General features: G+C 52.0%; 55 protein-coding genes, 1 tRNA gene, 3 rRNA genes and 1 other annotated feature (2 of these 60 cut by a window edge). Of the genes, 23 read left to right on the top strand and 36 right to left on the bottom strand.

Features of this window, described 5'->3' with window-relative positions; genetic code table 11:
- The 12 genes from acpS to rseD all read right to left on the bottom strand — a co-directional run.
- On the bottom strand, nt 1–254 hold the 5' portion of the coding sequence (acpS, locus tag QEN31_RS06140; RefSeq protein ID WP_000986043.1) for a holo-ACP synthase. It extends 127 nt beyond the left edge of the window; 254 of the gene's 381 nt are visible here — the first part of the coding sequence; the start codon lies at nt 252–254; its stop codon lies off the left edge, out of view.
- The gene (gene pdxJ, locus QEN31_RS06135; RefSeq protein WP_000818972.1) at nt 254–985 is read right to left on the bottom strand and encodes a pyridoxine 5'-phosphate synthase; all 732 of its coding nucleotides are present in this window, start codon (nt 983–985) and stop codon (nt 254–256) included. The genes acpS and pdxJ overlap by 1 nt, the downstream gene beginning before the upstream one ends.
- Nucleotides 986–996: 11 nt before the next feature.
- Nucleotides 997–1,725: a DNA repair protein RecO gene (gene recO / locus QEN31_RS06130; RefSeq protein ID WP_000399380.1), complete on the bottom strand. Its 729-nt coding sequence runs from the start codon at nt 1,723–1,725 to the stop codon at nt 997–999.
- An 11-nt stretch (nt 1,726–1,736) separates the two neighbouring features.
- On the bottom strand, nt 1,737–2,642 hold the full coding sequence (era, locus tag QEN31_RS06125) for a GTPase Era (protein WP_000102232.1): 906 nt from the start codon (nt 2,640–2,642) through the stop codon (nt 1,737–1,739).
- Nucleotides 2,639–3,319 carry a ribonuclease III gene (gene rnc / locus QEN31_RS06120; protein ID WP_001068341.1) on the bottom strand — a complete coding sequence of 227 codons (681 nt, stop codon included), beginning with the start codon at nt 3,317–3,319 and terminating at the stop codon, nt 2,639–2,641. Before rnc ends, era begins: the two co-directional genes overlap by 4 nt.
- A 273-nt stretch (nt 3,320–3,592) precedes the next feature.
- Nucleotides 3,593–4,567 carry a signal peptidase I gene (gene lepB / locus QEN31_RS06115; RefSeq protein WP_000002559.1) on the bottom strand — a complete coding sequence of 325 codons (975 nt, stop codon included), beginning with the start codon at nt 4,565–4,567 and terminating at the stop codon, nt 3,593–3,595.
- 16 nt (nt 4,568–4,583) lie between these two features.
- The gene (lepA, locus tag QEN31_RS06110; protein ID WP_000790154.1) at nt 4,584–6,383 is read right to left on the bottom strand and encodes a translation elongation factor 4; all 1,800 of its coding nucleotides are present in this window, start codon (nt 6,381–6,383) and stop codon (nt 4,584–4,586) included.
- Nucleotides 6,384–6,634: 251 nt separating this feature from the next.
- Entirely contained in the window at nt 6,635–7,114 is a 480-nt protein-coding gene (gene rseC, locus QEN31_RS06105; RefSeq protein WP_000589087.1) for a SoxR-reducing system protein RseC, read from the bottom strand.
- Nucleotides 7,111–8,067: a sigma-E factor regulatory protein RseB gene (gene rseB / locus QEN31_RS06100; RefSeq protein WP_000812017.1), complete on the bottom strand. Its 957-nt coding sequence runs from the start codon at nt 8,065–8,067 to the stop codon at nt 7,111–7,113. Before rseB ends, rseC begins: the two co-directional genes overlap by 4 nt.
- Complete coding sequence (gene rseA, locus QEN31_RS06095) at nt 8,067–8,717, bottom strand: anti-sigma-E factor RseA (protein ID WP_001168374.1); 651 nt, start codon at nt 8,715–8,717, stop codon at nt 8,067–8,069. The genes rseB and rseA overlap by 1 nt, the downstream gene beginning before the upstream one ends.
- Before the next feature lie 31 nt (nt 8,718–8,748).
- Entirely contained in the window at nt 8,749–9,324 is a 576-nt protein-coding gene (rpoE, locus tag QEN31_RS06090) for an RNA polymerase sigma factor RpoE (RefSeq protein ID WP_000003307.1), read from the bottom strand.
- The gene (gene rseD, locus QEN31_RS06085; protein ID WP_014344135.1) at nt 9,321–9,485 is read right to left on the bottom strand and encodes a rpoE leader peptide RseD; all 165 of its coding nucleotides are present in this window, start codon (nt 9,483–9,485) and stop codon (nt 9,321–9,323) included. The genes rpoE and rseD overlap by 4 nt, the downstream gene beginning before the upstream one ends.
- 263 nt (nt 9,486–9,748) lie before the next feature.
- Here rseD and nadB point away from each other — a divergent pair, with 263 nt between their 5' ends.
- Nucleotides 9,749–11,371 (top strand): L-aspartate oxidase, encoded by a 1,623-nt coding sequence (gene nadB / locus QEN31_RS06080; protein ID WP_000989177.1) that lies wholly within the window; start codon nt 9,749–9,751, stop codon nt 11,369–11,371.
- Here nadB and trmN read toward each other — a convergent pair.
- Complete coding sequence (gene trmN, locus QEN31_RS06075) at nt 11,356–12,093, bottom strand: tRNA(1)(Val) (adenine(37)-N(6))-methyltransferase TrmN (RefSeq protein WP_000083343.1); 738 nt, start codon at nt 12,091–12,093, stop codon at nt 11,356–11,358. The genes nadB and trmN overlap by 16 nt on opposite strands.
- Before the next feature lie 130 nt (nt 12,094–12,223).
- On the opposite strand from trmN, the gene srmB reads away from it, so the two are divergent.
- Complete coding sequence (gene srmB, locus QEN31_RS06070; protein WP_000219174.1) at nt 12,224–13,558, top strand: ATP-dependent RNA helicase SrmB; 1,335 nt, start codon at nt 12,224–12,226, stop codon at nt 13,556–13,558.
- Between the two features lie 17 nt (nt 13,559–13,575).
- Here the strand turns inward: srmB and QEN31_RS06065 are convergent, their stop codons facing one another.
- The gene (locus tag QEN31_RS06065) at nt 13,576–14,475 is read right to left on the bottom strand and encodes a LysR family transcriptional regulator (protein ID WP_001526875.1); all 900 of its coding nucleotides are present in this window, start codon (nt 14,473–14,475) and stop codon (nt 13,576–13,578) included.
- 102 nt (nt 14,476–14,577) lie between these two features.
- On the opposite strand from QEN31_RS06065, the gene eamB reads away from it, so the two are divergent.
- Nucleotides 14,578–15,165, top strand: a complete 588-nt coding sequence (gene eamB, locus QEN31_RS06060; protein WP_000188414.1) for a cysteine/O-acetylserine transporter — start codon at nt 14,578–14,580, stop codon at nt 15,163–15,165.
- A 61-nt stretch (nt 15,166–15,226) separates the two neighbouring features.
- Here the strand turns inward: eamB and grcA are convergent, their stop codons facing one another.
- Nucleotides 15,227–15,610 (bottom strand): autonomous glycyl radical cofactor GrcA, encoded by a 384-nt coding sequence (gene grcA / locus QEN31_RS06055; protein ID WP_000627811.1) that lies wholly within the window; start codon nt 15,608–15,610, stop codon nt 15,227–15,229.
- A gap of 318 nt (nt 15,611–15,928) precedes the next feature.
- Here grcA and ung point away from each other — a divergent pair, with 318 nt between their 5' ends.
- A complete protein-coding gene (gene ung / locus QEN31_RS06050) occupies nt 15,929–16,618 on the top strand; it encodes a uracil-DNA glycosylase (protein ID WP_000179978.1) in 690 nt (229 codons plus the stop codon).
- A gap of 115 nt (nt 16,619–16,733) precedes the next feature.
- Here the strand turns inward: ung and QEN31_RS06045 are convergent, their stop codons facing one another.
- Entirely contained in the window at nt 16,734–17,771 is a 1,038-nt protein-coding gene (locus QEN31_RS06045) for a tRNA/rRNA methyltransferase (protein ID WP_000997368.1), read from the bottom strand.
- Between the two features lie 203 nt (nt 17,772–17,974).
- Between QEN31_RS06045 and trxC the strand changes: the two genes are divergently transcribed.
- The 5 genes from trxC to QEN31_RS06015 all read left to right on the top strand — a co-directional run bounded on the left by trxC (nt 17,975) and on the right by QEN31_RS06015 (nt 23,699).
- Complete coding sequence (gene trxC, locus QEN31_RS06040) at nt 17,975–18,394, top strand: thioredoxin TrxC (RefSeq protein WP_001098732.1); 420 nt, start codon at nt 17,975–17,977, stop codon at nt 18,392–18,394.
- 72 nt (nt 18,395–18,466) lie between these two features.
- A complete protein-coding gene (gene tapT, locus QEN31_RS06035; RefSeq protein ID WP_000183642.1) occupies nt 18,467–19,147 on the top strand; it encodes a tRNA-uridine aminocarboxypropyltransferase in 681 nt (226 codons plus the stop codon).
- A 53-nt stretch (nt 19,148–19,200) separates the two neighbouring features.
- Nucleotides 19,201–21,861 carry a protein lysine acetyltransferase gene (gene pat / locus QEN31_RS06030; RefSeq protein ID WP_000082639.1) on the top strand — a complete coding sequence of 887 codons (2,661 nt, stop codon included), beginning with the start codon at nt 19,201–19,203 and terminating at the stop codon, nt 21,859–21,861.
- Nucleotides 21,862–21,975: 114 nt separating this feature from the next.
- Nucleotides 21,976–23,331 (top strand): CDP-diacylglycerol--serine O-phosphatidyltransferase, encoded by a 1,356-nt coding sequence (gene pssA / locus QEN31_RS06020; RefSeq protein WP_000949286.1) that lies wholly within the window; start codon nt 21,976–21,978, stop codon nt 23,329–23,331.
- 44 nt (nt 23,332–23,375) lie between these two features.
- A complete protein-coding gene (locus QEN31_RS06015; RefSeq protein WP_001264473.1) occupies nt 23,376–23,699 on the top strand; it encodes a YfiM family lipoprotein in 324 nt (107 codons plus the stop codon).
- On the opposite strand, the gene QEN31_RS06010 is transcribed toward QEN31_RS06015, so the two are convergent.
- The 9 genes from QEN31_RS06010 to rluD form a co-directional block, all read right to left on the bottom strand.
- The gene (locus QEN31_RS06010) at nt 23,696–24,997 is read right to left on the bottom strand and encodes an MFS transporter (RefSeq protein ID WP_000807809.1); all 1,302 of its coding nucleotides are present in this window, start codon (nt 24,995–24,997) and stop codon (nt 23,696–23,698) included. The two genes, QEN31_RS06015 and QEN31_RS06010, sit on opposite strands and share 4 nt — an antisense overlap.
- A 103-nt stretch (nt 24,998–25,100) precedes the next feature.
- A complete protein-coding gene (locus tag QEN31_RS06005; RefSeq protein ID WP_000985653.1) occupies nt 25,101–25,556 on the bottom strand; it encodes a DUF4385 domain-containing protein in 456 nt (151 codons plus the stop codon).
- Nucleotides 25,557–25,764: 208 nt separating this feature from the next.
- A 5S ribosomal RNA gene (gene rrf / locus QEN31_RS06000) occupies nt 25,765–25,880 on the bottom strand.
- A 197-nt stretch (nt 25,881–26,077) separates the two neighbouring features.
- Nucleotides 26,078–29,085: ribosomal RNA gene (locus tag QEN31_RS05995) — 23S ribosomal RNA — on the bottom strand.
- 193 nt (nt 29,086–29,278) lie between these two features.
- Nucleotides 29,279–29,354: transfer RNA gene (locus QEN31_RS05990), tRNA-Glu, on the bottom strand.
- Nucleotides 29,355–29,439: 85 nt separating this feature from the next.
- Nucleotides 29,440–30,981, bottom strand: a 16S ribosomal RNA gene (locus tag QEN31_RS05985).
- The 16S, 23S and 5S rRNA genes sit together here with 1 tRNA gene alongside, the layout of an rRNA operon.
- A gap of 455 nt (nt 30,982–31,436) precedes the next feature.
- Nucleotides 31,437–34,010, bottom strand: a complete 2,574-nt coding sequence (gene clpB / locus QEN31_RS05980; protein WP_001235094.1) for an ATP-dependent chaperone ClpB — start codon at nt 34,008–34,010, stop codon at nt 31,437–31,439.
- A gap of 129 nt (nt 34,011–34,139) precedes the next feature.
- Complete coding sequence (gene yfiH / locus QEN31_RS05975; RefSeq protein ID WP_000992639.1) at nt 34,140–34,871, bottom strand: purine nucleoside phosphorylase YfiH; 732 nt, start codon at nt 34,869–34,871, stop codon at nt 34,140–34,142.
- Nucleotides 34,868–35,848 (bottom strand): 23S rRNA pseudouridine(1911/1915/1917) synthase RluD, encoded by a 981-nt coding sequence (gene rluD / locus QEN31_RS05970; RefSeq protein WP_000079130.1) that lies wholly within the window; start codon nt 35,846–35,848, stop codon nt 34,868–34,870. The genes yfiH and rluD overlap by 4 nt, the downstream gene beginning before the upstream one ends.
- 131 nt (nt 35,849–35,979) lie before the next feature.
- On the opposite strand from rluD, the gene bamD reads away from it, so the two are divergent.
- From bamD to pheA, 4 genes are all read left to right on the top strand, one after another.
- Complete coding sequence (gene bamD, locus QEN31_RS05965; protein WP_000197660.1) at nt 35,980–36,717, top strand: outer membrane protein assembly factor BamD; 738 nt, start codon at nt 35,980–35,982, stop codon at nt 36,715–36,717.
- Between the two features lie 271 nt (nt 36,718–36,988).
- Entirely contained in the window at nt 36,989–37,327 is a 339-nt protein-coding gene (gene raiA / locus QEN31_RS05960; protein ID WP_000178449.1) for a ribosome-associated translation inhibitor RaiA, read from the top strand.
- Between the two features lie 102 nt (nt 37,328–37,429).
- Nucleotides 37,430–37,555, top strand: a sequence feature (Phe leader region).
- A complete protein-coding gene (gene pheL / locus QEN31_RS05955; RefSeq protein ID WP_010989056.1) occupies nt 37,431–37,478 on the top strand; it encodes a pheA operon leader peptide PheL in 48 nt (15 codons plus the stop codon). (Overlaps the previous feature by 48 nt.)
- A 22-nt stretch (nt 37,556–37,577) precedes the next feature.
- Entirely contained in the window at nt 37,578–38,738 is a 1,161-nt protein-coding gene (gene pheA, locus QEN31_RS05950) for a bifunctional chorismate mutase/prephenate dehydratase (protein ID WP_000200080.1), read from the top strand.
- Here pheA and QEN31_RS05945 read toward each other — a convergent pair.
- Genes QEN31_RS05945 through aroF form a run of 3 tightly spaced genes read right to left on the bottom strand, consistent with a single transcriptional unit; the run spans nt 38,699 to nt 41,866 of the window.
- Nucleotides 38,699–39,607: an SMP-30/gluconolactonase/LRE family protein gene (locus QEN31_RS05945; protein ID WP_000210995.1), complete on the bottom strand. Its 909-nt coding sequence runs from the start codon at nt 39,605–39,607 to the stop codon at nt 38,699–38,701. The genes pheA and QEN31_RS05945 overlap by 40 nt on opposite strands.
- Before the next feature lie 57 nt (nt 39,608–39,664).
- The gene (gene tyrA, locus QEN31_RS05940; RefSeq protein ID WP_000225191.1) at nt 39,665–40,786 is read right to left on the bottom strand and encodes a bifunctional chorismate mutase/prephenate dehydrogenase; all 1,122 of its coding nucleotides are present in this window, start codon (nt 40,784–40,786) and stop codon (nt 39,665–39,667) included.
- 9 nt (nt 40,787–40,795) lie between these two features.
- Nucleotides 40,796–41,866 (bottom strand): 3-deoxy-7-phosphoheptulonate synthase AroF, encoded by a 1,071-nt coding sequence (gene aroF / locus QEN31_RS05935; RefSeq protein WP_001168062.1) that lies wholly within the window; start codon nt 41,864–41,866, stop codon nt 40,796–40,798.
- A gap of 439 nt (nt 41,867–42,305) precedes the next feature.
- Between aroF and QEN31_RS05930 the strand changes: the two genes are divergently transcribed.
- Entirely contained in the window at nt 42,306–42,824 is a 519-nt protein-coding gene (locus tag QEN31_RS05930) for a YfiR family protein (RefSeq protein ID WP_001212379.1), read from the top strand.
- Nucleotides 42,817–44,037: a diguanylate cyclase DgcN gene (dgcN, locus tag QEN31_RS05925; RefSeq protein ID WP_001030985.1), complete on the top strand. Its 1,221-nt coding sequence runs from the start codon at nt 42,817–42,819 to the stop codon at nt 44,035–44,037. The genes QEN31_RS05930 and dgcN overlap by 8 nt, the downstream gene beginning before the upstream one ends.
- A 156-nt stretch (nt 44,038–44,193) precedes the next feature.
- Here the strand turns inward: dgcN and rplS are convergent, their stop codons facing one another.
- The 5 genes from rplS to ffh form a co-directional block, all read right to left on the bottom strand.
- Entirely contained in the window at nt 44,194–44,541 is a 348-nt protein-coding gene (gene rplS, locus QEN31_RS05920; protein WP_000065257.1) for a 50S ribosomal protein L19, read from the bottom strand.
- 40 nt (nt 44,542–44,581) lie between these two features.
- On the bottom strand, nt 44,582–45,349 hold the full coding sequence (trmD, locus tag QEN31_RS05915; RefSeq protein ID WP_000469804.1) for a tRNA (guanosine(37)-N1)-methyltransferase TrmD: 768 nt from the start codon (nt 45,347–45,349) through the stop codon (nt 44,582–44,584).
- 44 nt (nt 45,350–45,393) lie between these two features.
- On the bottom strand, nt 45,394–45,942 hold the full coding sequence (gene rimM, locus QEN31_RS05910; RefSeq protein WP_000043266.1) for a ribosome maturation factor RimM: 549 nt from the start codon (nt 45,940–45,942) through the stop codon (nt 45,394–45,396).
- An 18-nt stretch (nt 45,943–45,960) separates the two neighbouring features.
- Entirely contained in the window at nt 45,961–46,209 is a 249-nt protein-coding gene (rpsP, locus tag QEN31_RS05905; RefSeq protein WP_000256453.1) for a 30S ribosomal protein S16, read from the bottom strand.
- 313 nt (nt 46,210–46,522) lie between these two features.
- On the bottom strand, nt 46,523–47,884 hold the full coding sequence (gene ffh, locus QEN31_RS05900; RefSeq protein ID WP_000460052.1) for a signal recognition particle protein: 1,362 nt from the start codon (nt 47,882–47,884) through the stop codon (nt 46,523–46,525).
- A 165-nt stretch (nt 47,885–48,049) separates the two neighbouring features.
- On the opposite strand from ffh, the gene QEN31_RS05895 reads away from it, so the two are divergent.
- From QEN31_RS05895 to QEN31_RS05885, 3 genes are all read left to right on the top strand, one after another.
- A complete protein-coding gene (locus QEN31_RS05895) occupies nt 48,050–48,841 on the top strand; it encodes a cytochrome C assembly family protein (protein ID WP_001537507.1) in 792 nt (263 codons plus the stop codon).
- Nucleotides 48,842–48,860: 19 nt separating this feature from the next.
- A complete protein-coding gene (locus tag QEN31_RS05890) occupies nt 48,861–50,147 on the top strand; it encodes an HlyC/CorC family transporter (protein ID WP_127172650.1) in 1,287 nt (428 codons plus the stop codon).
- 120 nt (nt 50,148–50,267) lie between these two features.
- Nucleotides 50,268–50,873, top strand: coding sequence for a DUF6630 family protein (locus QEN31_RS05885; protein ID WP_001287923.1), 606 nt, complete (start codon nt 50,268–50,270; stop codon nt 50,871–50,873).
- 34 nt (nt 50,874–50,907) lie between these two features.
- Here the strand turns inward: QEN31_RS05885 and grpE are convergent, their stop codons facing one another.
- Nucleotides 50,908–51,498: a nucleotide exchange factor GrpE gene (gene grpE, locus QEN31_RS05880; protein WP_001518875.1), complete on the bottom strand. Its 591-nt coding sequence runs from the start codon at nt 51,496–51,498 to the stop codon at nt 50,908–50,910.
- Between the two features lie 122 nt (nt 51,499–51,620).
- Between grpE and nadK the strand changes: the two genes are divergently transcribed.
- The 3 genes from nadK to bamE all read left to right on the top strand — a co-directional run bounded on the left by nadK (nt 51,621) and on the right by bamE (nt 54,733).
- Complete coding sequence (nadK, locus tag QEN31_RS05875) at nt 51,621–52,499, top strand: NAD(+) kinase (RefSeq protein WP_001059155.1); 879 nt, start codon at nt 51,621–51,623, stop codon at nt 52,497–52,499.
- An 85-nt stretch (nt 52,500–52,584) separates the two neighbouring features.
- Entirely contained in the window at nt 52,585–54,246 is a 1,662-nt protein-coding gene (gene recN / locus QEN31_RS05870) for a DNA repair protein RecN (protein ID WP_000880965.1), read from the top strand.
- A gap of 148 nt (nt 54,247–54,394) precedes the next feature.
- A complete protein-coding gene (gene bamE, locus QEN31_RS05865) occupies nt 54,395–54,733 on the top strand; it encodes an outer membrane protein assembly factor BamE (protein WP_001203445.1) in 339 nt (112 codons plus the stop codon).
- Nucleotides 54,734–54,898: 165 nt separating this feature from the next.
- Here bamE and QEN31_RS05860 read toward each other — a convergent pair whose 3' ends face one another.
- Together QEN31_RS05860 and QEN31_RS05855 are read right to left on the bottom strand one after the other, a co-directional pair.
- Nucleotides 54,899–55,189 carry an RnfH family protein gene (locus QEN31_RS05860; protein WP_001112990.1) on the bottom strand — a complete coding sequence of 97 codons (291 nt, stop codon included), beginning with the start codon at nt 55,187–55,189 and terminating at the stop codon, nt 54,899–54,901.
- Nucleotides 55,179–55,616 (bottom strand): type II toxin-antitoxin system RatA family toxin, encoded by a 438-nt coding sequence (locus QEN31_RS05855; protein WP_001537508.1) that lies wholly within the window; start codon nt 55,614–55,616, stop codon nt 55,179–55,181. The genes QEN31_RS05860 and QEN31_RS05855 overlap by 11 nt, the downstream gene beginning before the upstream one ends.
- Nucleotides 55,617–55,804: 188 nt before the next feature.
- On the opposite strand from QEN31_RS05855, the gene smpB reads away from it, so the two are divergent.
- Together smpB and bapA are read left to right on the top strand one after the other, a co-directional pair.
- A complete protein-coding gene (gene smpB, locus QEN31_RS05850; RefSeq protein WP_001518569.1) occupies nt 55,805–56,287 on the top strand; it encodes an SsrA-binding protein SmpB in 483 nt (160 codons plus the stop codon).
- Nucleotides 56,288–56,900: 613 nt separating this feature from the next.
- A protein-coding gene (gene bapA / locus QEN31_RS05845) for a biofilm-associated protein BapA (RefSeq protein ID WP_001237668.1) crosses the window boundary here: on the top strand, nt 56,901–57,671 show its 5' end (the start). The gene runs 10,704 nt beyond the window's last position; 771 of the gene's 11,475 nt are visible here — the first part of the coding sequence; the start codon lies at nt 56,901–56,903; the stop codon falls past the right edge of the window.

Here is a 57,671-nt window from a genome sequence, read left to right as displayed (position 1 = left end):
CCCAGCTCATCGTTAAACACTTCGAACTGATTGAACGCCAGACCGTTGCGGATGCCGGTGCCAAAAGCTTTCGCTGCCGCCTCTTTGACCGCAAAACGCTTGGCGAGAAAACGCACCGGCTGCTGATGCGTCTCCCAGATAGCCCACTCGTTGTCACTGAGCACACGCCTTGCCAGACGTTCGCCGGAACGGGAGATCACTGCTTCAATGCGGGCAATCTCTACAATATCCGTTCCCAGGCCGAGAATCGCCATTAGCCGCGCGCTTCCAGCATCAAACGTTTCATTTCAGCCACCGCCTCTTTCAGCCCCGTCATCACTGCCCGACCAATAATGGCATGACCGATATTGAGCTCGTGCATTTCCGGCAGTGCGGCAATAGCTTTGACGTTATGGTAGGTCAGACCATGACCCGCATTTACTTTTAGCCCCAGACGGGCCGCCAGGGTCGCGGCGCTGGCAATACGCGCCAGCTCTTTTGCCTGTTCCGCATCGGTTTCTGCGTTGGCGTAGCAGCCGGTATGGATTTCGATAAACGGCGCGCCGACTTCCGCCGCCGCGTTGATTTGCGTTTCATCGGCATCGATAAAGAGCGAAACCTGGATGCCAGCCGCCGCCAGGCGCGCACAGGCATCACGCATTTTATCGCGCTGTCCGGCCACATCCAGACCGCCTTCGGTGGTGACTTCCTGGCGTTTTTCCGGCACCAGACAACAGAAATGCGGCCTGGTTTCTACGGCGATCGCCAGCATCTCTTCGGTCACCGCCATCTCCAGATTCATACGCGTATGCAGCGTCTGACGCAGAATGCGCACATCGCGATCGGTAATGTGGCGACGATCTTCGCGCAGGTGTACGGTAATGCCGTCCGCGCCTGCCTGTTCAGCAATAAACGCCGCCTGTACCGGATCCGGATAGTCGGTGCCGCGCGCATTACGTAACGTGGCAATGTGGTCAATATTGACGCCTAACAGTAATTCAGCCATGACAATCCTCGTTAATCTTTCTTCGTTTTTACTGTGCGTTTGGGCATAAATTGCCGGAACAGCTCCCGGCTTTTTAACGGTTTTCCCCCAAGATACGGCTTTAATGCCATACGGGTAAAGCGTTTAGCGGCACGCAGGGTATCTACATCCGGAAATTCCCGCGCCTCCAGCGCTTTCAGGTGCCGTCCGGTAAAGGTGTTGTTATCGATGACGACGCTGGCGAAAAAGCCTTTTTCTTCGCGGTAACGGTAGGTCATGGTGTCATCCACCCGTTCGCCGCTGCCTGCACAGTGGGTGAAATTGACGCCATACCCCAGATGACCCAGCAACGCCAGTTCGAAACGTCGCAACGCCGGTTCAGGCGAGCCGGTGGTTCCCGCCAGCGCCTGAATACAGTTCAGATAATCAAAAAAGAGTTCGGAGAAGCGCGTTTCATATTCCAGTACGCGAGAGAGGAGTTCGTTGATATACAGGCCGCTATAGAGCGTAATACCGCTTAACGGCAGCGCCAGAGAAACTGCCTCGGCGCTGCGCAGGGTTTTCACCTCGCCGCGTCCGCTGTAGCGTAACAATAACGGTGTAAAAGGCTGTAACGCGCCTTTCAAATTGGAACGTTTAGATCGCGCGCCTTTGGCGACAAGGCGCACTCGCCCCGATTCTTCCGTGAAGACGTCCAGCATCAGGCTGGTTTCGCTCCAGGGGCGACTGTGCAGGACAAATGCGCGCTGCCACCCTTCCACGCTGTGTTAACTCACAGATCGTCTACGTAACCGAGACTGCGCAGAGCGCGTTCGTCATCGGCCCAGCCGGATTTCACTTTCACCCACAGTTCCAGGTGTACCGGCGCTTCAAACATCTCCTGCATGTCTTTACGCGCTTCAATACCAATGGTTTTGATTTTGGCGCCTTTGTTGCCAATCACCATCTTCTTCTGCCCTTCGCGCTCGACGAGGATCAGCCCGTTGATATCATAGCCGCCGCGTTCGTTGGTAACAAAACGTTCAATCTCAACGGTAACGGAATACGGCAGCTCGGCGCCGAGAAAACGCATCAGCTTTTCACGGATGATTTCAGACGCCATAAAGCGCTGAGAGCGATCGGTGATGTAATCTTCCGGGAAGTGGTGAATCGCTTCCGGTAAATGTTTACGCACGATACCGGCAATGGTATCGACGTTCATACCCGTTTCAGCAGAGATCGGTACGATATCAAGAAAGTTCATCTGGCTTGCCAGGAACTGGAGGTGCGGCAGCAAATCGACTTTTTCCTGCACGTTATCCACCTTGTTAACGGCGAGAATAACCGGTGCTTTGCCATCGCGCAGTTTGTTCAGGACCATTTCGTCGTCCGGCGTCCAACGGGTGCCTTCCACAACGAAAATCACCAGCTCAACGTCGCCAATCGAACTGCTCGCCGCCTTATTCATCAAACGGTTAATGGCGCGCTTTTCTTCCATATGCAGACCCGGGGTATCGACATAGATTGCCTGATACGGGCCTTCGGTATGAATACCGACAATGCGGTGGCGCGTGGTCTGCGCTTTACGGGAAGTGATCGAAATCTTCTGCCCAAGCAGTTTGTTCAGCAAGGTGGATTTGCCAACGTTCGGACGTCCGACGATGGCAATAAATCCGCAGTAAGTTTTGTCAGTGCTCATTCCAACTCCAGTTTTTTCAGCGCCTGTTCGGCGGCAGCCTGCTCCGCCTTACGACGGCTGGAACCCGTGCCAACCACCGGTTCGCTCAGGCCGCTGACCTGGCAGTGGATAGTAAATTCCTGATCGTGCGCCTCGCCGCGTACCTGCACAACCAGGTAAGATGGCAGCGGCAGATGGCGACCCTGCAAATACTCCTGCAAGCGCGTTTTCGGATCTTTTTGTTTATCGCCCGGACTTATCTCATCCAGACGGGTTTTATACCAGTTAAGGATTAACTGCTCGACGGTCTGGATATTACTATCGAGAAATACTCCGCCGATTAACGCTTCAACGGTGTCCGCCAGAATGGACTCCCGACGGAATCCGCCGCTTTTTAATTCGCCCGGCCCTAAACGCAGGCACTCGCCTAAATCAAATTCACGGGCTAATTCCGCCAGCGTATTACCACGTACCAACGTGGCGCGCATACGGCTCATATCTCCCTCATCCACCCGTGGAAAACGGTGATAAAGCGCGTTAGCGATAACGAAGCTCAGGATTGAATCGCCTAAAAATTCCAGGCGTTCGTTATGTTTACTGCTGGCGCTGCGGTGAGTTAATGCCTGCTGCAACAGCTCCTGATGATTAAAAGTGTAGCCCAGCTTCCGTTGAAGCCGATTAATTACGATGGGGTTCATGCGATACCAATAAATGAATGCGTCAACAATCCAGCACACGAAACAGACCTGATACACGTCATCTGTCCTGCCGCATCGCTGCAGCGGAAAGAAGGTTGTCTATAACCAACGCTGTTTCGTGTGCCGTGGCGACCAAACGGCGCCAACCTAAAACTTCGGGGGAATATTCTATACACAACGACAGGGGATGTCGTTAGTCTTAGGGAATTTATCCAGGAAATAATTCACGCTGCCGCTAAAAAGACGGCAGCGTGAACGATCATTTCACCACAGTTAGTGAATACCGCCGATACGACTCAGGCGTACGCCTGTCGGCCACTCCCCTTCCTGCTTGTCAAAGCTCATCCAGATAGCGACCGCTTTACCGACCAGATTCGCTTCCGGAACAAATCCCCAGTAACGGCTATCCGCGCTGTTATCGCGGTTGTCGCCCATCATGAAATATTGTCCCGGCGGTACAACCCAGGTCGCCAGCGGTTGTCCTGGCTGTTGGTAATACATGCCCAACTGATCCTGAGCTATCGGCACCATCAGGATGCGGTGCGTCACATCGCCCAACGTCTCTTTACGTTCGGTCAGGCGAATGCCGTTTTCTTTCGTCTCGTTTAGCGGAACTTCAAAGAAACCGCTGGTCGCTTCTCCGCCGTTACGGCGGGCAAAAGTCTGTACAAAATCGCTCGGCTCAACGTTAGAGTAGGTAACCGGCAGCGCATTTTCGCACGCCTGACCGGAGCTACAGCCAGGCTGAATCGTCACCTCTTTCGCAACCGGATCATAAGTGATTTTATCGCCCGGCAAACCGACGGCGCGTTTGATGTAATCTAACTTAGGATCTTCCGGATATTTAAATACCACAATATCCCCGCGCTTTGGATGACCGGTCTCAATCAGGGTTTTCTGGTAGATCGGATCTTTAATGCCGTAGGCAAATTTTTCCACCAGAATAAAATCGCCGATAAGCAGTGTCGGCATCATTGAGCCTGACGGGATCTGAAAGGGTTCATAAAGAAATGAACGAACGATCAGAACGATCGCCAGAACCGGGAAAACCGACGCCCCAGTCTCCAGCCAGCCCGGCTTAGGCGCCACTTTATTGAGCGTAGCGTTATCCAGCGCATCTCCCGACGCCGTTTGCGCGGCAGCCTGGCGCGCCCGACGTTTTGGCGCGAAAACAAACTTATCAACGCACCATAAAATGCCCGTCACCAGTGTGGCTATCACCAGAATCAGGGCAAACATGTTCGCCATGCCAACTCCTTAGGGATTATTTATTGTCTTTACCGACATGCAGAATGGCGAGGAACGCTTCCTGAGGCAGCTCGACGTTACCGATCTGCTTCATGCGTTTCTTACCTTCTTTCTGTTTCTGCAGCAGTTTTTTCTTACGACTGATATCGCCGCCGTAGCACTTCGCCAGCACGTTTTTACGTAACTGTTTTACCGTCGAACGGGCAATAATATGCGTACCAATCGCCGCCTGAATCGCGATATCAAACTGCTGGCGTGGGATCAAATCTTTCATCTTCTCCACCAGCTCGCGACCACGGCTTTGCGAGTTATCACGGTGCGTGATCAGCGCCAGCGCATCGACACGCTCGTTGTTGATTAACACATCAACACGCACCATATCGGAAGCCTGGAAGCGCTTGAAGTTATAATCCAGAGACGCATAGCCGCGCGACGTTGATTTCAGACGGTCAAAGAAGTCGAGCACCACTTCCGCCATCGGGATTTCATAGGTCAACGCGACCTGGTTACCGTGATACACCATGTTAGTTTGTACGCCGCGTTTCTCAATACACAGCGTAATAACGTTACCTAAATAGGCTTGTGGTAACAGCATATGACATTCGGCGATAGGCTCGCGCAGTTCATAAATGTTATTCAACGGCGGCAGCTTGGAGGGGCTATCAACATAGATAGTCTCTTTCGCCGTTGTTTCTACTTCATACACCACGGTCGGCGCAGTGGTGATCAGATCCAGATCGTATTCGCGTTCCAGACGCTCCTGAATGATCTCCATGTGCAACAGGCCGAGGAAGCCGCAGCGGAAACCAAAGCCCAGCGCCGAGGAGCTTTCCGGTTCATAAAACAGTGAGGCATCGTTCAGGCTCAGCTTGCCGAGCGCGTCGCGGAAACTTTCATAATCGTCGGAGCTGACCGGGAACAGACCTGCATAGACCTGCGGTTTCACCTTCTTAAAGCCCGGCAACGCTTTTTCCGCTGGGTTACGCGCTGAGGTTAAGGTATCGCCAACCGGCGCGCCGAGGATATCTTTAATGGCGCAGACCAGCCAGCCTACTTCGCCGCACTTCAGCTCGGTACGATCAACCTGTTTTGGCGTGAAGATCCCCAGGCGGTCAGCGTTGTAGGTCTGCCCGGTGCTCATCACTTTAATTTTGTCGCCTTTACGCATGGTGCCGTTTTTAATACGCACCAGCGATACCACGCCCAGGTAGTTATCGAACCAGGAGTCAATAATCAGCGCCTGCAGCGGGCCGTCCGGATCGCCTTGCGGCGGCGGGATATCGCGCACCAGGCGTTCCAGAACATCCGTCACGCCGACACCCGTTTTGGCGGAGCAGCGTACCGCGTCCGTCGCATCGATACCGACAATGTCTTCGATTTCTTCCGCCACACGCTCCGGATCGGCGGCCGGCAGGTCAATCTTGTTAAGCACCGGCACCACTTCAAGATCCATTTCCATCGCGGTGTAGCAGTTCGCCAACGTTTGCGCTTCTACGCCCTGGCCGGCATCCACCACCAGCAGCGCGCCCTCGCAGGCGGCTAACGAACGGGAAACTTCATAGGAAAAGTCAACGTGTCCCGGCGTGTCGATAAAGTTCAGTTGATAAGTTTCACCATCAGACGCTTTAAAATCCAGCGTCACACTCTGGGCTTTAATAGTAATACCGCGCTCACGCTCAAGATCCATCGAATCAAGTACCTGAGCTTCCATTTCACGGTCAGACAGGCCACCGCAGATTTGGATAATACGGTCAGACAGCGTCGATTTACCGTGGTCAATGTGAGCAATGATCGAAAAGTTACGTATGTTCTTCATAGAGATAAATTATTATGCCTTACGCCTGGTTGACCAGACTTTAGAGGTCGCTGTTCTGAGCTTAACGTCTGTTTTAACTGAAACGCCGCATTCTACACTACAACGCTAAGGCGAGGAAATGTTCATAGTGTAAGGAGAGCGGGAACTGGAAAACGCCTCGCTTTTTTCCTGTAAAACACCGCAACGCAGGAAAAGCGCATGCTTATCGGGACAACAACCCAACGCGGCAGGTGTACCGTTGGGCAAAACGTTTACTGGCGCGTTTCGATTGAGGTAGTTTCGACGCGAACAAGGTCAGGCGGGAGGGCAACGTTTAAAATCACCGGCTGCCAGGCGTCGCGCTCCGCCAGTTTTCGGGAATAACCGCGGGCAACCAGAAAACCGCCCACGCCGCCCAGCACGGCCCCGCTTAATGCGGCAAGGTCAGATCCAAACAGCATCTGAAAAAGCGCCGCACAAAGAAATAGCCCCGCTAAAGGCGACATATAGACCAGCAACGCCGAACCTAAAAGGCTTTTTTCGGCGATGCCCAACTCGACTTTCTGCCCCGGCGCCAGCGGCTCCGCGCTTGGCACAACAATGGTATGCGTGGTTTGCGGCCCTAATTTATTCAGCACGCGACTGCCGCATCCCGCACGGGAGGCGCAGCTGCTGCATGACGCTTTAACGTCGCAGCTCACCACCGCCTGACCATTCTGCCAGGAGACAACGGTTGCCCACTCTTTAATCATTGTACTGCCCTGAATTTGATACTGTCGGCAATGCGCTTCGCCGTTTGCGGCGGAAGCTCGCCGACAATGGTGATTTCCGCGTTGTCGCGAACGCTGCTATAAACCGTTCGGCGCCCGGTGCGCAGCATCTGATCGCTGCTGTTTTGCGTCGCCCGGTTCACATTGACGGAAAAGCTAAACAGACCGTCAGAATAAAGCCGCGATTCGATAGGCAGGTTATCCATCGTCGGCAACGGACGACGGCTGCTGGAAACTTCGCTAAAGCCTTGCGGCACCCAGGATGGACTCCAGTTAAATTTCGTTTTTTCGCCACCGGGAACAGAAAGCAGCGGCGGCAGATTCGCCTTCGCCAGCGCCTGCATGTTGCTGCCGATATCCTGGCTCACCGTGAACGCAATAACGCGGAACTGCTCCAGCGTCTCGCCATCGCGATCCAGCAGATCAACGCGCATCGGCAGTTTGGTGTCCATGTCCATCCAGACGATATAGCTGTAACGCGTACCATCGCGCGCCACAACGCGGATAACTTCGCACAATCTGTCTGCGATACGGGTGCGTCCGACAGAAATAAAGTCGTAGTAAGGCGCCAGGCGCTTAAAGTCGGTGTAAATCAGGGAAGGCAGAGAATCGACAATATAATCACCGTTCAGGGTGAACGGCTCAAGGCCCGGTTCAAAATAACTGATTTCATTACCACGCTGTACGACCTCCCGGCGGGGACCGTCCAACTGTAGCAATTGCGCAAGCGGGCGACCATCCAGGCGTGCGTGTCGATAACGCAGAGATTCAACGCCTTGTTTCGTGATGCTGACGAATGACAGCTCGTAATTCAGTGACTGACTGGCGATGTTCATCTGCTGCAATAACGCCCCGGACGCAGGGTCGGCCGAGGCGTTTGCTGAGAAGAACAGGCTAGCCGCCACAAGGGACATGGCAAACCAAAGTTGCTTCATTACTGCGATTGCGTTCCTAAAGTTTGGATTCCTGGCACCTGTACCGCGGCTTGCTGGGTTTGCGCCTGCTCAAACTGAAGCTGTTCGGAGTGCAGTCGGCGCTGCAGTTCATAGTCCTGCAACATGGCATTAATGCGACGACGCTGCTCCTGTACCTGCTGTTGCTGACTGCCGACAGGCGCTGCTTCAGAAGGCACTCCCAGACTTACCGGGCTGGCTTTCCCCATCATAGGCAGGGTATTGAAAACCGGCGTTTCAGGTTGTTGGGATGTTTCAGATTGCCCATTATAGTGCTGGACACCGACGATAACTGCAAGTGAAACGCACGCCGCCACGCCCATTTGGGTAAGCTGCGCCGCCCACGGACGCACTTTTTTCCAGAACGGCATTTTCTGCCATTGCTGCGGAGCGGGTTGGGCCTCAGGGATTAATGGCGACACCTGACGTACTGGCTCGTTTTCAATAGCGGCCATCACGCGAGCGGATATATCGAAATGGAGAACGTCAGGCGTATCCCCCCGCATTGAATCGCGGATCAGGTGATAACTCTCCCAGGTTTTCTGCATTTCCGGGTCGTGCGTAAGCGCTTTGAGCAGCTCACTATCCAACGTTTCGCCATCCATCAAAGCGGAAAGTTTTTCTTTCTGCATGCCTAATACCTTTTCCAGTATCCCGCTATCGTCAACGCCTGATAAGCGGTTGAACTTTATTATCAATAGCTTCCCGCGCCCGGAAGATACGTGAACGCACCGTCCCCACCGGACAATCCATGATAGCCGCTATCTCTTCATAGCTCAGGCCATCCAGCTCCCGTAAGGTGATTGCCATACGTAAATCTTCCGGGAGGGACTCAATAGTTCGGAAAACTATCTGTCTCAGTTCTTCTGACAACATTAAGTTCTCAGGGTTCGAAATTTCTTTCAGCGCGCCGCCGCTTTCAAAGTTTTCTGCTTCAATCGCGTCTACATCACTGGAAGGCGGACGACGCCCCTGCGCAACCAGGTAGTTCTTCGCGGTATTGACCGCAATACGATACAACCAGGTATAAAAAGCACTATCCCCCCGGAAAGAATCCAGCGCGCGATAGGCCTTAATAAATGATTCCTGTACGACATCGGGAACGTCGCCCGATGGCACATAGCGGGAAACCAGACTCGCCACTTTATGCTGGTAGCGCACTACCAGTAAGTTAAAGGCTTTCTGATCTCCCTTCTGGACCCGTTCAACCAGGACCTGGTCCGTTAACTGCTCGCTCATCCGAGGTAATGTCTCCCCAAACCAAATTTCCACGCGCTTTCGAAACGCCACTCCATAAGCCGCACTATGAGCAAGCAACAGGTTAGAGTGTCTATGTTTCGTAAAGTTCCGTTACGCATTTGTTTTTGTTTGTCATGTTGTAGACAGGTCTTATCTTCCATTATAAGTCTACAGATGCTGAACAACGCACTATCTGTACAGAAATGCCCATTTCGTCGTTTGCAGAGTAACCTAACAGCATCTTTATTTCACTACAAAATCCGACGCTAACACCCTGCCCTATAAAATATTTTTTGCCGTTTATCTCTCGCCGTATTTTTATTTTATGTTTAATAAGCACAACACCAGCGAAATCATAACGTGCTTTTTAGCGCCATATAGTGCTAATCTGCCGCAACCATGTTTAGTAAATTAAACAAGAACCATGATGACAACTCCTGAACTGTCCTGTGATGTGTTAATTATCGGCAGCGGCGCGGCCGGACTCTCGCTGGCGCTGCGTCTGGCTGAAAAGCATAAGGTTATCGTCCTGAGTAAAGGGCCGGTGAGCGAGGGCTCCACGTTTTATGCGCAGGGCGGTATTGCCGCCGTGTTTGATGAAACCGACAGTATTGCGTCGCATGTCGAAGATACGCTGATTGCCGGCGCCGGAATTTGCGATCGCCACGCGGTGGAGTTTGTCGCCAGCAACGCCCGTACCTGCGTGCAGTGGCTTATCGATCAGGGCGTCCTGTTTGATACGCATGTCCAGCCAAACGGCAAGGAGAGCTATCATCTCACGCGTGAAGGCGGCCATAGTCATCGCCGTATCCTTCATGCCGCCGACGCTACCGGAAAGGAAGTCGAAACCACGTTGGTCAGTCGGGCGCAAAATCATCCTAATATTCAGGTGCTGGAACGCAGCAACGCCGTTGATTTAATTATCTCCGATAAAATGGGTCTGCCGGGGCCTCGCCGGGTCGTCGGCGCCTGGATCTGGAATCGCAATAAAGAGTGGGTTGAAACCTGTCATGCGAAGTCGGTGGTGCTGGCGACCGGCGGCGCCTCAAAGGTTTATCAATATACCACTAACCCGGATATTTCCTCCGGTGACGGTATCGCGATGGCCTGGCGCGCAGGCTGTCGGGTCGCTAATCTGGAATTTAACCAGTTTCATCCCACCGCCCTTTATCACCCGCAGGCGCGTAATTTTCTCCTTACCGAAGCGCTGCGTGGCGAAGGCGCATACCTTAAACGTCCGGACGGTTCACGGTTTATGCCGGACGTTGACGAACGCGGGGAACTGGCGCCGCGCGATATTGTCGCCCGCGCTATTGACCATGAGATGAAACAACTCGGCGCAGACTGTATGTTTCTCGATATCAGCCACAAGCCTGACGATTTTGTCCGCCAGCACTTCCCGATGATCTATGCGAAACTGCTTGATTTGGGGATGGATTTAACCAAAGAACCGATTCCCGTTGTTCCTGCCGCACACTATACCTGCGGCGGCGTGGTCGTCGATGATTATGGTCGTACCGATGTAGACGGCTTATATGCCATTGGCGAAGTCAGTTACACCGGCCTGCACGGCGCTAACCGTATGGCGTCCAACTCGTTGCTGGAATGCTTAGTGTACGGCTGGTCCGCAGCAATGGATATCGACAGGCGAATGCCTTCTGTCCACAGCGTTGACGCCCTTCCCGCCTGGGATGAAAGCCGCGTGGAAAACGCCGATGAGCGGGTGGTGATTCAGCATAACTGGCATGAACTGCGCCTGCTGATGTGGGACTATGTGGGCATTGTGCGCACGACGAAACGGCTGGAGCGCGCCCTACGGCGTATTACCATGTTGCAACAAGAGATTGACGAATATTACGCCAACTTTCGCGTCTCGAATAATTTACTGGAGCTGCGCAATCTGGTGCAAGTGGCCGAACTGATTGTGCGTTGTGCGATGATGCGTAAAGAGAGTCGGGGGCTGCACTTTACGCTGGATTATCCGCAACAACTGGCTGAATCAGGCCCATCGATCCTTTCGCCGTTAACGCCTCACATAAATAGATAAAATGCCTGGGTCAGCGCCGTATAACTTTCAGAATAATGCTGGTCTGACCCGCGAATTACTAATCTGTCGCTAAAGCACTCCCCGGCTTGCGGGGAGAATGCGAGCAAAACCCGGTGCGGCAAGCGCGCTTCGTTTTCCGCAACGTCAGTACGTAGCCGCAAATGCCATCCCATGTTGAGCGCTTGCTGCGTAAAAGCGTTACCTATTTGTTCCGGCAAGACTACGCAAAAAAAGCCATCTTCGGTAATACAATCCGCCGCAATAGCCAATAACGTCTGGTGATCCAGCGTAGCGGTGTAACGCGCCTGCTCCCGCTGCGGCGTGGCGCATTCCACACCGGGTTCGTAATAAGGCGGGTTGCTGATAATAAGATCAAAGCGTACCGTCTGGCGAGGCGCCCAACGCTGAATATCGTCAGTATGCACCGTTATTCGATGCGGCCAGGGAGAGTGAGCAACGTTTTCCTGCGCTTGCATGGCAGCCCCGGCATCCAGTTCCACGGCGTCAATAGGCACATTGTCATCCGTCCGCTGCGCCAGCATTAACGCCAGCAGACCGCTTCCAGTACCGATATCCAGAATTCGCTTTACATCCGCGACCGGCGCCCACGCCCCGAGTAAAATACCGTCAGTTCCCACTTTCATCGCACACCGATCGTGTGCGACAAAAAACTGTTTAAACGTAAATCCGTTACGACGAAGAACGGAGCCAGACTGAGACATGTAAAAACAACCTTGCAAAAAAACGGCGACAGCGCCGGGTGAAAACAATACCTGAGAAGGGATATCCATACAAACAGATGAAGATTGCGGCCGTAACGTCTATAATCAGCGCCCCACACAGAGGTAGAACATGACTGTAACGACTTTTTCCGAACTTGAACTCGACGAAAGCCTGCTGGATGCCCTCCAGGATAAAGGTTTCACTCGCCCGACCGCCATTCAGGCTGCCGCCATTCCGCCTGCGCTCGATGGCCGTGATGTACTCGGTTCTGCGCCGACAGGCACCGGTAAAACGGCGGCATATCTGCTGCCGGCGTTGCAGCACCTGCTCGACTTTCCGCGTAAAAAATCGGGGCCGCCGCGCATTCTGATCCTGACGCCAACCCGCGAACTGGCAATGCAGGTTGCCGATCACGCTCGTGAACTGGCTAAGCATACTCATCTGGATATCGCCACGATTACCGGCGGCGTGGCCTATATGAACCATGCTGAAGTGTTTAGCGAAAACCAGGATATCGTGGTCGCCACGACGGGCCGTCTGCTGCAATATATAAAAGAAGAGAACTTTGACTGCCGGGCGGTTGAAACACTGATCCTTGACGAAGCTGACCGGATGCTCGACATGGGCTTCGCTCAGGACATTGAACATATCGCTGGTGAGACCCGCTGGCGTAAACAAACGATGCTGTTCTCCGCCACGCTGGAAGGCGATGCGATTAAAGATTTTGCCGAGCGCCTGCTGGAAGACCCGGTTGAGGTTTCTGCCAATCCGTCAACCCGCGAGCGTAAGAAAATTCACCAGTGGTACTACCGTGCCGACAATTTCGAACATAAAGTTGCGCTGTTGAAGCACCTGCTAAAACAAGACGATGCAACCCGTTCTATCGTGTTTGTACGTAAACGTGAACGCGTCCATGAATTGGCTGAAACGCTGCGTCTGGCAGGGATCAACAATTGCTATCTTGAAGGTGAGATGGCGCAGATCAAACGTAACGAAGGTATTAAGCGTCTCACCGACGGTCGCGTTAACGTGCTGGTCGCGACCGACGTCGCGGCACGCGGGATTGATATTCCTGACGTCAGCCACGTCATTAACTTCGACATGCCGCGCAGTGGCGATACCTATCTGCATCGCATTGGTCGTACAGGCCGTGCTGGCCGCAAAGGCACTGCAATCTCGCTGGTAGAAGCCCACGACCATCTGTTGCTGCTGAAAATCGGTCGCTACATCGAAGAGCCGCTAAAAGCGCGCGTCATTGATGAGCTTCGCCCGACCACGCGTGCGCCTAGCGAAAAGTTGACCGGCAAACCGTCGAAAAAAGTGCTGGCGAAACGCGCCGAGAAGAAAAAAGAGAAAGAAAAAGAGAAGCCGCGCGTGAAGAAACGTCACCGCGATACAAAAAATATCGGTAAGCGCCGCAAGCCAAGCGGTACGAAAATGCAGGAGCAATCCAGCGAAGAGTGATGATAATGCCGGGTTCGTTAACCCGGCATTTTTTTATCTTCCACGGTAAAACACGCCTCCATACACTGCATAAATATCTGCATTGCCGGGCTGACCGCTTTCCCGGCATGATGGGCGCACAGCGCCATGATCGATAGCGACGGCGCGCCAAACGGCAGCTCTTTCAACTGACCGGTACTAAGTTCTCGTTCAACGGCAAAACGTGGTAAAAAGCTGATGCCCAGGTTAGCAGCCACACACTGTTTAATGCTTTCAATACTCCACAGTTCAATGGTGTTTTCCAGCGTAATCCGCCTCTGCCGTAGCGTACTTTCAAACAGCTGGCGGAAGACACATTGCGGTTCATTGATGATGAAGCTACAGGGAATATGCTGATCTGGCTGCGTAAAATCAGCATCCTGTAGCAGTGGAGAGGCCACCAGCGCCAGCGACTGCTTCCCCAATTGCTGCATCGTGAGCGCGTCATCATTACCTACGCGATAAAAAACGCCCAGATCGACCTCGTCATTCAGCAACGCATCACGTATCACATAGCAATTCAGCGACTGTAGCGACAATCTGACATTCGGCGCTCGCAGCTTAAAACGTTGTAAAACCTGCGGCATTTTGTACGCCAGTAAGGTTTCACCTGTCGCCACGCGCAGCTCTCCGCCGGGTTCCGCATCCTGTCTTGCGGCTTCACGAATCGACTCCATCACACGCGTCAGTTCATGGATATGCGGCATCAGCTTTTTCCCCTCATTGGTCAGGCACATTCGGCGCCCTATTTTCTCGAACAGTTGCAGGGAAAACTCACGTTCAAGCTGTTGAATATGAAAAGTTACCGTCGACTGAGTGCAGCACAGCTTTTGCGAAGCCCGCAGAAACGAGCCCTCTTCCACTACCGTTTTCAGCGTAATAAACCGACGCAGATCCATAACCACCAACCTATCGAAAATCTCGAATTCAGAATTAAAAAACATTCATTTTTTTAAATATTTCATATCGGGTACTGTCTGCTAAAACAGAGGAGATGACAAGTGACACCGATGCTTTTAAGCGCTTTCTGGACTTATACATTAATCACCGCCCTTACCCCCGGCCCTAACAATATTCTCGCGCTTAGCGCAGCAACTGCACATGGTTTTCGGCAGAGTATTCGTGTACTGGCAGGTATGAGTCTGGGATTTTTGGTCGTCATGCTGCTGTGCGCCGGGATCGCGTTTTCCCTTGCGGTTATCGATCCGGCAATCATTCATTTGCTCAGTTGGGTGGGGGCTGCGTATATCCTGTGGCTGGCGTGGAAAATTGCTACCAGTCCAGCGGCGGATGAGAACGCCAGACCAAAACCGGTTGGCTTTTGGGTAAGCTTTGGTCTGCAGTTTGTGAACGTCAAAATTATTCTGTACGGCATTACCGCTCTGTCTACATTTGTTTTACCGCAAACGCAGGCGCTGAATTGGGTCATCGGCGTCAGTATATTGCTGGCATTGATCGGCACGTTCGGTAATGTGTGTTGGGCGCTGGCGGGACATCTGTTTCAGCGGGCGTTTCGCCATTATGGTCGCCAGTTAAATATCATTCTGGCGTTACTGCTGGTGTACTGCGCGGTGCGGATTTTTTACTGACCCAAATAAAACAAAAGCGGAAAAGGCCCGGCCTCTTCCGCTTGTTATTACCGGATAAGCCTTACAGGCTTTCGGTAAAGGTACGAGCGATAACGTCGCGCTGCTGTTCCGGCGTCAGGGAGTTAAAACGCACCGCATAACCAGAAACACGAATAGTCAGTTGCGGGTATTTTTCCGGATGCTTAACCGCATCTTCCAGAGTTTCACGACGCAGAACGTTAACGTTCAGATGCTGACCGCCTTCAACGCGTACTTCCGGTTTAACTTCCATCGGAATTTCACGGTATTCAATCTCGCCCAGTTTGCTGACAGCCACAACTTCATCTTCAGCAAAGCCGGATTTTGCAACGATGCAGCGCGCTTCGCCTTTTTCGCTGTCCAGCAGCCAGAAGGAATTCAGCAGGTCGTCGTTAGCGGCTTTAGTAATCTGGATACCTGTAATCATGTGATGCCTCCCCAGGCAAAATTATTTGATTTCGGTCGGCCTAATCCCGGCCAATTGGTAAAACCATTGTTGCTTGAGTGTATATATACCCTTCGATCACCCTTCATTCTTTGATTTAAATCAATAAAAACCACACCACAAAAAGGGTGATGAAGGGAATTTATTGTTTTACATCAACTTACACCATTCAGACCTATAAACTTTTTACATAAATTTTCAACTATCTTTTGTAGGTAACCGTTTTTGTAGCACGCAGGATTTTGCACTGCAGAAAGAAGCAGTTAAGCTAAGGGAACTGGAAATTCGCAGGAGAGCGAGATGGCGACTGAGTTAACCTGGCACGATGTGCTGGCTGATGAGAAACAGCAACCTTACTTTATCAATACGCTTCACACTGTTGCTGGCGAGCGTCAGTCGGGTATCACGGTCTACCCGCCGCAAAAAGATGTGTTTAACGCCTTTCGCTTTACGGAACTGGGCGACGTTAAGGTGGTGATCCTGGGACAAGATCCTTACCACGGCCCCGGCCAGGCACATGGTCTGGCGTTTTCCGTGCGTCCTGGGATCGCTCCCCCGCCATCATTAGTGAATATGTACAAAGAGCTGGAAGCCTCCATTCCCGGCTTTGTTCGCCCCGCGCACGGTTATCTGGAAAGCTGGGCGCGCCAGGGCGTACTGTTACTGAATACGGTGCTCACGGTACGGGCAGGCCAGGCGCACTCTCATGCCAGCCTGGGGTGGGAAACCTTTACGGATAAAGTGATAAGCCTGATTAACCAACACCGCGAAGGGGTTGTCTTCCTGCTGTGGGGCTCGCACGCCCAGAAGAAAGGCGCGATTATTGATCCACAGCGCCACCATATTCTGAAAGCTCCGCATCCCTCGCCACTCTCTGCGCACCGCGGATTTTTTGGCTGTAACCATTTTGCGCTAACGAACCAATGGCTGGAACAACACGGCGAGAAAACTATCGACTGGACGCCAGTATTACCGGCTGAGAGTGAATAACGTTGGCGACTCGCCGTTTTATCGCCCGGATAACGGCGCGAAAGCGCCTTGTCTGACCGGGCGGTAGAAAGTACATCATTGGCCCGGCGCGCGTTGCGTCACCGGGCTGCAGCCCTTACGCTTTATTCTGTCGCCACCACTCGGCGAGCAGTACGCCTGTCGCAACCGACACATTCAGGCTTTCCACGTTCCCGGTGCCGTTAATTTTCACGCACAGATCGTCGGGTTCGCGCGCCGCTTCCGGCAGGTAGTCATATTCACGGCCTAAGACCAGCACCATCTTTTCCGGCAGGGTCGTACTAAAGAGCGCCTGACCGCGATCGCTGGACGTCGTCACCACGGTGTACCCCGCCTGACGAAAATCATCCAGTACGTCAACAATGCTTTCACCAGTGATCGGCTGGACATGCTCCGCCCCGCCTTCCGCGGTACGAATCGCCGCGCCGGACTCCAGCAACGCCGCATCCTGTACCACCACGCCTTTCACGCCGAAGTGCGCGCAGCTACGCATCATGCCGCCCAGATTATGCGGGTTAGCGACATCTTCCAACGCCAGCACGCAGTCTTGATCCGCCGCCTGCTTTACCCATTGCTTAACGGTCGTACCGTTACGCTTTTTAATCAGGAAACACACGCCACCGTGGTGCTCAGTCCCGGAAGCTTTTGCCAGTTCGGCTTCATCCACCACATGGTAGGCTTTACGATTCGCCGCCATCCAGCGCAGCGCCTCTTTAAAACGCGGCGTTACGCTTTGGATAAACCATGCGCGCACGATGGCGTCAGGACGGCTCTGGAATAGCGCCTGGCAGGCGTTTTCACCGTAGACGCGCGTCTCTTCCGCACGCTGGCGACGCAAAACTTCAGGGTCAATAAAACTTTTACCGCTAATACCACCATGATCGACTTTCTCAGGCGTTTCATCGCCTGGCGCGCGGGACACGGTGCGCCACGGCGAAGTTTCATGTTTACGGTCACGGCTCTGATTATTTCGCTCATCACGGGCGGGGCGACGTCCACCGTCAGTGCGAGACTTTGCTGGGCGGCCTCCCCCTTTCCCGGTACGCGGGTTATGGGTGCGTTTATCAGAGTCATCATCACTACGGACATACATCACTTTGACTTTGCCGCTTTTGTTTTTTAATTCATCGTTCATGCTTTTCTCCACCAGCGCTGCGCGAAGCGCGAAGATTACCCGATGTGCATCCGGTTAGCCATGATTTCGTTTAAAAGCTTGCGACTATTGTACTCATTGAATAAAACACATTGTTGTTTAGCACAGACTCCTCGATAATATGTAACATTATAGAAACATCCCGCGCGTAGCGGGACGTCTTCCGACGTATTCAGAGGTTAGCTATGAACACCGTTTGTACCCATTGTCAGGCCATTAACCGCATCCCCGACGATCGGCTTCAGGATGCGGCAAAATGTGGACGCTGCGGTCATGAGTTGTTTGACGGAGAAGTCATTAATGCGACCGGCGAAACGCTGGACAAACTGTTGAAGGACGATCTTCCAGTGGTGATCGACTTTTGGGCCCCCTGGTGCGGCCCTTGCCGTAACTTTGCGCCAATCTTCGAGGATGTCGCAGAAGAGCGCAGCGGTAAAGTCCGTTTCGTCAAAGTGAATACCGAGGCGGAACGGGAACTCAGCGCCCGTTTCGGTATCCGCAGCATCCCGACGATTATGATTTTTAAACATGGACAGGTGGTCGATATGCTTAATGGCGCAGTGCCTAAAGCGCCTTTCGACAGCTGGCTGAACGAAGCGCTGTAAACGCCACGGGGCGCATCTTGTGCCCCGTTTTCACCTCTGCCACAATAGCGTTTTTCTCCGCAAACGCTTTCTATGACCAATAACGCTGTCCTTCAGTTACGCGCCGAACGGCTTGCGCGCGCTACTCGCCCTTTTCTTGCCAGAGGCAATCGGGTTCGCCGCTGTCAACGCTGCCTGCTGCCGCTAAAATCTTGCCTGTGTGATACGTTAACGCCTTCTCAGGCGAAAAGCCGTTTTTGTCTGGTCATGTTTGACACTGAACCGATGAAACCCAGCAATACCGGCCGGCTGATAGCCGATATTTTGCCGGATACCGCGGCGTTTCAGTGGTCGCGTACCGAGCCGCCGCAGGCGTTGCTGGAGCTGGTACAGCATCCGGATTATCAACCGATAGTGGTCTTTCCTGCGTCCTACGCCGGCGAAGCGCGCGAGGTCATTTCCACCCCGCCCGCCGGGAAACCGCCGCTGTTTATTATGCTGGACGGCACCTGGCCCGAAGCACGTAAAATGTTTCGTAAAAGCCCTTATCTGGATCATCTGCCGGTCATTTCCGTCGATTTATCGCGTCTTTCAGCTTATCGTCTGCGTGAAATCCATGCCGAAGGGCAATATTGTACCGCCGAAGTCGCCATAGCGTTGTTAGATCTGGCGGGAGATACCGAGGCGGCAACCAGTTTAGGTGAACATTTCACCCGTTTCAAAACGCGCTATCTGGCAGGAAAAACGCAACATCCGGGAAACGTCACAGCATAAAATAGCGAAAGCGTTTAAAATTATCCGGTCACTTCTGTGTAAGGGAAACCGGTATGAGCCAGCAAGGACTGGAAGCGCTACTGCGACCAAAATCGATCGCGGTGATTGGCGCATCAATGAAGCCCCACCGCGCGGGTTACCTGATGATGCGTAACTTGTTGGCGGGCGGATTCAATGGCCCCGTCCTTCCCGTGACGCCCGCCTGGAAAGCCGTTTTAGGCGTCATGGCCTGGCCGGATATCGCCAGTCTTCCTTTCACCCCCGATCTGGCTATTTTATGCACTAACGCCAGCCGTAACCTGGCGTTACTGGACGCGCTTGGCGCGAAAGGGTGTAAAACGTGCATTATCCTTTCTGCTCCCACGTCGCAACATGAAGAACTTCTTGCCTGTGCCCGGCATTATAAAATGCGTCTGCTGGGTCCAAACAGTCTTGGGCTCCTCGCGCCGTGGCAAGGGCTGAATGCCAGCTTTTCTCCCGTCCCGATTAAACAGGGCAAGCTCGCTTTTATTTCCCAGTCTGCCGCCGTGTCCAATACTATTCTTGACTGGGCGCAACAGCGTGAAATGGGCTTTTCCTACTTTATCGCGCTGGGCGATAGCCTGGATATTGATGTCGATGAACTACTGGACTATCTGGCGCGCGACAGCAAGACCAGCGCGATTTTGCTCTATCTGGAACAGTTAAGCGACGCCCGCCGTTTTGTTTCCGCCGCCCGTAGCGCTTCACGTAACAAACCGATTCTGGTGATTAAAAGCGGCCGAAGCCCGGCAGCCCAGCGTTTACTTAATACCAGCGCGGGAATGGACCCTGCGTGGGATGCGGCCATCCAGCGCGCAGGCCTGCTGCGAGTCCAGGATACGCACGAGCTTTTTTCCGCCGTCGAAACACTGAGCCATATGCGTCCGCTACGCGGCGACAGACTGATGATCATCAGCAATGGCGCCGCGCCTGCCGCGCTGGCGTTAGATGAGTTGTGGTCGCGTAACGGCAAGCTGGCGACGTTGAGCGAAGAGACCTGCCTGCAACTACGGCAGGCGCTTCCCGCGCACATAGATATTGCCAATCCGCTGGATCTGTGTGATGACGCCAGCAGCGAACATTACGTCAAAACGCTGGATATCCTGCTCGCCAGTCAGGATTTTGACGCGCTTATGGTTATCCACTCTCCCAGCGCTGCCGCGCCGGGTACAGAAAGCGCCCATGCTCTGATCGAGACGATTAAGCGCCACCCCAGAGGCAAGTTTGTTACGCTGCTGACAAACTGGTGCGGCGAGTTCTCGTCTCAGGAGGCAAGACGGCTATTCAGCGAAGCCGGATTACCAACCTACCGTACGCCGGAAGGCACGATTACCGCGTTTATGCATATGGTGGAATACCGGCGTAACCAGAAGCAACTGCGGGAAACGCCAGCGTTGCCGAGTAACCTGACGTCCAATACCGCTGAGGCGCATAATCTGTTACAGCGGGCGATTGCGGAAGGCGCCGCCTCACTGGATACCCATGAAGTACAGCCGATTTTACACGCCTATGGGCTGCACACGCTCCCAACCTGGATTGCCAGCGACAGCGCTGAAGCGGTGCATATTGCCGAACAGATAGGCTATCCGGTAGCTCTCAAGCTGCGCTCGCCCGACATTCCGCATAAATCTGAAGTTCAGGGGGTCATGCTTTACCTGCGGACCGCAAGCGAGGTACAACAGGCCGCGAACGCTATTTTTGATCGTGTAAAGATGGCCTGGCCGCAAGCGCGGATTCACGGTTTGCTGGTACAAAGCATGGCTAACCGCGCCGGCGCGCAGGAGCTTCGTGTGGTGGTCGAGCACGATCCGGTGTTTGGTCCTTTGATTATGTTGGGTGAAGGCGGCGTAGAGTGGCGTCCGGAAGAGCAGGCTGTCGTCGCGCTGCCGCCGCTCAACATGAACCTGGCGCGCTATCTGGTGATTCAGGGCATTAAACAGCGGAAAATTCGCGCCCGTAGCGCGCTGCGTCCGCTGGATATTGTCGGTTTAAGCCAATTGCTGGTCCAGGTTTCAAACCTGATTGTCGACTGCCCGGAAATTCAGCGTCTGGATATCCATCCGCTGCTGGCTTCCGCCAGTGAGTTTACCGCGCTGGATGTGACGCTGGATATTGCCCCGTTTGATGGCGATAACGAAAGTCGACTTGCGGTACGCCCCTATCCCCACCAGCTTGAAGAGTGGGTGGAGATGAAAAATGGCGATCGCTGCCTGTTCCGTCCTATCCTGCCGGAAGATGAGCCCCAACTGCGACAATTCATCGCACAGGTCACCAAAGAGGATCTTTACTACCGTTATTTCAGCGAGATCAACGAATTCACCCATGAAGATTTAGCCAACATGACGCAGATCGACTACGATCGAGAAATGGCCTTTGTGGCCGTGAGGCGGATGGACAATGCTGAAGAGATCCTCGGCGTAACGCGCGCGATCTCCGATCCTGACAACGTAGATGCCGAATTTGCCGTATTGGTGCGTTCAGATCTCAAAGGGTTGGGTTTAGGACGCCGTTTAATGGAGAAATTGATTGCCTATACTCGCGATCACGGATTGAAGCGGCTGAACGGTATTACGATGCCAAACAATCGCGGCATGGTCGCGCTGGCCAGAAAACTGGGATTTCAGGTCGATATTCAGCTCGAAGAGGGCATCGTGGGATTGACGCTGAATCTGGCCAAATGTGATGAATCGTGAGTAATGTACTGGAAATGTTGACCACTTTAACGGGTACTGATGTTATTATTGCTCGCTTATGTCGTCTGCATAGCACAGAGGACCCTTCAATGAACAGAGAAGAAATGCACTGTGATGTTGTCAAAATTTAAGCGTAATAAACATCAACAACACCTTGCCCAACTCCCTAAGATTTCTCAGTCAGTTGATGATGTAGATTTCTTTTATACTCCTGCTACTTTTCGGGAGACACTGCTGGAGAAAATCGCCAGCGCGACGCAGCGTATTTGTATCGTTGCCCTGTATCTGGAACAGGACGATGGGGGTAAAGGTATACTCGACGCGCTCTATGCGGCTAAACGGCAGCGTCCTGAACTGGACGTGAGGGTGCTGGTCGACTGGCATCGCGCGCAACGCGGGCGCATTGGCGCAGCGGCCTCGAATACCAATGCAGACTGGTATTGCCGACTGGCGCAGGAAAACCCCGGCATTGATGTCCCGGTTTACGGCGTACCGATTAATACGCGAGAAGCGCTTGGCGTACTGCATTTTAAAGGCTTTATCATTGATGATAGCGTCCTGTACAGCGGCGCCAGCCTGAACGATGTCTATCTCCATCAGCATGACAAATATCGCTACGATCGCTACCAGCTGATTCGCAATCGGCAAATGGCAGACATCATGTTTGACTGGGTGACGCAAAATCTGATGAATGGCCGTGGTGTGAATCGTCTGGATAATACCCAGCGGCCGAAAAGCCCGGAGATTAAAAACGATATCCGCTTATACCGTCAGGAGCTGCGTGATGCGTCATATCATTTTCAGGGTGACGCTAATGACGAGCAGCTCTCCGTTACGCCGCTGGTCGGGCTTGGAAAGTCCAGTCTGTTGAACAAAACCATTTTCCATCTCATGCCCTGTGCGGAGCATAAGCTCACCATTTGTACCCCTTACTTCAATCTACCAGCGGTACTGGTGCGGAATATTATTCAGCTACTGCGCGACGGAAAGAAAGTCGAAATCATTGTTGGCGATAAAACCGCGAATGATTTTTACATTCCGGAAGATGAACCGTTCAAGATCATTGGCGCGCTGCCCTATCTCTATGAGATTAACCTGCGCCGCTTCCTGAGCCGTTTACAGTATTACGTCAATACCGATCAGCTTGTGGTGCGTCTGTGGAAAGATGACGACAATACCTATCATCTGAAAGGGATGTGGGTAGATGATAAATGGATGCTACTCACCGGCAACAACCTGAATCCCCGCGCCTGGCGTCTGGATCTGGAAAACGCCATTTTGATCCACGATCCTAAGCAGGAGCTTGCCCCTCAGCGGGAAAAAGAGCTGGAACTTATCCGAACGCACACAACCATCGTAAAACATTATCGTGACCTGCAGAGCATTGCCGACTATCCGATAAAAGTGCGTAAATTGATTCGCCGTCTGCGCCGGATCCGCATCGACAGATTAATTAGCCGTATCCTGTAATCGAAGCCCCGTCCTGTACGGGGTTTTCTCTTAGGAGTGAACTGGTGCGCGTGTTGATTCCTTTTACGGTGTTGTTTCTCTCCGGGTGCAGCCATCTGGCTAACGACCACTGGAGCGGTCAGGATAAAGCCCAGCATTTTATGGCATCAGCGATGCTATCGGCAGCCGGTAATGAGTATGCGCGTCACCAGGGAGTAAGCCCTGACCGCAGCGCAGCGATAGGGCTGATGTTTTCTTTGAGTCTCGGAGCCTCAAAAGAACTCTGGGACAGCCGCCCGGAAGGCAGCGGCTGGAGCTGGAAAGATTTTGTCTGGGATGTCGCTGGCGCGACAACCGGTTACGCTATCTGGCAAATGGCGCGATACTAAAGGCGTAAGCCCTTTCCTTTACGGTGCAACATCAACGAAACCAGGAAAGCCAGAACGGCCATCGCGGTAACATACCAGAAGAACGAACTCTCCATACCGACAGATTTTAGCGACAGCGCGACATATTCCGCAGAGCCGCCAAATAACGCGTTTGCTACCGCGTAAGATAAACCGACGCCCAGGGCGCGAACCTGCGCCGGAAACATCTCCGCTTTCAGGATCCCGCTAATCGAGGTATAGAAACTCACAATCAATAGCGCGCATATCACTAAAGCAAATGCGGCATAAGGCGACGTCACATTCTGCAACGCGGAGAGAATTGGAACGGTGAAAAGCGTCGCGAGTGCGCCAAAACATAGCATAGAGGTGCGCCTGCCAATCTTATCGGATAACGCGCCGAATAACGGCTGCACCAACATGAAAACACACAGCGCAGCCGTCATAATGCCGCTGGCGACATTGGCATGCATACCTGCTGTATTTACCAGATATTTCTGCATATAGGTGGTGAAGGTATAAAAGCACAGCGAGCCTGCCGCGGTGAAACCAAGCACCATCAAAAAGGCTTTGCGATTACGCCACAAACCTTTCAACGAACCGGCTTCTTTTAATGCGCGAGTCTCATGCTTCGAGGTTTCATCCAGCTGGCGACGTAGCCATAACGCCACAACCGCCAGCACGGCGCCCAGCGCAAAGGGAATACGCCATCCCCAGGCACGAAGCTCAGCATCGTCCAGAACCTGCTGCAAAATCACAACGACCAGCAATGCCAGTAGTTGGCCACCGATAAGCGTAACGTACTGAAACGACGCGAAAAATCCCTTACGACCTTCAAGCGCAACTTCACTCATATATGTCGCGCTGGTCCCATACTCTCCCCCTACCGAGAGCCCCTGAAATAACCTTGCAATAAGTAGCAGCGCCGGTGCCCAGGTGCCGATGGTATCGTAACCAGGTAAGCAGGCAATCACCAGCGACCCCATGCACATCATGCACACCGAAATCAACATTGAGGCTTTGCGCCCGCGTCGATCTGCAATGCGTCCAAATAGCCAACCACCGATAGGCCGCATTAAAAAACCGGCGGCAAAGACGCCTGCCGTTTGCAAAAGCTGAGTAGTGGTATTACCAGAAGGAAAGAAGATATGTGCAAAATAGAGCGAGCAGAAAGAGTAGACGTAGAAATCAAACCATTCCACTAAGTTTCCGGAAGAGGCCCCCACGATAGCCCATATGCGTCGCCGCATCTCCGGAGCCTCAGCGTTGTTTTTATCTATACGCTGAATAATTTCTGCCATACTGTTCTCCTTGTTGCCAGGCTTAATCGGCCTTTTATTTTGGAGATTCAGATTACGCGAGACCCAAAAGTAAATAAAGTGTTAATTATTTGTTTGCTAATTTTTATCCCCACCGTGCCTGATGCTGGCGTTTCCGTTTCAGATAGTCTTCGTCCTGACGGATTTTATCCCACCAACCTTTGAAAACCGTTGCCGCCGCGGCCTTAATAGGATCATTACCCCGTGTATTCAGGCTGCCGTCTTCTGCATACTTTTTACCGCCTTTATAGTTAGCGTATCGCCTGGCGCGGGTGTATCCCATCTGAATAAATTTACGCGCCATGTCCATACCAACGAAATCATCCTGCTGCCGGTAAGCTTCGAACAACTGGTAGATCTGTTCTGCGGATTTCATCGCCGATGCTTCATCTTTATAGCGCCAGAAAGGAAGAATTTCGCTTTTGTAGGGTTCAACCAGTAGCACCCCCTGCTCGCCTCGTCCAACCTGATACAATTCAGGCTGCTGGCGGAAGTCGATGCTGGAAAAGTCCTGCTGGTAGTTAAAAGGTTTGATAGCCAATGAAAATCCTCACTGCTTATATAAGCACGTGTAAAGGATAGTTCATCGTTAATGATTGGGTGGGTTGTGCTCTTATCAGTTCTACAAGAGCACCAACTTCGTAGGCGGGATAATTCCTGTAGGCCGCATAAGGCGGAGCCGCCATCCGGCAGAAACAGACAAAAACAAAAGGCCCTGTCTTCCGACAGGGCCCTTCGTTTTATTTGATGCCTGGCAGTTCCCTACTCTCGCATGGGGAGACCCCACACTACCATCGGCGCTACGGCGTTTCACTTCTGAGTTCGGCATGGGGTCAGGTGGGACCACCGCGCTAGTGCCGCCAGGCAAATTCTGTTGCCAGAAACGAATCTTTTACACCGATGCTGCGTTGGCTGCATTCGTAAAGTCAGTCACATACTTCTGTATGCTCCTTCCTTTCCTTCATTTGCCGCCTTGCCTCAGCGTAAAATCTTTCGTTCCCGAAAATCCGGAATCACTGCTGAAAATCGTCTTCTCATCCGCCAAAACATCTTCGGCGTTGTAAGGTTAAGCCTCACGGTTCATTAGTACCGGTTAGCTCAACGCATCGCTGCGCTTACACACCCGGCCTATCAACGTCGTCGTCTTCAACGTTCCTTCAGGAGACCTAAAGTCTCAGGGAGAACTCATCTCGGGGCAAGTTTCGTGCTTAGATGCTTTCAGCACTTATCTCTTCCGCATTTAGCTACCGGGCAGTGCCATTGGCATGACAACCCGAACACCAGTGATGCGTCCACTCCGGTCCTCTCGTACTAGGAGCAGCCCCCCTCAGTTCTCCAGCGCCCACGGCAGATAGGGACCGAACTGTCTCACGACGTTCTAAACCCAGCTCGCGTACCACTTTAAATGGCGAACAGCCATACCCTTGGGACCTACTTCAGCCCCAGGATGTGATGAGCCGACATCGAGGTGCCAAACACCGCCGTCGATATGAACTCTTGGGCGGTATCAGCCTGTTATCCCCGGAGTACCTTTTATCCGTTGAGCGATGGCCCTTCCATTCAGAACCACCGGATCACTATGACCTGCTTTCGCACCTGCTCGCGCCGTCACGCTCGCAGTCAAGCTGGCTTATGCCATTGCACTAACCTCCTGATGTCCGACCAGGATTAGCCAACCTTCGTGCTCCTCCGTTACTCTTTAGGAGGAGACCGCCCCAGTCAAACTACCCACCAGACACTGTCCGCAACCCGGATCACGGGTCCACGTTAGAACATCAAACATTAAAGGGTGGTATTTCAAGGTCGGCTCCACGCAGACTGGCGTCCACGCTTCAAAGCCTCCCACCTATCCTACACATCAAGGCTCAATGTTCAGTGTCAAGCTATAGTAAAGGTTCACGGGGTCTTTCCGTCTTGCCGCGGGTACACTGCATCTTCACAGCGAGTTCAATTTCACTGAGTCTCGGGTGGAGACAGCCTGGCCATCATTACGCCATTCGTGCAGGTCGGAACTTACCCGACAAGGAATTTCGCTACCTTAGGACCGTTATAGTTACGGCCGCCGTTTACCGGGGCTTCGATCAGGAGCTTCGCTTGCGCTGACCCCATCAATTAACCTTCCGGCACCGGGCAGGCGTCACACCGTATACGTCCACTTTCGTGTTTGCACAGTGCTGTGTTTTTAATAAACAGTTGCAGCCAGCTGGTATCTTCGACTGACTTCAGCTCCATGAGTAAATCACTTCACCTACGTGTCAGCGTGCCTTCTCCCGAAGTTACGGCACCATTTTGCCTAGTTCCTTCACCCGAGTTCTCTCAAGCGCCTTGGTATTCTCTACCTGACCACCTGTGTCGGTTTGGGGTACGATTTGATGTTACCTGATGCTTAGAGGCTTTTCCTGGAAGCAGGGCATTTGTTGCTTCAGCACCGTAGTGCCTCGTCATCACGCCTCAGTGTTAAAGTGAACCGGATTTACCTGGAACACACACCTACACGCTTAAACCGGGACAACCGTCGCCCGGCCAACATAGCCTTCTCCGTCCCCCCTTCGCAGTAACACCAAGTACGGGAATATTAACCCGTTTCCCATCGACTACGCCTTTCGGCCTCGCCTTAGGGGTCGACTCACCCTGCCCCGATTAACGTTGGACAGGAACCCTTGGTCTTCCGGCGAGCGGGCTTTTCACCCGCTTTATCGTTACTTATGTCAGCATTCGCACTTCTGATACCTCCAGCAACCCTCACAGGTCACCTTCGCAGGCTTACAGAACGCTCCCCTACCCAACAACGCATCAGCGTCGCTGCCGCAGCTTCGGTGCATGGTTTAGCCCCGTTACATCTTCCGCGCAGGCCGACTCGACCAGTGAGCTATTACGCTTTCTTTAAATGATGGCTGCTTCTAAGCCAACATCCTGGCTGTCTGGGCCTTCCCACATCGTTTCCCACTTAACCATGACTTTGGGACCTTAGCTGGCGGTCTGGGTTGTTTCCCTCTTCACGACGGACGTTAGCACCCGCCGTGTGTCTCCCGTGATAACATTCTCCGGTATTCGCAGTTTGCATCGGGTTGGTAAGCCGGGATGGCCCCCTAGCCGAAACAGTGCTCTACCCCCGGAGATGAATTCACGAGGCGCTACCTAAATAGCTTTCGGGGAGAACCAGCTATCTCCCGGTTTGATTGGCCTTTCACCCCCAGCCACAGGTCATCCGCTAATTTTTCAACATTAGTCGGTTCGGTCCTCCAGTTAGTGTTACCCAACCTTCAACCTGCCCATGGCTAGATCACCGGGTTTCGGGTCTATACCCTGCAACTTAACGCCCAATTAAGACTCGGTTTCCCTCCGGCTCCCCTATTCGGTTAACCTTGCTACAGAATATAAGTCGCTGACCCATTATACAAAAGGTACGCAGTCACCCCACCCCAAAGCATTCACCGCTTGTTTTGTGTGTTGGGCGTCGCAAACGACGCTCCGCCACCGCGATGCTGCTTTGCAGGGCCTTCAACACCAGAGAATGCTTTGGTGGTGGGGCTCCCACTGCTTGTACGTACACGGTTTCAGGTTCTTTTTCACTCCCCTCGCCGGGGTTCTTTTCGCCTTTCCCTCACGGTACTGGTTCACTATCGGTCAGTCAGGAGTATTTAGCCTTGGAGGATGGTCCCCCCATATTCAGACAGGATACCACGTGTCCCGCCCTACTCATCGAGCTCACAGCACATGCGCTTTTGTGTACGGGGCTGTCACCCTGTATCGCGCGCCTTTCCAGACGCTTCCACTAACACACATGCTGATTCAGGCTCTGGGCTCCTCCCCGTTCGCTCGCCGCTACTGGGGGAATCTCGGTTGATTTCTTTTCCTCGGGGTACTTAGATGTTTCAGTTCCCCCGGTTCGCCTCATTAACCTATGGATTCAGTTAATGATAGTGTGACGAATCACACTGGGTTTCCCCATTCGGGTATCGCCGGTTATAACGGTTCATATCACCTTACCGGCGCTTATCGCAGATTAGCACGCCCTTCATCGCCTCTGACTGCCAGGGCATCCACCGTGTACGCTTAGTCGCTTAACCTCACAACCCGAAGATGTTTCTTACGATTCATCATCGTGCTGCGAAAATTTGAGAGACTCACGAACAACTTTCGTTGTTCTGTGTTTCAATTTTCAGCTTGATCCAGATTTTTAAAGAGCAAATATCTCAAACGTGACTCGTAAGTCAGTTTTGAGATATTAGGGCAGGTGACTTTCACTCACAAACCAGCAAGTGGCGTCCCCTAGGGGATTCGAACCCCTGTTACCGCCGTGAAAGGGCGGTGTCCTGGGCCTCTAGACGAAGGGGACGTATCAGTCTGCTTCGCAAGACGCCTTGCTATTTACTTTTCATCAGACAATCTGTGTGAGCACTGCAAAGTACGCTTCTTTAAGGTAAGGAGGTGATCCAACCGCAGGTTCCCCTACGGTTACCTTGTTACGACTTCACCCCAGTCATGAATCACAAAGTGGTAAGCGCCCTCCCGAAGGTTAAGCTACCTACTTCTTTTGCAACCCACTCCCATGGTGTGACGGGCGGTGTGTACAAGGCCCGGGAACGTATTCACCGTGGCATTCTGATCCACGATTACTAGCGATTCCGACTTCATGGAGTCGAGTTGCAGACTCCAATCCGGACTACGACGCACTTTATGAGGTCCGCTTGCTCTCGCGAGGTCGCTTCTCTTTGTATGCGCCATTGTAGCACGTGTGTAGCCCTGGTCGTAAGGGCCATGATGACTTGACGTCATCCCCACCTTCCTCCAGTTTATCACTGGCAGTCTCCTTTGAGTTCCCGACCTAATCGCTGGCAACAAAGGATAAGGGTTGCGCTCGTTGCGGGACTTAACCCAACATTTCACAACACGAGCTGACGACAGCCATGCAGCACCTGTCTCACAGTTCCCGAAGGCACCAATCCATCTCTGGAAAGTTCTGTGGATGTCAAGACCAGGTAAGGTTCTTCGCGTTGCATCGAATTAAACCACATGCTCCACCGCTTGTGCGGGCCCCCGTCAATTCATTTGAGTTTTAACCTTGCGGCCGTACTCCCCAGGCGGTCTACTTAACGCGTTAGCTCCGGAAGCCACGCCTCAAGGGCACAACCTCCAAGTAGACATCGTTTACGGCGTGGACTACCAGGGTATCTAATCCTGTTTGCTCCCCACGCTTTCGCACCTGAGCGTCAGTCTTTGTCCAGGGGGCCGCCTTCGCCACCGGTATTCCTCCAGATCTCTACGCATTTCACCGCTACACCTGGAATTCTACCCCCCTCTACAAGACTCAAGCCTGCCAGTTTCGAATGCAGTTCCCAGGTTGAGCCCGGGGATTTCACATCCGACTTGACAGACCGCCTGCGTGCGCTTTACGCCCAGTAATTCCGATTAACGCTTGCACCCTCCGTATTACCGCGGCTGCTGGCACGGAGTTAGCCGGTGCTTCTTCTGCGGGTAACGTCAATTGCTGCGGTTATTAACCACAACACCTTCCTCCCCGCTGAAAGTACTTTACAACCCGAAGGCCTTCTTCATACACGCGGCATGGCTGCATCAGGCTTGCGCCCATTGTGCAATATTCCCCACTGCTGCCTCCCGTAGGAGTCTGGACCGTGTCTCAGTTCCAGTGTGGCTGGTCATCCTCTCAGACCAGCTAGGGATCGTCGCCTTGGTGAGCCGTTACCTCACCAACAAGCTAATCCCATCTGGGCACATCTGATGGCAAGAGGCCCGAAGGTCCCCCTCTTTGGTCTTGCGACGTTATGCGGTATTAGCCACCGTTTCCAGTAGTTATCCCCCTCCATCAGGCAGTTTCCCAGACATTACTCACCCGTCCGCCACTCGTCAGCAAAGCAGCAAGCTGCTTCCTGTTACCGTTCGACTTGCATGTGTTAGGCCTGCCGCCAGCGTTCAATCTGAGCCATGATCAAACTCTTCAATTTAAAAGTTTGATGCTCAAAGAATTAAACTTCGTAATGAATTACGTGTTCACTCTTGAGATTTGGTATTCATTTTTCGTCCGAGGACGTTAAGAATCCGTATCTTCGAGTGCCCACACAGATTGTCTGATAAATTGTTAAAGAGCAGGTGCGACGCGGCTTGCAGCTCACCGTCGCGAGGTGGCGTATATTACGCTTTCCTCTTTTTGAGTCAAGCCTTTATTTTCGCTTTCCTCACAGACTTCTTAACGAAGCTTTTCTGACCCGGCGGCCTGTATGCCGTTGTTCCGTGTCAGTGGTGGCGCATTATAGGGAGTTATTAGAGCCTGACAAGACCTAAATGCAAAAAAAAGCTCAACCGTTCACTTTTCAAACAACATTTGAACCAAAAGCCTATTTTCGCCTGGTTTTTAAACAAAAACGAGCCCGTCAGGGCCCGTTTTATTCAAATTTGTGACTTACTGCACTGCCACAATACGATCATCATTGGCTTCAAGGCGAATCACTTTGCCAGGAACCAGTTCACCAGACAGGATTTGCTGCGCCAGTGGGTTTTCGATCTGCTGTTGAATAGCACGTTTTAACGGACGCGCCCCGTAGACCGGATCGTAACCGTTGGCGCTCAACAGTTTCAGCGCCTCGTCGGAGATATGGATTTCATAACCACGTTCTTCCAGACGTTTGTACAGACGCTGCAGCTGGATCTGAGCAATAGAAGCGATGTGTTGTTCACCTAACGGATGGAATACCACAACTTCATCAATACGGTTGATAAATTCCGGACGGAAGTTTTGGCTAACCACACCCAGCACCATCTCTTTCATTCGACCGTAATCCAGTTCGCCAAAGCGCTCCTGAATGAGATCGGAACCGAGGTTAGAAGTCATAATGACCACCGTATTACGGAAGTCGACCGTTCTCCCCTGCCCGTCAGTCAGTCGACCGTCGTCCAGCACCTGCAACAGAATGTTGAATACATCCGGATGCGCTTTTTCCACTTCATCCAACAAGATGACGGAATAAGGGCGACGGCGCACCGCTTCCGTCAAATAACCGCCTTCTTCATAGCCGACATATCCCGGAGGCGCCCCGACCAAACGAGACACGGAGTGTTTCTCCATAAACTCAGACATGTCGATACGCACCATCGCGTCGTCGCTGTCGAACATAAAGTTAGCCAGTGCTTTACACAGTTCGGTTTTACCGACCCCCGTCGGCCCCAGGAACAGGAAGGAACCAATCGGACGGTTCGGATCGGACAGCCCAGCACGGCTACGACGTATGGCGTTCGATACTGCTTCAACGGCTTCATTCTGCCCGATCACACGGCTGTGTAACTCTTGTTCCATACGCAACAGTTTTTCACGTTCGCCTTCCAGCATTCTGGAAACCGGAATACCGGTCCAGCGCGCTAGCACTTCGGCAATTTCCGCATCCGTTACTTTGTTACGTAACAGACGCATGGTTTTACCTTCCGACTGGGTCGCGGCTTCCAGCTGTTTTTCCAGCTCCGGAATTTTGCCGTACTGCAGTTCAGACATTCGCGCCAGGTCGCCAACGCGACGCGCCTGCTCGATGGCAATCTTCGCCTGCTCCAGCTCCGCTTTAATAGTTTGCGTACCAGAGAGCGACGCTTTTTCCGCTTTCCACTCTTCTTCCAGCTCAGAATACTGGCGCTCTTTGTCGTCCAGTTCTTCGTTGAGCATATCGAGACGTTTTTTACTCGCCTCGTCAGACTCTTTCATCAACGCCTGCTGTTCCAGTTTGAGCTGAATAATGCGGCGGTCGAGTCTGTCCAGCTCCTCCGGCTTAGAGTCAATCTGCATACGAATGCTGGATGCAGCTTCATCGATGAGGTCGATAGCTTTATCCGGCAACTGACGGTCGGCGATATAGCGGTGAGATAATGTTGCCGCCGCCACAATCGCCGGGTCAGTGATCTGCACATGGTGGTGCAGCTCGTAACGTTCTTTCAGGCCACGCAGAATAGCGATGGTGTCTTCCACTGAAGGTTCTGCGACAAACACTTTTTGAAAACGACGTTCCAGCGCCGCGTCTTTTTCAATGTACTGACGGTATTCATCCAGCGTGGTGGCGCCCACACAGTGCAGTTCACCACGCGCCAGCGCCGGTTTCAGCATATTCCCGGCGTCCATTGCGCCATCAGCCTTACCTGCGCCAACCATCGTGTGCAGCTCGTCAATAAACAGGATGACGTTGCCTTCCTGTTTCGCCAGATCGTTCAGCACGCCTTTCAGACGCTCTTCAAATTCGCCGCGATATTTCGCCCCCGCCACCAGCGCGCCCATATCCAGCGCCAGTACGCGGCGACCTTTTAAGCCTTCAGGGACTTCACCGTTAATAATGCGCTGCGCCAGTCCTTCAACAATTGCCGTTTTACCGACCCCTGGCTCACCGATTAACACCGGGTTGTTTTTGGTACGACGTTGCAGTACCTGAATGGTACGGCGAATTTCTTCATCACGACCAATTACCGGGTCAAGCTTGCCTTGTTCAGCCCGCTCGGTCAGATCGACGGTATATTTTTTCAAGGCCTGACGTTGGTCTTCAGCCCCTTGATCGTTCACGCTTTCACCTCCGCGCATCTGTTCAATTGCCTGAGTGATATTGGCCGTGGTCGCACCGGCTGATTTCAGCAGATCGGTTAACGTGCCGCGAGACTCAAGCGCCGCCAGAACAAACAGCTCTGACGAAATAAAATTGTCTCCCCGTTTTTGCGCCAGCTTGTCGCAAAGGTTCAGTACGCGTACCAGTTCCGAAGAAGGCTGTACGTCGCCGCCGGTGCCTTCCACCTGCGGTAAACGGCTCAGCGCCTGATCGATAGCGGTGCGCAACTGGCCAGCATTAATGCCGGCGGAGGTTAATAAAGGACGTATCGATCCCCCTTCCTGGTTCAGCAAGGCGCTCATTAAATGAAGAGGTTCGATGAATTGGTTGTCGTGCCCCAGCGCGAGCGACTGGGCATCGGCAAGAGCAAGCTGGAATTTGTTAGTAAGACGATCCAGACGCATAACTCCTCCCATAACAGGTCAAAATTGCTACTGGAGATTAAATGAGGTCATCCCTCAATTATTCAAGGTGAATGACCTGAATTATGTGAAAAGAAAGTTACCCGTACCGGATCGTCTTGATTCTTTAGGTTATATCAGCCAAATAAAACTTGCCATACGACCTGTCGTCTTGTCGCGACGATAAGAGAAGAAAGTCTCACTTTCGCTAAAGGTGCAGCGATCCCCGCCATAGACATGTTCAACGCCGGTATTCGCCAGACGTTGGCGTGCAAGCTGATAAATATCCGCCAGAAATTTTTCCCCGTGCGGCAAAAATGCGCTATCGGCTTGCGCATCTTTTGCTAAAAATGCGTCACGCACTTCCGGCCCCACTTCAAACGCGGTCGGGCCGATCGCCGGACCTAACCAGGCGATGATATTTTCTGGTTTGTCAGCAAAGCAGGTGACAGTTTCCTCCAGTACGCCTTCACATAATCCGCGCCAGCCCGCATGAGCCGCCGCCACTTCTGTTCCCTCACGGTTACAGAATAGCACAGGCAGGCAGTCTGCCGTCATTACCGCGCAGACGGTTCCTGGCGTATTGCTGTAAGACGCATCCGCACGTTTGGAGGCATAAGGTTCTCCGGTAAGCCTCAACACATTTTTACCGTGAACCTGTTCAAGCCAGACAGGTTTCGAAGGCAGATTGCCCGCCGCAAACAGACGCTTGCGGTTCTCTTCAACATGCTCCGGGTTATCGCCGCAATGCGCGCCCAGATTCAGCGAGTCGTAAGGCGGTAAACTCACCCCGCCAATACGGGTAGAACTACAGGCTGCGACGCCTTTCGGCAGCGGCCACTGCGGGACAATCAGTGCATTCATAACCAGTCCACATCATCTTTATGATCTTCAAAATCGGCGCGCATCGCATCGATAAGGTCCACCATATCTTGTGGAATCGGCGCGTGCCACTCCATTTCGATACCCGATACAGGATGGTAGAGACGCAGCATCGTTGCATGAAGCGCCTGGCGGTCAAACTTACGCAGAGTGGAAATAAACTCTTCCGATGCGCCTTTCGGTGGACGTGGACGACCACCGTAGACCTGATCGCCCACTAACGGGTGCGTAATATGCGCCATATGCACGCGGATCTGGTGCGTACGCCCGGTCTCCAGACGCAGCCTAAGACGCGTGTGCACACGGAAATGTTCCATAATGCGGTAGTGGGTCACCGCCGGTTTGCCCATGGGATGCACTGACATATGGGTACGTTTGGTCGGGTGACGACTGATGGGTTCATTCACCGTTCCTCCCGCCGTCATATGTCCGATCGCGACCGCTTCATATTCGCGGGTGATCTCGCGCAGCTGCAAAGACTCCACCAGGCGCGTTTGCGCCGGAACGGTTTTGGCCACCACCATCAGCCCCGTCGTGTCCTTATCCAGACGATGTACAATGCCCGCGCGCGGGACATCCGCAATCGGCGGATAATAATGTAGCAACGCGTTCAGTACCGTACCGTCCGGGTTACCCGCGCCAGGATGTACCACCAGATCGCGTGGTTTGTTGATAACCAGAATATCGTCATCTTCATAAACAATATCTAACGGGATATCCTGCGCTTCAAAACGAATCTCTTCGTCGATCTCCGCATCAATAGCCACCCGCTCGCCACCTAACACTTTTTCTTTTGGCTTATCGCAAAGTTGACCATTGACCAACACGCGCTGATTCAAAATCCATTCTTTTATACGCGAACGTGAATAATCCGGGAACATTTCGGCCAAAGCCTGATCTAAGCGTTGACCGAGTTGGTTTTCGGAGACCGTTGCGGTGAGTTGTACTCGTTGTGCCATATACAGCTTCTTCGTTTAACGTTGGGTTTTACGGCTTTGCCGTTTAATATAGTGTGCTATTGTAGCTGGTCTTAACCGGGAGCAGGAACAGAGAATCTCCCGTAAAACATTTTGAGGAAAGTCAAAACGTCATGACGCGCATGAAATATCTGGTGGCAGCAGCCACGTTGAGCCTGTTTCTGGCGGGTTGCTCGGGTTCAAAGGAAGAGGTGCCCGATAATCCGCCGAATGAAATCTACGCGACTGCTCAGCAAAAGCTGCAGGACGGTAACTGGAAACAGGCAATAACGCAATTGGAAGCGTTAGATAATCGTTATCCATTCGGACCGTATTCTCAGCAGGTGCAGTTGGATCTTATCTACGCCTATTACAAAAACGCCGATTTGCCGCTAGCGCAGGCCGCCATCGATCGTTTTATGCGTCTTAATCCAACGCACCCTAATATTGACTATGTCATGTACATGCGCGGCCTGACGAACATGGCGCTGGATGATAGCGCGCTGCAAGGTTTCTTTGGCGTCGATCGCAGCGATCGCGATCCGCAACATGCGCGGGCGGCGTTCAATGACTTTTCGAAACTGGTACGCAGCTATCCTAATAGCCAGTACACCACCGATGCCACTAAGCGTCTGGTATTCCTGAAAGACCGTCTGGCGAAATATGAATATTCCGTCGCAGAGTACTATACCGCGCGCGGCGCATGGGTTGCGGTCGTAAACCGGGTAGAAGGTATGCTACGCAATTATCCTGATACGCAGGCCACGCGCGATGCGTTGCCGCTGATGGAAAACGCCTATCGTCAGATGCAGCTGAATGCGCAGGCTGACAAAGTCGCGAAAATTATTGCCGCTAACAGCAAAAACACCTGAAGCAATACAAACAAGCAAAACGGCAGCCTTCCGGCTGCCGTTTTTTTATTCGGTATCTGATGCAACAGAAATGATTTCACTGCAACGCATCCAGTCAAATATGGCCTGCTTTCAGCCATTCCTCAAGTAAAAGATCGCTTCTTCCTGCGATGCCTCACAAAAAGTTCGCCTTGACAAAAAGTGACAAAATAATGTGATTTACATCACACATTTTGACATTAAGAACGGTATGCTGGAATCACCAAGACGGGAAAGACAAGAGGTAAAATTTATGACAATGAACATTACCAGTAAACAAATGGAAATTACTCCGGCAATCCGCCAACATGTCGCAGACCGTCTCGCCAAACTGGAAAAATGGCAAACTCACCTGATTAATCCTCATATCATTCTGTCTAAAGAGCCACAGGGCTTTATTGCTGACGCCACCATTAATACACCGAACGGACATCTGGTCGCCAGCGCAAAACACGAAGATATGTACACCGCTATTAATGAATTGATCAACAAGCTGGAACGGCAGCTCAATAAAGTGCAGCACAAAGGCGAAGCCCGTCGTGCCACCGCATCGGTGAAAGATGCCAGCTTCGTCGAAGCAGAAGAAGAGTAGTCCCTTACATTGAGTGTATCGCCAACGCGCCTTCGGGCGCGTTTTTTGTTGACAGGATTAAAACAGTACGGGTACTGTACTTACGTACACAAAGGAAACAGTTATGAAGCTCACCCGGTTTTTCTTCGCATTCTTTTTTATCTTCCCCTGACCGGGAGGCGTTTCGTCATGTGATAAAGAATGCGAAGACGAACAAGAAGGCCTCCCCCACCGGGAGGCCTTTTTTATTGATAACAAAAAAGGCAACACTATGACATCGGAAAACCCATTACTGGCGCTGCGAGATAAAATCAGCGCTTTAGACGAAGAGTTACTGGCCTTACTGGCAAAACGACGCGCGCTGGCGATTGAAGTGGGACAAGCAAAACTACTGTCGCATCGTCCGGTTCGGGATATCGATCGTGAACGCGCGCTGCTGGACAGGCTCATCCATCTCGGTAAAGCCCACCATCTCGACGCACACTACATTACCCGTCTGTTCCAGCTTATCATTGAAGACTCCGTGCTTACTCAGCAGGCGCTGCTGCAACAACATCTGAATAATACTCACCCTCATTCGGCACGTATTGCGTTTCTTGGGCCGAAAGGCTCCTATTCTCATCTCGCGGCGCGCCAGTATGCTGCACGCCATTTTGAGCAATTTATTGAGAGCGGTTGCGCAAAATTCACCGATATTTTTCATCAGGTCGAAACCGGCCAGGCCGATTACGCCGTGGTTCCGATAGAGAACACCAGCTCCGGCGCTATCAATGATGTGTACGACTTATTGCAACACACCAGTCTGTCGATTGTCGGTGAGATGACTGTCACTATCGATCACTGCGTGCTGGTTTCCGGCGCTACAGATCTGAATACCATCGAAACGGTGTACAGCCATCCGCAGCCGTTTCAGCAGTGCAGTAAATTTTTGAGCCGCTATCCGCACTGGAAAATCGACTATACCGAGAGTACGTCGGCAGCGATGGAAAAAGTCGCGCAGGCAAACTCTCCGCGCGTCGCGGCGCTCGGCAGCGAGGCAGGCGGCATGTTGCACGGATTACAGGTGCTGGAACGCATCGCCGCAAACCAGACGCAGAATATCACCCGCTTTCTGGTACTGGCGCGCAAAGCCATTAATGTTTCCGATCAGGTTCCGGCAAAAACCACTCTGTTAATCGCCACCGGGCAGCAAGCTGGCGCGCTGGTCGAAGCGCTGCTGGTGCTGCGTAACCACAATCTCATCATGACGAAACTGGAGTCGCGCCCCATTCACGGCAATCCGTGGGAAGAGATGTTTTATCTCGATATTCAGGCGAACCTGGAGTCGCAGGTAATGCAAAGCGCGCTAAAAGAGCTGGGCGAGATCACGCGCTCAATGAAAGTGCTTGGCTGCTATCCCAGCGAAAACGTCGTGCCGGTAGAACCTGCCTGACGTTCAATAAAACGGCTTTTCTTCATCCCTGCGACGGCTACCTGCAGGGTGAAGATGGCGCCGGAGAGCGGATAATCCGCCACTTCCTGAGCAGACATATTTTCTCTGGTAGTTGTAATAAACAGCGTTTTCATATCTGCGCCGCCAAAGCAAACCATCGTCGGACAACGTACCGGCAACCGGTACTCTTCCAGCTGCTCTTCTTGCGGTGAGAAACGCGCCACGCGCCAGCCGTCAAACATCGCGCTCCAGTAGCACCCTTCGCTATCCATCGCCGCGCCGTCGGGAAGTCCTTCTCCTTCGCCAAAATGGCGAAAAAGTTCACGCTTGCCCGGATCGCCATGCTTATCAAGTAACGTGCGGTATATCACGCCATTCGGCGTATCGGAGGTATACATCCACTGGTTATCCGGGCTGAACGCCAGGCCGTTGTGTCCCTGGATATCGCACTGGATCACTTTTGCCGTCAGGTCATGATCGATCCGCATCAGCAACGCGCCATTATAGTCACCTGGCGCCCAGAACGTTCCGGCATAAAAACGTCCATCGCCATCAGTGCCGCCATCGTTAAAACGCGCCAGTTTCGTATTAGAGGGATTGTCGCAAACCTTACGCTGCAATAATCCATTTTTATCGGCCAGCCAGATAGCATGACGCATGGCCACAATAAATCCGCCCTGCTCACGCAAGGCAAAACAGCCCACCTCTTCCGGAAACACCAGCACGCTATGCGTCCCACTCGCCGGATGGTAACGATGGATCTCCTGTTCCAGGATATCGGTCCAATACAGCGCGCTTTCATCCTCGCTCCATGTGGGGCATTCTGGTAGATGTCCGACATAATCAAATAAAACGTGCGGCGTAGTCATAACGGTTCCTTAAACGAAAAAAGCCAGCAAAGCTGGCTTTTAGTATAGATGTCATCATTATGGTCGGCTGTCATTCGCCTGACGCAATAACACACGGCTTTCATTCTGGAAGCGTCTGGCATAATCGCCAAACCAGTGTTCAACTTTGCGAAAACTGTCGATAAAAGCCTGCTTATCACCCTGTTCCAGTAACCCGATCGCATCGCCAAAACGTTTATAGTAACGCTTGATAAGCGCCAGATTGCGCTCCGACGACATAATAATGTCCGCATACAGTTGCGGGTCCTGGGCGAACAGACGCCCGACCATCGCCAGCTCCAGTCGATAAATCGGCGATGATAGCGCCAGAAGCTGCTCAAGCTGGACGTTCTCTTCCGCCAGATGCAGCCCATAAGCGAAGGTAGCAAAGTGGCGCAACGCCTGGATAAAAGCCATGTTCTGATCGTGCTCGACAGCGCTAATTCGATGCAACCGCGCGCCCCACACCTGGATTTGCTCAAGGAACCACTGATACGCTTCCGGTTGACGCCCGTCACACCAGACCACCACCTGCTTCGCCAGGCTCCCGCTGTCCGGACCAAACATCGGATGCAAGCCCAACACGGGGCCATCATGGGCCGCCAACATTGCCTGCAACGGACCGCTTTTCACCGATGCCAGATCGACCAGAATACAGTCGGACGGCAGGGGCGGCAGTTGCGCTATGACCTGTTCAGTAACATGAATCGGCACGCTGACGATCACCATTCCGGCATCGGCGACAATGTCCCTGGCGCGCGGCCAGTCCTGCTGTTCCAGAATACGGACCTGATAGCCCGACAGCGTGAGCATTTTTTCAAACAGACGCCCCATCTGTCCGCCGCCGCCCACAATGACGACCGGACGCAGAGAAGGACAAAGCGTTTTGAACCCCTTATCATTTTCGCTGGAGTAAGATTCACGCATTACCCGGCGCAGGACATCTTCAATGAGATCGGGCGGGACACCGATCGCTTCTGCTTCCGCCCGTCGTGAAGCCAGCATAGAGGCCTCACGCTCCGGCACGTAAATAGGCAGGCCAAAACGGCTTTTCACCTCGCCGACTTTGGCAACCAGTTCCAGGCGCTTAGCCAGTAAATTCAACAACGCTTTATCGACATCATCTATTTGATCGCGTAATGCGGTCAATTCAGCAACCATAACAACCTCTTATGCGACGCGCACCGCCAGCTGGCCGCTCAAATCTTTATGAATTTCACGTAACAGGGCATCGGTCATCTCCCAGCTAATACAAGCATCGGTGACGGAAACGCCATACTTCATTTCGCTGCGCGGCTGTTCGGAAGACTGGTTACCCTCATGAATATTACTTTCAATCATTAAGCCAATGATTGAACGATTGCCATCTTTAATCTGCGCAACCACAGATTCGGCAACGGCTGGCTGGCGGCGATAATCTTTATTGGAGTTACCATGACTGCAATCTACCATCAGCGAAGGACGTAGTCCCGCCTGTTCCATCTCTTTTTCACACTGAGCGACATCTGCCGGGCTATAGTTTGGCGCTTTGCCGCCACGCAGAATCACATGGCCATGCGGATTTCCCTGGGTTTGCAATAACGCAACCTGACCGGCCTGGTTAATGCCAACAAAACGATGAGGTTGCGCAGCGGCGCGCATGGCGTTAATCGCTGTCGCCAGGCTGCCATCCGTGCCGTTTTTAAAGCCGACCGGCATAGAAAGACCAGACGCCATTTCGCGGTGGGTTTGCGATTCGGTTGTGCGCGCCCCTATCGCCGACCAGCTAAACAGATCGCCCAGGTATTGCGGGCTGTTCGGATCCAACGCTTCGGTCGCCAATGGCAACCCCATATTCACCAGTTCCACCAGTAGCTGACGCGCTATTTTCAACCCGGCTTCCACATCAAATGAGCCATCCATGTGAGGATCGTTAATCAGCCCTTTCCAGCCGACGGTAGTTCGCGGCTTTTCAAAATAGACGCGCATTACCAGATAGAGGCTATCGCTGACCTCTGCGGCAAGGGCTTTAAATCGACGGGCATATTCCAGAGCGGTTTCAGGATCGTGAATAGAACAAGGACCGCATACCACCAACAGACGCGGATCGCGCCCGGCAATAATGTCAGAAATGATTCCCCGGGACTGCGCTATCTGCGCTTCCTGCGCCAGGCTCAAGGGAAAGGCCGCTTTAAGCTGCTCCGGCGTCATTAATACCTGTTCATCGGTGATACGTACGTTATTCAGCGCGTCTTTTTGCATGATGGCGATCCTGTCTTTTCTTGTTTGCGATAGTTGATCCTCCACGAGGATGTTTAAACCATACCACAAAAAGTAAAGATTTCAATCCATATTACGTAAAATAAACTTTACACCATGCGCAATCGTCGATTAATCTCCCTCATTTCGTATCAAAAACTTTACACAACAAGTGAATTATTTTATTCCCAGCCTCAGAAAAGCGGTAAAATGAGCGATGCTCGCTATTTTTTGATTATTTTTTCTCCGCACACATATTTTTACTTTCTGATATAGGGTGATTAATACCATTATCACAAGAATTTAATATCAGGGATATCACTTAAATTATTCATATTATCAATAAGACATAATGACGATATGGCAAAATAATGTTATTTTGCTACAAACAATCACGGATGTATTTTAATGCTTTACGACTGAAGATGGTGGGGACTTGTTAATGCGTTTTTCTCACCGATTTATCCTTCTGTTATCGCTATTATTAGCAAGCTTGCCTCTGTATGCTCAACGCGTCACGGAAGAAGAGAAATCCGTACGCGCCATCGTCTCCGGTATCGTCAGTTATACACACTGGCCGGCGTTATCCGGGCCGCCAAGGCTATGCATATTTTCATCTGCGCGTTTTGTCAGGGTACTTAGCGAAGAGGCTGACTGGGCTTTCCCTTATCAACCGCTTGTCATCCGTACCACACAAGAAGCCCTGAGCGCCCGCTGTGATGGTTTTTACTTTGGCAATGAATCGCCAGCTTATCAGGTGGAGTTAACGCGTCATTATCCAGTTAATGCCTTGTTATTAATTGCCGAGCAAAATACCGAATGTATTATTGGCAGCGCATTTTGTCTGATCATTAACAATGATGAAGTCAAATTTTCCGTCAACCTGGACTCCCTCTCGCATAGCGGCGTGAGAGTAAATCCAGAAGTATTAATGCTTGCACGGAATCAAAAGCATGAATAAGGAATTTTCTCTGTCCAGGCCAACATTTAAACGCACACTACGGCGGATTAGTATAATCAGCGTGCTGCTTACAATGACATTGATCTGGCTATTAATTTGCGTTGCGTCTGTCCTTACGCTCAAACAGTATGCGCAAAAGAATCTCGATTTGACCGCCGCCACAATGGCCCATAGCCTTGAAGCGGCACTGGTATTTTCCGATAACGCGGCCGCAGCGGAAACGCTCGCCACACTGGGACGCCAGGGACAATTTTCAGCGGCGGAGGTCCGCGATAAAAATGGCCGTACTATCGCCTCATGGCGCTATGATGCGCGAGCCGCAGACGATAAGCTCATTGGCTTAATTAGCCACTGGCTTTTTCCATTGCCGGTATCACAACCCGTCTGGCACAACGGCAGGGCCATCGGCGAAGTACGGCTTGTCGCCCGCGACAGCCTTATTGGTCATTTTATCTGGCTATCGCTGGCAGTGCTGACAGGATGTATTCTGCTGGCATCCGGCATTGCCCTGCTGCTCACGCGTTATTTACACAATGGCGTTGTGGATGCGCTGCAAAATATTACTGAAGTTGTACACGACGTTCGCACTAACCGAAATTTTTCACGCCGGGTACCTGATGAGCGTATTGCGGAATTTCACCTGTTTGCGCAGGATTTCAATAGCCTTCTGGATGAGATGGAAGAATGGCAGCTACGGCTTCAGGCTAAAAATGCCCAGTTACTACGTACCGCGTTGCACGATCCGCTGACGGGGCTTGCCAATCGCGCGGCATTTCGCAGCTGTATTAACGCGCTGATGAAGGACAATTCCGCTCGTAGCAGTTCGGCATTGTTATTTCTGGATGGCGATAACTTTAAATATATTAATGATACCTGGGGACATGCGGCAGGCGACCGCGTACTTATAGAGGTTGCCAAAAGATTAGCGGAATTCGGTGGTAGCCGTTATCAGACTTACCGACTCGGCGGCGATGAATTTGCGATGGTGCTTTACGATGTACATTCGGAATATGAAGTACAACGTATTTGCGCAGCGCTATCCCAGGCGTTTAATCGACCTTTTGAACTGCATAACGGCCAGCGAATAACGATGACCCTGAGTATTGGCTTTGCGCTGACATGGGAACATGCCACTGCCGAAAAACTACAAGAACTGGCCGATCGAAATATGTATCAGGCTAAACACCGGCGTGCGGAGCGCTCGCTAAACTAAGGAACGGGCCTGGCCGTTTCTGACTCAGCGTTGAGACCACTGACCCAGCCTAATCATGCAACCATCTATGGCGTGGAGCAAACCCATAAAAAAGGGGCCAGCGTAATGCCAGCCCCTTCTTTTCTACAAGCTTTCGGATGTTGCGAAAGCGCGTTCTTAGTTAAGACGCTCTTTGATACGAGCCGCTTTACCAGTACGCTCACGCAGGTAGTACAGTTTAGCTTTACGAACAGCACCACGACGTTTAACAGCAATGCTGTCAACTACCGGAGAGTGAGTCTGGAAGACACGCTCAACGCCTTCGCCGTTGGAAATTTTACGAACAGTGAATGCAGAGTGCAGACCGCGGTTACGAATAGCGATAACCACGCCCTCGAATGCCTGCAGACGTTTCTTGGTACCTTCAACAACCCATACTTTCACTTCCACGGTATCGCCCGGACGGAAGGAAGGTACGTTCTGCTTCATCTGCTCTTGTTCAAGTTGCTTAATAATGTTGCTCATAATTTAATCTCTTATCCTGGGTAAACTGATATTCGGGGGCCTATGCCATCCCATCATGTTTATGCTGCTGTTGTGCGTGTTCTGTTTTGAACTCCGCCAGCAACCTTGCTTGCTCTTCAGTCAGAGCCAGGTTTTCCAGAAGTTCAGGTCTTCTAAGCCAGGTTCGGCCCAGCGACTGTTTCAAACGCCAGCGACGTATCTCAGCATGGTTTCCCGACAGCAATACTGGCGGTACTTCCATCCCCTCTAACACTTCAGGGCGCGTATAGTGCGGACAATCCAGCAACCCATCAGCAAACGAATCTTCGATTGCTGATGCCTCATGCCCCAGAACCCCCGGTATAAACCGGGCGACGGAGTCAATCAGCGTCATTGCCGGTAGTTCGCCACCGCTGAGAACGTAATCGCCAATTGACCATTCTTCGTCAATTTCGGTCTGAATTACGCGCTCATCTACGCCTTCGTAGCGACCACACACCAGAATAAGCTTCTGATTCGTGGCCAGCTCGCTAACGCCCGCTTGATCAAGCTTGCGTCCCTGAGGCGACAGATAAATCACTTTAGCGCCTTCACCTGCCGCGGCTTTTGCTGCGTGAATGGCGTCCCGCAAGGGTTGCACCATCATTAACATCCCCGGTCCGCCGCCGTAAGGACGGTCGTCCACGGTACGGTGCCGGTCATGCGCGAAGTCGCGAGGACTCCAGCTTTGGATGTTCAGCAGGCCTTTTTTTACTGCCCGGCCAGTTACCCCGTAATCGGTAATTGCGCGGAACATTTCAGGAAACAGGCTAACTATGCCAATAAACACAAGCCAATCCCCATAACGCCATTTATTACCGTTTATTCGGTGGTTTAAAAACCAGGATCCCAGTCTACTTCGATAGTACGAGTAGCGAGATCGACTTTCTTGATAACCTGCCCATCGAGGAACGGTACTAGTCGTTCCTTGATACCAAATGCATCTTTCAGGTTCGCCTTAATGACGAGAACGTCATTCGACCCGGTTTCCATCATGTCGATAACTTTACCGAGATCGTAGCCTTCAGCGGTGACTACCTGGCAGCCCATCAGGTCTTTCCAGTAGTAGTCTCCCTCCTCAAGCGCAGGAAGTTGCGAGGAATCCACGACAATTTCGCAATTGGTCAGAAGATTCGCGGCATCTCGATCGTCAACGCCTTTCAGCTTGATGATCAGATCCTGATTGTGGTGCTTCCAGCTTTCCAGCTGTACCTGCTGCCACTGACCCGCCTTCTGGATAAACCAGGGCTGATAGTCAAAAATGCTTTCGGCGTCTTCAGTGGAGGAAAACACTCTGAGCCAACCACGGATACCGTATGAAGAACCCATTTTCCCCAGTACAACCGGTTCAGCGGGTACTTGTGCGGCGAGTTGCTTGCTCATCATGACCACCGTGACAGATTAAGCTGCTTTTTTTACTTCTTTGATCAGCGCCGCAACGCGATCGGAAATGGTTGCGCCCTGGCCAACCCAGTGAGCGATGCGATCCAGATCCAGGCGGGTGCCTTCTTCTTTTTCGCTAGCGATTGGGTTGAAGAAACCAACGCGCTCAATGAAGCGACCGTTGCGTGCATTACGGCTGTCGGTGACAACAACCTGGTAGAACGGACGCTTTTTAGCGCCGTGACGAGCTAAACGAATAGTTACCATAACATCCTCTTGTGTGAATAAAACAACCGGGCCCCATCGAGGAACGGAGCCCGGCGTCATATTAAAAGCCCGAAAATTTTACTGATTTCTGGGAAAAAAGCAATCAACATGTGATGAAGCTTGATTCCAGGGCGTGACCGTTGCAGCCAGTTTGGCGTCGGCGTGCGCGCAGAAAGCGGAGCGTACACGCAGTACGTGAGCATTTACTCGCTCCGCTCGCCCTTCGGGCCGCCCTAAAGGGCGTTCAAAACACTATCGTGTTTTGTCGAGCACACTCCGGCGTCAAAATGGCAAATAAGGTAGCCCGATATATTTATCTACCCGGGAAGCCTGGCGGCATCATCCCCTTCATACTCCGCATCATCTTCGCCATCCCGCCCTTCTTCATCTTCTTCATCATGCGCTGCATGTCGTCGAACTGTTTCAGAAGGCGGTTAACGTCCTGCACCTGCATCCCACAGCCCTGCGCGATACGACGCTTGCGGGAACCTTTGATGATTTCCGGCTTCGCGCGTTCTTTCAGCGTCATCGAATTGATGATCGCCTCCATACGCACCAGCACCTTGTCATCCATCTGCGATTTAACGTTGTCCGGAATCTGCCCCATGCCCGGTAATTTGCCCATCAGACTGGCCATACCGCCCATGTTTTTCATCTGTTTGAGCTGTTCCAGGAAGTCGTTCAGGTCGAAACCGTCGCCTTTCTTCAGTTTGGTCGCCAGCTTCTCAGCCTGTGCGCGGTCAACTTTGCTTTCGATATCTTCGATAAGAGACAGTACGTCGCCCATGCCGAGAATACGCGAGGCGATACGATCCGGATGGAATGGCTCCAGCGCGTCGGTTTTCTCGCCGACACCGAGGAATTTAATCGGCTTGCCGGTGATATGACGAATAGAGAGCGCCGCACCGCCACGCGCATCACCATCAACTTTGGTCAGCACCACGCCGGTTAACGGCAGCGCTTCGTTAAAGGCTTTTGCGGTATTCGCCGCATCCTGACCGGTCATCGCATCGACGACAAACAGCGTTTCTACTGGCTTGATAGAAGCGTGGACCTGTTTGATTTCGTCCATCATCGCTTCGTCAACATGCAGACGACCGGCGGTATCCACCAGCAGCACGTCGTAGAATTTGAGCTTCGCTTCTTTCAGCGCGGCGTTGACGATATCAACCGGTTTCTGGCCGACATCAGACGGGAAGAAATCCACGCCAACCTGCTCAGCCAGCGTTTCGAGCTGTTTGATCGCCGCCGGGCGATAGACGTCGGCAGAGACGACCAGCACTTTCTTCTTGTGCTTCTCGCGCAAGAATTTACCCAACTTACCGACGCTGGTGGTTTTACCCGCCCCCTGCAGACCCGCCATCAATACTACGGCTGGCGGCTGCGCAGCTAAATTCAGCGTCTGGTTCTCTTCGCCCATCGCCGCAACCAGTTCGCTACGGACAATCTTGACGAACTCCTGCCCTGGGGTCAGGCTCTTGTTAACTTCATGACCAACCGCTTTCTCTTTTACGCGATTGATGAACTCACGCACTACCGGCAGCGCAACGTCAGCCTCCAGCAGCGCCATGCGCACTTCGCGCAGCGTCTCTTTAACGTTGTCTTCAGTAAGGCGCCCACGGCCACTGATATTGCGCAGCGTGCGCGACAAACGATCGGTTAAATTATCAAACATTGTCTCTCGCCTGGGGTGGAAACGGTTGGTCGCCGCAGCGACACAGTTACAGAATTTCGCCACAGTATACCATGAAGCCGTCTTTGTTGTTATGCAACGGTTGGAGCTGCGGTCACGTAACGCTATACTGCTTCTCTTTCTCACTGGTCAACTGTCGACACAACTATGCCCGTTTTTGCTTTACTTGCCCTTGTCGCCTACTCCTTCAGCCTCGCGCTGATCGTTCCCGGACTGTTGCAAAAAAACAGCGGCTGGCGGCGTATGGCTATTCTTTCTGCGGTCATCGCGCTGGTGTGCCATGCTGTCGCGCTGGAATCGCGTATTCTGCCCGGCGGCGACAGTGGACAAAACCTGAGCCTGCTGAATGTCGGTTCGCTGGTCAGCCTGATGATCTGCACGGTGATGACCATTGTCGCGTCGCGTAATCGCGGCTGGCTACTTCTGCCTATTGTCTATGCTTTTGCGCTGATTAACCTGGCCTTCGCCACGTTCATGCCTAATGAATATATTACGCATCTGGAAGCGACCCCAGGCATGATGGTGCACATCGGTCTGTCGCTTTTCTCTTACGCGACGCTGATAATCGCCGCTCTGTATGCGCTACAGCTGGCGTGGATCGACTATCAGTTGAAGAACAAAAAGCTGGCGTTTAGTAATGAAATGCCGCCATTGATGAGCATTGAGCGCAAAATGTTTCATATCACGCAGATTGGCGTCGTACTGCTGACCCTTACTCTGTGTACCGGCCTGTTTTACATGCATAACCTGTTCAGTACTGAAAATATTGATAAAGCCGTGCTCTCTATCGTGGCATGGTTTGTCTATATCGTTCTGCTGTGGGGGCATTACCATGAAGGCTGGCGGGGTCGGCGGGTCGTGTGGTTTAACGTCGCAGGCGCGGGTATTCTGACGCTGGCCTATTTTGGTAGCCGCATATTACAGCAATTTGTAAGCTAAGCTTTTAAAGGAGTTTCCCCTGGAACACATCTCCACCACCACGCTGATTATCATATTAATCATCATGGTGGTCATCTCGGCCTATTTTTCCGGTTCCGAAACTGGAATGATGACGCTAAACCGTTACCGTTTACGCCATATGGCGAAGCAAGGTAATCGCTCGGCAAAACGGGTAGAAAAATTATTGCGTAAACCCGATCGACTGATAAGCCTGGTGCTGATCGGCAATAACCTGGTCAACATTCTTGCCTCGGCGCTCGGCACGATTGTGGGTATGCGGCTTTACGGCGACGCCGGCGTGGCTATCGCCACCGGGGTACTGACGTTTGTCGTGTTAGTTTTTGCTGAAGTCCTGCCCAAAACTATCGCCGCGCTCTATCCGGAAAAAGTGGCCTATCCCAGCAGCTTCCTGCTGGCGCCGTTACAGATACTGATGATGCCGCTGGTGTGGTTACTTAACACCATCACCCGCCTGCTGATGCGTCTGATGGGAATTAAAACGGACATCGTGGTCAGCGGGTCGTTAAGCAAAGAGGAATTACGCACTATCGTGCATGAATCCCGTTCGCAAATCTCTCGCCGCAATCAGGATATGCTGCTGTCGGTTCTCGATCTGGAAAAGGTCAGCGTGGATGACATCATGGTGCCGCGTAATGAAATTATCGGGATCGATATCAATGACGACTGGAAGTCTATCGAGCGGCAGCTCACCCACTCGCCGCACGGACGCATTGTGCTCTATCGCGATTCGCTGGATGACGCCATCAGTATGCTGCGCGTGCGTGAAGCCTGGCGGTTAATGGCCGAGAAAAAAGAGTTCACCAAAGAGATGATGCTGCGCGCCGCCGATGAAATCTATTACGTCCCGGAAGGTACGCCGCTCAGTACGCAACTGATTAAATTTCAGCGCAATAAAAAGAAAGTCGGACTGGTCGTCAACGAATATGGCGATATCCAGGGGCTGGTCACCGTGGAAGATATTCTCGAGGAGATCGTTGGCGACTTCACCACATCGATGTCGCCGACACTGGCGGAAGAGGTCACGCCGCAAAACGACGGTTCGGTCATTATTGACGGTACCGCCAACGTCCGGGAAATCAATAAAGCGTTTAACTGGCACCTGCCGGAAGATGACGCGCGCACCGTCAACGGGGTGATTCTGGAGGCGCTGGAGGAAATTCCGGTTGCTGGCACGCGCGTGCGCATTGAGCAGTACGATATAGATATTCTCGATGTACAGGAAAATATGATTAAGCAGGTAAAGGTTGTACCGGTAAAACCGCTGCGCGAGAGTGTGGCGGAGTAACACAATGGCGAACTCCGGTTCGCCTTTTTTATCGCCGTCTTTTAAGATTCCATCAATTCCTGCCATTTACTTAACAATGCAATAATGTCTTTTCAGGCATTCAGAAAGGATATTGATGTTATGTCAGAAGATTATGTAATTGAATGGGATAAGAATTTTGCAGACGACCTCAACGTCGTCGCCAACGTTTTTTTATCACACAACCCAACCTTATGGCCCACTATTTTCTCTCAACTTTCGACGCAACCTGAAATCTTTGAAGACGAAGATGAAGACGAATATGGGTTGCAGGACGTCCTGGATTGTAGCGGTGGCGATCTCGGAAATAACGAGCTGGCACAGGCATTTTTACAAGTTCTACGCGGCGAAGGATTTATTCACCTCGTTGACTGGAAAGGTGAAGATGAAGAAGGCGAACTGGCTAATTTTGCCGCAGATCGCTTTTATGAACTCACAAAAAACCTGACGGATTCTGAGGAATTAAGAAATCTTCTTGTCGAAATAACCCAAGAGGATGAAATCTCCGATGTCTGTGAAGCCGGGGACCGTTACCTTGACGAGATCTTTGAACGCATCCAGACCGAACTCAATAAGAGGGGCTTCCAGATTTTTGATCTGAATGAAGGATCTGACACCTATAATGTGGTCGTTCTGCCAATGAGCGAATATAAAAAAATAGAGGACTTCAACACGCCGTGGCTGGAAGTGCAGGATTTTTTAAGCTAAAAAAATGGCCGACTTTACATCGGCCATCAAACTTTTACTTCGCCTTCGCTACAGTCACCATCGCCGCGCGAATGGTACGACCGTTCAGCGTATAGCCTTTCTGCATAATACCCAGCACATTGCCTGCCGGAACCTCTTCCGACTCCACCATCGCAATCGCCTGATGCACGTTCGGGTCCAGCGGCACGTTGGTCTCAGCAATCACTTCCACGCCGAATTTACGCACCACATCCAGCATAGACTTCAGCGTCAGCTCAATCCCTTCGACCATTGCCGCCATATCCGGATTGGCTTTGTCTGCGACTTCCAGCGCGCGATCCAGGCTATCGATGACCGGCAGCAATTCGTTGACGAACTTCTCGAGAGCGAATTTATGCGCTTTTTCGATATCCTGTTCAGTACGACGGCGCAGGTTTTCCATTTCCGCTTTGATGCGCAACACGGTGTCGCGTTCGCGAGTCTGGGCTTCTGCAAGCTGAACTTCCAGATTCGCAATTTTTTCATCGCGCGGATCCACCTGCTCAGCAGAATCGTTTGGTTCAACTGCCTCAACCTCTTCGTGCTGATCCATGATAATTTCTTCCGGGGCTTGCCCCTCAGGCGTTTTCTGTTCTTTACTACTCATGAATTTCTCCGCGTTTTTTTCGCATTCATCTCGCTAACTTCGCTTATTATGGGGATCAGATTCAGGGTTTCAAGGGAAGTACTCACATTGTCATCAATCTTCGCTACAAGGACCTCAGAAAAATGAATAATCATTTCAAGTGTATCGGCATTGTGGGGCATCCGCGTCATCCCACCGCACTCACGACACATGAAATGCTCTACCGTTGGCTATGCGATCAGGGTTATGAGGTCATTGTGGAGCAACAAATCGCCCACGAATTACAGCTAAAAAATGTGCCAACCGGCACGCTGGCGGAAATTGGTCAACAGGCGGATCTGGCGGTAGTTGTGGGCGGCGACGGCAATATGCTTGGCGCAGCGCGTACGCTGGCGCGTTATGACATCAATGTGATTGGCATTAACCGCGGTAATCTTGGCTTCCTGACCGATCTCGATCCGGACAACGCCCTGCAACAATTATCTGATGTGCTGGAAGGGCGCTATATCTCCGAAAAACGTTTTCTGCTGGAAGCGCAGGTCTGCCAACAGGACCGCCAGAAGCGTATCAGCACAGCCATTAATGAAGTGGTGCTGCATCCGGGAAAAGTGGCGCATATGATCGAATTCGAGGTTTATATTGATGAAACCTTCGCTTTTTCACAGCGATCTGATGGTCTGATCATTTCTACGCCGACCGGCTCCACCGCCTATTCGCTCTCCGCAGGCGGCCCTATTCTGACCCCTTCACTGGATGCCATCACCCTGGTGCCGATGTTCCCGCATACCTTGTCGGCACGCCCGTTAGTCATTAACAGCAGTAGCACGATTCGTCTGCGTTTTTCGCATCGCCGTAGCGATCTGGAAATTAGCTGCGACAGTCAGATAGCGCTGCCTATTCAGGAAGGAGAAGATGTGCTGATTCGCCGCTGCGACTACCATCTCAACCTGATACATCCCAAAGACTATAGCTATTTCAATACATTAAGCACAAAACTCGGCTGGTCAAAAAAATTATTCTAATTTTACGTTAGCCTCTTTACTGTATAAAAAACCAGTTTATACTGTATTTAATTACAGTCATGGTTTTTCATACAGGAAAACAGCTATGTTGGCGCAACTGACCATCAGCAATTTTGCTATCGTTCGTGAGCTTGAGATCGATTTTCAGAGCGGAATGACCGTCATTACTGGTGAAACCGGCGCGGGTAAATCTATTGCGATTGATGCCCTGGGTCTGTGTCTGGGCGGTCGCGCTGAGGCCGATATGGTCCGTACCGGAGCGACCCGCGCCGATTTGTGTGCCCGCTTTGCGCTGAAAGACACGCCTGCGGCATTGCGCTGGCTGGAAGAAAACCAGCTTGAAGAAGGTCGCGAATGCTTACTTCGCCGCGTTATCAGCAGCGATGGCCGCTCACGGGGCTTTATTAACGGCACCGCTGTGCCCCTGTCTCAATTGCGCGAGCTCGGTCAGTTGCTGATTCAAATTCACGGCCAACATGCGCACCAGCAGCTTACCAAACCCGAACAGCAAAAATCGCTGCTGGATAGCTATGCCAACGAAGCCGCTTTAGCGCAGCAGATGGCTGCTCGCTACCAATTATGGCATCAAAGCTGCCGCGATCTCGCCCATCACCAGCAACAAAGCCAGGAACGCGCCGCGCGCGCGGAACTGCTGCAATATCAGTTAAAAGAGTTGAACGACTTTAATCCGCAGGCCGGCGAATTCGAGCAAATTGACGAAGAGTACAAACGGCTGGCCAACAGCGGGCAGTTGCTTACGACCAGCCAGAACGCTCTGGCGCTACTCGCGGACGGCGAAGACGTTAACCTGCAAAGCCAGTTATATAGCGCAAAACAACTGGTTAGCGAGCTGGTAGGTATGGACAGCAAGCTTTCCGGCATCCTGGATATGCTGGAAGAAGCCACTATCCAACTCACCGAAGCCAGCGATGAATTACGCCACTATTGCGAGCGTCTGGATTTAGACCCCAATCGCCTGTTTGAGCTTGAACAGCGCATCGCTAAACAAATTTCGCTGGCGCGAAAACATCACGTCAGCCCGGAAGCGCTGCCGCAGCTTTATCAGTCACTGCTCGAAGAACAGCAGCAGCTCGACGATCAGGCCGATTCGCTGGAAACGCTAACGCTGGCGGTTAATAAGCATCACCAACAAGCGCTGGAAACGGCGCAAGCGCTGCATCAACAGCGTCAGTTTTACGCCCAGGAGCTGGGGCAGTTGATCACTGAAAGTATGCATTTACTTTCGATGCCGCACGGTCTGTTTACTATCGACGTGAAATTTGATGAGCATCATCTGAGCAACGACGGCGCCGATCGCGTGGAGTTTAAAGTGACGACAAACCCAGGTCAGCCGCTGCAGCCTATCGCTAAAGTCGCGTCTGGCGGTGAACTGTCGCGCATTGCGCTGGCTATTCAGGTGATTACCGCGCGCAAAATGGAAACGCCAGCGCTGATTTTTGACGAGGTCGATGTTGGCATCAGCGGCCCAACCGCCGCCGTGGTCGGTAAACTCCTGCGTCAGCTTGGCGAATCCACTCAGGTGATGTGCGTCACTCACCTGCCACAGGTAGCCGGGTGCGGTCACCAGCACTTCTTTGTCAGTAAAGAAACAGACGGGGCAATGACCGAAACCCATATGCAACCTTTGGATAAACGTGCGCGTTTACAGGAACTGGCCCGCCTGTTGGGAGGAAGTGAAGTTACGCGTAATACGCTGGCAAACGCAAAAGAACTGCTGGCGGCGTAAACTTTTTTATCTCCCGAAGGTCTGAGTTCACAACAAAAACGCCGTAAGACCCGACAGCAAAAGGTTTTAAAGTGATGAAAGGTCTATTATCATCGGCATATTAATATGAGCCACGTACTGCTCAGGCCCGAAAAGGAACCCAATCACTATGCGCTGTAAAACGCTGACTGCTGCCGCAGCAGTACTCCTGATGTTGACCGCAGGCTGTTCCACTCTGGAGCGAGTGGTTTACCGACCTGACATCAATCAGGGGAACTATCTTACACCTACGGATGTCGCCAAAGTGCGTGTTGGTATGACGCAACAACAGGTTGCGTATGCTTTAGGCACGCCGATGATGACCGATCCTTTTGGTACGAACACCTGGTTTTATGTCTTCCGCCAGCAGCCAGGACATGAGAACGTGACGCAGCAGACTCTGACGCTCACCTTTAACAGCAGCGGCGTGTTAACCAATATTGATAACAAACCGGCGTTGACGAAGTAATTTTGTGATACCGCCTGATGAGGTTACGTTCATCAGGCCTGCAAACCTCTCCCCCGCCATTTGGTACGAATTTGCCTGATGGCGCTACGTTTATCTGGCTTACAGGCACGCCTGTGCTTCAGGTGTGGTACGGCTTTCACACCGTTATCCGGCAAAAGAGGCTAATTATCTACCAGCCGATTTTTCGGCGCGCTGGCGGCGTAATGCTTTTGGATCGGCGATTAAGGGACGGTAAATTTCAACCCGATCGCCATCCTGCACCGTATCGGTGAGTTTTACCGGACGACTGTAGATACCTACTTTATTTTTCGCCAGATCGATATCCGTGCGCAATTCCAGCAAGCCGGAAGCGCGAATCGCCTCTTCGACCGTCGCGCCCTCCTCCAGCGTTACGCGCTGCAAATACTGCTTTTCCGGCAGCGCATAAGCCACTTCAACCACAAGTTTATCCGGCACGGTAAACCTCTTTGGCGCGAACCGTAAACGCCTGCACCATGTTGGACGCTAACTCTTTGAATATACGACCAAACGCCAGCTCAATGAGTTTATTGGTAAACTCAAAATCAAGCTGAAACTCAATACGGCACGCCTCGGGGCTGAGCGGGGTAAATTTCCAGCCGCCGATCAGCTTTTTAAAGGGGCCATCCACCAGATGCATCAGAATGCTCTGGTTACGCGTTAGCTGATTACGCGTCGTAAACGTCTTGCTGATACCCGCCTTCGACACGTCAACAGCCGCCGTCATCTGTGCTGGCGATGACTCCAGGACGCGACTACCAACACACCCAGGCAAAAACTGGGGATACGATTGCACGTCATTCACTAACTGATACATCTGTTCCGCACTGTAGGGGACTAAAGCAGTCCGACTAATCTGAGGCATAGCAATTCCCATCAACATAAATCGTGTAAATAATACCACTTATCAGCGAGTAAAAAAAATGCTGTCCCCAACCGTCATGCCTTAATTGTGCGTGCATAGCCCAACTCATGCTAAGATAGATTTTTGCACCTCATCAGGACGTAATGGGGTGTTTTCGATATCAGATTACCTATGAATTCACGACACTTATGACGAAGAAAAAAGCACATAAACCGGGCTCAGCCACCATCGCGCTGAATAAGCGCGCCCGGCACGAATACTTTATCGAAGAAGAGTTCGAGGCTGGTCTCGCCCTGCAAGGCTGGGAAGTAAAATCTCTGCGCGCAGGAAAAGCCAATATCGGCGACAGTTACGTTATCCTCAAAGATGGCGAGGCCTGGCTGTTTGGCGCAAACTTTACGCCGATGGCGGTCGCCTCGACACATGTTGTATGCGACCCAACCCGAACCCGCAAACTGTTGTTAAATCAGCGTGAGCTTGATTCGCTGTATGGCCGTATTAATCGTGAAGGTTATACTGTCGTCGCGCTTTCTCTGTACTGGAAAAATGCCTGGTGCAAAGTGAAGATCGGCGTGGCGAAAGGTAAAAAACAACATGATAAACGTTCCGATCTTAAAGAACGTGAGTGGCAACTGGATAAAGCACGCATTATGAAAAATGCAGGCCGATAATAGACATTTTTTGTGACCAGCTTCTCAGTATGAAGCTGGTCAATGTTCATATCTCATGCATGCCTCGAAAATATATTCTCTGTGTCTGACGCTTATCAATAGCAATAAATACCACAACAAGAATATATTCTTTGTTTAAAAATTTTTATAGTCTAATAACACAATACTTCAAATGATTTTTATAAAATTTAATATTGCTGAATACCTTCACAAAAAGTATTGTTTTTATGTTAAAAGAGAAAAAGAAGAAAAAATTAAAATTCATTATAAAACATAAAGATAAATAAAAAATTATCATGTATTGTTAGCCCACCCTACATCTCCTTAACACAAACTCCGTTATATTTCAGACGCACTAACACCTTTATCAATAGATCTTAATTTGCAGAAAGATTTTTTTCTGACTATATCATCTAATACGAAAGCACTAGTCAGGCACAAAAAACAAAGGGTTATTCGGCGAGAAAACCAGACCTCCACCTACGCTCATAAAAAAGAATATGGCTACGGAAATTCATCTCTCACGATGAACGGGAAGGCTCGTCTACGCATTTTGCCCTGAACGTTGTGCCCGTTAATTAATACACAGAGCAAATCCATCAGGAGCTGATTTATGCGTCTACTCGCCGTGGTTTCGAAATTGACTGGCGTCTCCACCACTGTGGAATCCTCAGCGGTCACTCTTAACGCCCCGTCAATTGTTAAATTATCAGTGGCCCGGGAGGAAATTAGTCAACTTACGCGCATTAATCAGGATCTGGTGGTGAGGCTCCATTCCGGCGAAACGATCACGATTAAAAACTTTTACGTTACCAACGATCTGGGCGCAAGCCAGTTAGTACTGGCGGAAAACGATGGCACGTTATGGTGGGTAGAAAATCCGCAAGCCGGGCTACATTTTGAACAAATCGCTGATATTAATGAGCTGCTGGTCACTTCTGGCGCTTCCCATGAAGCAGGCGGCGCCGTTTGGCCGTGGGTACTGGCTGGCGCGGTGGCGGCTGGCGGCATTGCCGCTATCGCGTCTTCCGGCGGCGGCGATTCCCACCATCATTCGGATGGCGATAATCCGCCCCCCGATAACACCAATCCTGACGGTAATCCCCCTGATAACAGCAATCCCGGCGGCAGTACCCCCAACGGCAATACTCCAGGTAGCAGTAATCCTGTAGATACTACCCCGCCTCTCGCTCCCGGCGAATTATTGATTTCAGCGGACGGAAAAACGGTAAGCGGGCAAGCCGAAGCGGGCAGTACCATTACCATCAAAGATCCCTCAGGCAACGTCGTTGGCGAGGGCAAAGCGGATAGCGACGGTAAATTTAGTATTGATCTGACAGCGCCACAGATTAGCGGCGAACAACTTACCGTGACCGCGACTGAC

The organism is Salmonella sp. SA15303 (assembly GCF_029962125.1).
In the GTDB taxonomy this organism is placed as follows: Bacteria; Pseudomonadota; Gammaproteobacteria; order Enterobacterales; family Enterobacteriaceae; genus Salmonella; species Salmonella enterica.
This window is presented reverse-complemented; position numbering and strand designations above follow the sequence as displayed.

What these genes read in the sequence shown, in the direction of transcription:
- rplS (WP_000065257.1), bottom strand. Translation starts at nt 44,541, where the DNA reads ATGAGCAACATTATTAAGCAACTTGAACAAGAGCAGATGAAGCAGAAC.
- rseC (WP_000589087.1), bottom strand. Translation starts at nt 7,114, where the DNA reads ATGATTAAAGAGTGGGCAACCGTTGTCTCCTGGCAGAATGGTCAGGCG.
- rseB (WP_000812017.1), bottom strand. Translation starts at nt 8,067, where the DNA reads ATGAAGCAACTTTGGTTTGCCATGTCCCTTGTGGCGGCTAGCCTGTTC.
- grpE (WP_001518875.1), bottom strand. Translation starts at nt 51,498, where the DNA reads ATGAGTAGTAAAGAACAGAAAACGCCTGAGGGGCAAGCCCCGGAAGAA.
- recN (WP_000880965.1), top strand. Translation starts at nt 52,585, where the DNA reads ATGTTGGCGCAACTGACCATCAGCAATTTTGCTATCGTTCGTGAGCTT.
- rpoE (WP_000003307.1), bottom strand. Translation starts at nt 9,324, where the DNA reads ATGAGCGAGCAGTTAACGGACCAGGTCCTGGTTGAACGGGTCCAGAAG.
- smpB (WP_001518569.1), top strand. Translation starts at nt 55,805, where the DNA reads ATGACGAAGAAAAAAGCACATAAACCGGGCTCAGCCACCATCGCGCTG.
- aroF (WP_001168062.1), bottom strand. Translation starts at nt 41,866, where the DNA reads ATGCAAAAAGACGCGCTGAATAACGTACGTATCACCGATGAACAGGTA.
- tyrA (WP_000225191.1), bottom strand. Translation starts at nt 40,786, where the DNA reads ATGGTTGCTGAATTGACCGCATTACGCGATCAAATAGATGATGTCGAT.
- nadB (WP_000989177.1), top strand. Translation starts at nt 9,749, where the DNA reads ATGATGACAACTCCTGAACTGTCCTGTGATGTGTTAATTATCGGCAGC.
- nadK (WP_001059155.1), top strand. Translation starts at nt 51,621, where the DNA reads ATGAATAATCATTTCAAGTGTATCGGCATTGTGGGGCATCCGCGTCAT.
- pat (WP_000082639.1), top strand. Translation starts at nt 19,201, where the DNA reads ATGAGCCAGCAAGGACTGGAAGCGCTACTGCGACCAAAATCGATCGCG.
- yfiH (WP_000992639.1), bottom strand. Translation starts at nt 34,871, where the DNA reads ATGAATGCACTGATTGTCCCGCAGTGGCCGCTGCCGAAAGGCGTCGCA.
- bamD (WP_000197660.1), top strand. Translation starts at nt 35,980, where the DNA reads ATGACGCGCATGAAATATCTGGTGGCAGCAGCCACGTTGAGCCTGTTT.
- ung (WP_000179978.1), top strand. Translation starts at nt 15,929, where the DNA reads ATGGCGACTGAGTTAACCTGGCACGATGTGCTGGCTGATGAGAAACAG.
- pssA (WP_000949286.1), top strand. Translation starts at nt 21,976, where the DNA reads ATGTTGTCAAAATTTAAGCGTAATAAACATCAACAACACCTTGCCCAA.
- clpB (WP_001235094.1), bottom strand. Translation starts at nt 34,010, where the DNA reads ATGCGTCTGGATCGTCTTACTAACAAATTCCAGCTTGCTCTTGCCGAT.
- rnc (WP_001068341.1), bottom strand. Translation starts at nt 3,319, where the DNA reads ATGAACCCCATCGTAATTAATCGGCTTCAACGGAAGCTGGGCTACACT.
- QEN31_RS05895 (WP_001537507.1), top strand. Translation starts at nt 48,050, where the DNA reads ATGCCCGTTTTTGCTTTACTTGCCCTTGTCGCCTACTCCTTCAGCCTC.
- QEN31_RS06045 (WP_000997368.1), bottom strand. Translation starts at nt 17,771, where the DNA reads ATGAACGATGAATTAAAAAACAAAAGCGGCAAAGTCAAAGTGATGTAT.
- rluD (WP_000079130.1), bottom strand. Translation starts at nt 35,848, where the DNA reads ATGGCACAACGAGTACAACTCACCGCAACGGTCTCCGAAAACCAACTC.
- rpsP (WP_000256453.1), bottom strand. Translation starts at nt 46,209, where the DNA reads ATGGTAACTATTCGTTTAGCTCGTCACGGCGCTAAAAAGCGTCCGTTC.
- QEN31_RS06065 (WP_001526875.1), bottom strand. Translation starts at nt 14,475, where the DNA reads ATGGATCTGCGTCGGTTTATTACGCTGAAAACGGTAGTGGAAGAGGGC.
- srmB (WP_000219174.1), top strand. Translation starts at nt 12,224, where the DNA reads ATGACTGTAACGACTTTTTCCGAACTTGAACTCGACGAAAGCCTGCTG.
- QEN31_RS05945 (WP_000210995.1), bottom strand. Translation starts at nt 39,607, where the DNA reads ATGACTACGCCGCACGTTTTATTTGATTATGTCGGACATCTACCAGAA.
- rseD (WP_014344135.1), bottom strand. Translation starts at nt 9,485, where the DNA reads ATGGAAGATAAGACCTGTCTACAACATGACAAACAAAAACAAATGCGT.
- tapT (WP_000183642.1), top strand. Translation starts at nt 18,467, where the DNA reads ATGACCAATAACGCTGTCCTTCAGTTACGCGCCGAACGGCTTGCGCGC.
- trmN (WP_000083343.1), bottom strand. Translation starts at nt 12,093, where the DNA reads ATGTCTCAGTCTGGCTCCGTTCTTCGTCGTAACGGATTTACGTTTAAA.
- QEN31_RS05885 (WP_001287923.1), top strand. Translation starts at nt 50,268, where the DNA reads ATGTCAGAAGATTATGTAATTGAATGGGATAAGAATTTTGCAGACGAC.
- lepB (WP_000002559.1), bottom strand. Translation starts at nt 4,567, where the DNA reads ATGGCGAACATGTTTGCCCTGATTCTGGTGATAGCCACACTGGTGACG.
- grcA (WP_000627811.1), bottom strand. Translation starts at nt 15,610, where the DNA reads ATGATTACAGGTATCCAGATTACTAAAGCCGCTAACGACGACCTGCTG.
- lepA (WP_000790154.1), bottom strand. Translation starts at nt 6,383, where the DNA reads ATGAAGAACATACGTAACTTTTCGATCATTGCTCACATTGACCACGGT.
- rseA (WP_001168374.1), bottom strand. Translation starts at nt 8,717, where the DNA reads ATGCAGAAAGAAAAACTTTCCGCTTTGATGGATGGCGAAACGTTGGAT.
- QEN31_RS05855 (WP_001537508.1), bottom strand. Translation starts at nt 55,616, where the DNA reads ATGCCTCAGATTAGTCGGACTGCTTTAGTCCCCTACAGTGCGGAACAG.
- QEN31_RS06010 (WP_000807809.1), bottom strand. Translation starts at nt 24,997, where the DNA reads ATGGCAGAAATTATTCAGCGTATAGATAAAAACAACGCTGAGGCTCCG.
- bamE (WP_001203445.1), top strand. Translation starts at nt 54,395, where the DNA reads ATGCGCTGTAAAACGCTGACTGCTGCCGCAGCAGTACTCCTGATGTTG.
- rimM (WP_000043266.1), bottom strand. Translation starts at nt 45,942, where the DNA reads ATGAGCAAGCAACTCGCCGCACAAGTACCCGCTGAACCGGTTGTACTG.
- dgcN (WP_001030985.1), top strand. Translation starts at nt 42,817, where the DNA reads ATGAATAAGGAATTTTCTCTGTCCAGGCCAACATTTAAACGCACACTA.
- QEN31_RS05930 (WP_001212379.1), top strand. Translation starts at nt 42,306, where the DNA reads ATGCGTTTTTCTCACCGATTTATCCTTCTGTTATCGCTATTATTAGCA.
- raiA (WP_000178449.1), top strand. Translation starts at nt 36,989, where the DNA reads ATGACAATGAACATTACCAGTAAACAAATGGAAATTACTCCGGCAATC.
- pdxJ (WP_000818972.1), bottom strand. Translation starts at nt 985, where the DNA reads ATGGCTGAATTACTGTTAGGCGTCAATATTGACCACATTGCCACGTTA.
- era (WP_000102232.1), bottom strand. Translation starts at nt 2,642, where the DNA reads ATGAGCACTGACAAAACTTACTGCGGATTTATTGCCATCGTCGGACGT.
- pheA (WP_000200080.1), top strand. Translation starts at nt 37,578, where the DNA reads ATGACATCGGAAAACCCATTACTGGCGCTGCGAGATAAAATCAGCGCT.
- trxC (WP_001098732.1), top strand. Translation starts at nt 17,975, where the DNA reads ATGAACACCGTTTGTACCCATTGTCAGGCCATTAACCGCATCCCCGAC.
- ffh (WP_000460052.1), bottom strand. Translation starts at nt 47,884, where the DNA reads ATGTTTGATAATTTAACCGATCGTTTGTCGCGCACGCTGCGCAATATC.